This window comes from Buchananella hordeovulneris, from assembly GCF_001907235.1.
GTDB classification, from domain to species: domain Bacteria; phylum Actinomycetota; class Actinomycetes; order Actinomycetales; family Actinomycetaceae; genus Buchananella; species Buchananella hordeovulneris.
The window spans coordinates 172550-227964 of sequence record NZ_MQVS01000002.1 but is presented as its reverse complement, the minus strand read 5'-3'; the positions used below and the strand labels follow the sequence as shown (position 1 = coordinate 227964).

The window sequence follows — 55415 nt, the reverse complement described above, 5'->3', positions numbered from 1 at the left end:
CAATCTCGGGCAGATCGACGACGTGCTCAACACCTACCAGACGGGTAAGGCAATCTCCCGCCTGCCGCAGGTGGATCGCGCGATCCTGCGGGTCGGGGTGTGGGAGTTGCTGTTTGCCGACACCCCACCGAATGTGGCCATTGACGAAGCGGTCAACCTGGCGGCTCTGCTGTCTACCGACGAGTCTCCGCCCGTCGTCAACGGCCTCTTGGGCCGCATCAAGGACCTCGCCCCGACGCTGCGGAGCTGACCCGGCGGGGCCCGGCCACGCCGGGCCCCGCTCACCTTTGCTCTGGTCCCGAGCGGCACCGAGTGCCGCGGCCAGTGGCAGCGGGCAATTCCGATCCATGGCACCCTGGGCTACATGCTCGTATTGCCCCACAACGGCCACGTCTACACCGCGAACTGGCACCCAAGTGGCCGCCTGCTGGCGACGGGGGCTAGTGACGGTGCCCACCTGTGGGAGACAAAGACCGGGCAGCGGGTTTCCCACTTGCGCACCGACGAAGTTACTTCCCTGGCGTTCAACCCCACCGGCTCCTTGTTGGCAACCGTCAGTCCCACCGGCGTCGTTCGTCTCTGGCGGGACGGTGAGCTGCAGGACACCCTCGCTGGGTACTGCTGTGCCTGGCATCCTGCGGGCACGGGGCTAACGGTAGTGATGGGTACTGAAGTCTCCCGTTGGGACTGCGTCACCCAGCAGACGACCGCATGGTTTGAGCTAGCCAGTCCCGCCACGGCGGCAAGTTGGAGCGGTGACGGACAACTGTTACTTGTGGGCGGGGCGGCCTGGCGTGCCGGTCAAGTGGTCGAACTGGGACACAGCGGGCGGTTGACTAGTTTGGCGCTGAGCCCCGACGGTGCCCGCTACGTCACGTCGGCCCTCGGCCATAGCGCGCCAGTTCGTGACAGCGCCACCGGAAGCCAATTGCTCAGCTTGGAACACGGACACTCCTGGTTTACCGGTATCGATTGGAGTCCAAACGGACAGACTATTGTCACCGGATCCACTGACCGCCACCTGCGGTTCTTCGACGCGGTCACGGGCACACTGAGGGGGGTGTTACAGCAGCCAGGCTGGGTTTGCACGGTGGCTTTTAGTCCCACCGGCTCGTGGTTGGCAACCACCGCGGACGACGACTGCGCGCGATTGCTGCCGAATCCAGACATCGGCGAAGCCGTCAGCGGCCGACCCCGTTAGGCGCGGCGCCGCAGTACTTCCAACGTCCCGGCGAGCACCAGCCAGCAGGCGGCGCACAGCAACCAGGTGGCCCCGCTCGGCCAGGTCAGCAGGAAGAATGCCCGCCAGGCGGGAATTAACACGCACAACAGGGCCACCGCCGCCATCGCGGCCACCAGCAGCACCCGCCACCACACCCACGGGCGGGCGGTCTGGGCGAGCAGAATCAGTCCGCCGCCGATGAGCACCAGCGTGGTGCCCGTCGTCAGCTCCTTCTCGGCGACCCCGCGGGAGGAGAGCCAGAAGTAGGCTGCCAGTACGGATGTGCCGATCAGCAGCCCGGCAGGCACCGCCAGCCGCAAGACGCGCCGCAGGAAACCGGACCGATAGCGCCGCCGCGCCGGGGCCAGGGCCAGGATGAAGGCGGGCAGCCCGATCGTCAGTACCCCGACGATCGTCAACTGCCGCGGCAGGAACGGATAGGCAACGCCGGCCACTGCCACCGCCACCGCCAGCAACGCCGCGTAGGTGGTCTTGGCCAGGAACAGCGCGGCGACTCGCTCCATGTTGGCCATCACGCGGCGTCCCTCAGCCACGACCCGCGGCAGGGACGAGAACCGCCCGTCCAGCAAGACCAGGCGCGCCACCGCCTTGGTGGCGGCCGCGCCGTTGCCCATGGCGATGCCGAGATCCGCGTTCTTCAAAGCCAGGGCGTCATTGACACCGTCGCCCGTCATGGCCACGGTGTGCCCGCGGGCCTGCAGGGCCCGCACAAAGTCCCGCTTCTGTTCCGGCGTCACCCGGCCCAGCACGGTGGCCTGCGCCAGCGCGTCGGCCAGCGCCTGCCCCTCGGCCTCGTCGGCGGGCGGCAATGTGCGGGCATCGACCCCCACCGGGGCCCGCCCGGCCGCGTCCCGCAAGCCCACCTTCGCGGCGATGGCGGCCACCGTGACCGGGTTGTCGCCGCTGATCACCTTCACCGCCACCCCCTGGTCGCGGAAGTAACTCAGCGTCTGGGCGGCGTCGTCCCGCACCTCCTCGGAGAGCACCACTAGGAGCTCGGGGCGCAGATCCGTGGGCAGCTGCGGGGCAGCATCTTGCAAAGGGGCGGCGTCGCCAGCGCTGGCTACCACCAGCACCCGGCTGCCCTGCCGGGATAACTGTGCCACGTCGCGTAACGCGGCCGCTGCCGCGCCGTCCTCAGCTGCTTGGTTATCAGTGGTGGCCAAAACGATCTCGGGTGCCCCGAACACGTAGGCGCGGTGCGGACTGTCCGCGGCCACCAGGGCCGCCCACTTGCGGGCCGACGAAAACGGCACCGTGTGGCTCGCCGCGAGCGCCGGGACGTCGGCGAGGGCGCTGGCCACTGCGGTCGCGGTGGCGTTTGCATCACCGGCGGAGACCAGGGTCACCAGCGCCGCGCGGGCGCGCGCCTCGTCGGGCGCACTGCACCCGGCCGTGGGGCGGATCTCCTCCAGCTGCACCCCACCAGAGGTAATCGTGCCGGTCTTGTCCAGGCACAACATGTCCACGCGGGCCAGCACCTCCACCGCTGGCAGCTCCTGGACCAGTACCTGCTTGCGCGCCAGCGCCAGGGAGGCGCCGGCGAAGTTGACACTGGTGAGCAGCACCAAGCCCTGCGGCACCATGCCCACCACTCCGGCCACCGCCAACACCAACGCCGCCTGCCAAGACGCTGCATCGCTCAACCGCAGCTGCGACCACAGCAAGATCAGCGTCATGGGCACAATGACGTAGCCGATCCAGGTCAGCACCCGGTTGGTGGCTGCCTGCAACTCGCTGTGCACCTTCGTAAACTTCCGCGCTTCGGCGGCCAACCGGTGAGCGTAGGCCTGCGCTCCGACCGCATCGATCTGCACTAGGGCGGTGCCCGCCATGACGGTGGTGCCAGACATTACCCGGTCACCAACTTGCTTGGTCACCGTCACCGACTCCCCCGTCAAGATCGCCTCATCGATCTCCAGGCCGGTCGATTGCAACACGAAGCCGTCGGCAGGCACTTGGTCGCCGGAGCGCAGTTGCAGCAGCTCGTCCAGGACTACGTCGGCCACCGGCACGTCCTGTTCCGTTCCGTCACGTACCACGTGCGCCAGGGGGGTGGCCAGCACCGCCAGCGAGTCAAGTTTGCGCTTGGCCTTAATCTCCGCCAGCGTGCCGGTCGCGGTATTGATAACCAACACCAGCCCGAAGACGGCATCACGCCAGCTGCCCACCAGCAGCACTACGAGCACGGCCGCCGCCAAGAGGGCATTAAAAACGGTAAAAACATTGGCCCGTAGGATTTGCGCGGCGGACCGGGAAGAAGGATCGCGCACGGCGTTGGTGTGCCCGGCGGACACTCTTTGGGCTACCTCGCGGGCGGTGAGACCCGCATAGTCAGTATCTGTATGCATCGTCTCCCCACCCTAGACGGTGTGCGGCGGCGGCAGGGCAGGGGGCAGACCCCCAAATTGGGGCCGCCTGTGGCGAGTAGCACGTCGGGAGTTAGGCACTCCTCGTAAGCGGTGGCCATAGACTTGCTGCCGCAAGACATCCTTTAAGAGCCGTCCTGTGAGGCGGGGAAGGAGGTCTGTCGTGGTGTACGACGACCCCAAAACCGAGGGCAAGGAGGTTCTCGGTAGCGCCGAGATCAACCGTTCGCTCACGCGCATCGCACACGAGATTCTCGAGAAAAACGCGGGGGGTGAAAATGTAATCTTGCTGGGGATTCCCACCGGGGGAGTGCCGTTGGCCCACCGCCTGGCAGCGAAATTGGCACAAGCCGGGCAGCCGGTGCCTGCCGGGGCGCTGGACATCACCATGTATCGCGACGATCTTGGTCGCCAGGGTGTGCGCGTGCCCTCGCCCACCGTCATTCCCGGCAACATCGATGGCAAAACTGTGGTGTTGGTTGACGACGTCCTGTATTCCGGGCGCACCATCCGTGCCGCCCTCGACGCGTTGAATGATGTCGGGCGGCCGGCCGCCGTGCAGTTGGCGGTCCTCGTGGATCGCGGTCACCGCGAACTGCCGATTCGGGCGGACTTTGTAGGCAAGAACCTGCCGACCTCCCGCGCCGAATCTGTGCGCGTGCTACTGGAAGAAACCGATGGCCGCGACGCGGTCGTGCTGCTGAAGGACTGAAATGCGCCACCTACTTAACGCCTCCGACCTGTCACTCGCCGAAGCACTGACCATTCTCGACACTGCCGAAACTATGGCTGCCACCCAGTCGCGCGCGGTGAAGAAGCTGCCGACGCTGAGGGGCAAGACCGTAGTTAATCTCTTCTTCGAAGACTCCACCCGCACCCGCCTGTCGTTCGAGGCGGCGGCCAAACGCCTGAGCGCCGACGTCATCAATTTCTCTGCCAAGGGCTCTTCCCTTTCCAAAGGGGAGTCGTTGAAGGACACCGCCCTGACGCTGCAGGCAATGGGGGCCGATGCGGTAGTCATTCGGCACTCGGCTTCCGGAGCTGCCCATCGATTGGCCTACGCGGGCTGGATCGACACCCCCGTCTTGAACGCGGGTGATGGCACCCACCAGCACCCCACCCAGGCCCTCCTGGACGCCATGACCATGCGGCGCCACATTGCCGGGCCCGGCCGCCCTGGTGACGGCTCGGCCCCCGCGGCCGGTGCCACCCTGGAGGGAGCCCGCATCGTGATTGTCGGTGACGTGCTGCACTCTCGGGTGGCGCGCTCCAACGTCGACCTGCTGCACACCCTGGGGGCGCAGGTCACCCTGGTAGCCCCGCCGACCCTGCTGCCCATGGGAGTGGAGAACTGGCCGGTGACGCTGCGCTTCGACCTGGACGAAGCCCTCGAGGTCGATCAGCCAGACGCCATCATGATGTTGCGCGTGCAGCGCGAACGCATGAGCTCGGCCGGGGGCGGATTTTTCCCCTCGCCCCTGGAATACCACCGGGTTTATGGCCTGGGGGTGGAGCGCCTGGCTGCTCTGAAACCCACCTGTCAGATTCTCCACCCTGGCCCGATGAACCGGGGCCTGGAAATTTCGGCCGAAGCCGCCGATCACGCCCGCTCCCGCATCGTCGAACAGGTCTCCAACGGGGTCGCGGTGCGCATGTCTGCCCTCTACCTGCTGCTCGCCAACGAAGGACTCGAAAAGTGAACTACCTGATCAAGAATGCCGCGCTGCTTGGCGAAGAGAAGCAGGACATTGCCCTCGTGGATGGCACTATTGCCGCCATCGGGACGGACGCTGCCACCGTGGCGGGTGACCAGGCCCAGGTCGTGGAAGCGGACGGACTGATTGCACTGCCAGGCCTCGTTGACTTGCACACTCACCTGCGGGAGCCCGGGCGCGAGGACTGCGAGACCGTGGACTCCGGCACGCGCGCGGCAGCCCTGGGCGGCTACACCTGCGTGCACGCTATGGCCAACACCTCCCCGGTGCAGGACACCGCGGGCGTGGTTGAGCAGGTTGCGCGCTTGGGACGTGAAGCCGGCTGGGTGGAGGTGCGGCCCGTGGGGGCAGTGTCGAAGGGGCTGGAGGGCAAGGCCCTAGCGGAGCTGGGGGCCATGGCGCACTCGGCAGCCCAGGTGCGGGTCTTTTCCGACGACGGTAAGTGTGTCCACGACCCGGTGCTGATGCGCCGCGCCCTGGAGTACGTCAAGTCCTTCGATGGGGTGATCGCCCAGCATGCGCAAGAACCGCGCTTGACAGAGAACGCCCAGATGAACGAGTCGCCGCTGTCAGCCAAGTTGGGGCTGGCGGGCTGGCCGGCCGTGGCAGAAGAGGCCATCATCGCTCGCGATATTCAGTTGGCGGCGCACGTGGGCTCGCGTCTGCACATCTGCCACCTGTCCACCGCAGGCTCGGTTGAATTGGTGCGCTGGGCCAAATCCCGTGGCATCGCGGTGACTGCTGAGGTCACGCCGCACCACCTGTACTTCACCGAAGATGAGGCCCAGAGCTACGACCCGCTCTACAAGGTCAATCCACCGCTGCGCACGGCGGCGGACGTGGAAGCGGTGCGGGAAGGCCTGGCTGATGGCACCATAGACATCGTCGGCACTGACCACGCCCCCCATTCGCTGGAGGACAAGGACTGCGAGTGGGCCGCCGGCGCTTTCGGGATGACCGGGCTGGAGACCGCCCTCAGCGTCGTGATAGCCACCATGGTGGAGACTGGGCGCATGACCTGGGCTGATGTGGCGCGCGTCATGTCCACCACCCCCGCCCAGATCGGGCGCGTGGCCGGACAGGGGCAAGGCCTAGTCGTTGGTGCCCCGGCGCATGTCGTGCTCGTCGACCCGGCTGCGCGCCGCGTCGTCGACCCGGCCACCCAAGCCACCAAGTCCGCCAACAGTCCGTACCGTGGTCGGGAACTGCCAGGCCAGGTGGTGGCCACCTTCTTTGGGGGACGGGCCACCGTGCTGAACGGGCAGCTGCAGGTGCCCGCGACAGAGAACTGAAGGCGGCCAATATTTGCAACTCGGGGGGCCGGGCGCCCGCTGCCAGGTTCCGGCAACGGAGCCGGGCCGGGCGCCCGGCCCCCGTGGAAAGGGCAAAGCGAGAAATGATCGGTTTTGGTGACCGGCTGCGCGCGGCAGTGGCCGAGCGGGGGCCGTTGTGTGTGGGTATCGATCCGCATCCGGCGTTGTTGGCCCAGTGGGGGCTGCCCGACGACGCGGCCGGGCTGCGGCGTTTTGGTCTCACTGTGGTGGAGGAACTCGGCGGGTGTGTGGCCGCCCTCAAACCGCAGTCGGCATTCTTCGAACGCCACGGTGCGCGCGGTATCACGGCCCTGGAGGACATCTTGGCCGCCGCGCGCCAGCGGCAGGTGCTGACGGTTCTGGATGTTAAGCGTGGCGATATTGGTTCCACGATGCTGGGCTACGCGCAGGCCTATCTGGGGGAGGACTCCCCACTGCGGGCGGACGCCGTGACGCTCAGTCCCTACCTGGGGCTCGGTGCGCTCCAGCCGGCTTTCGAGCTGGCGCGGGCCACCGGACGCGGAGTCTTCGTGCTCGCCTTGACCTCCAACCCAGAGGGGGCCAGCGTGCAGCACGCGGGCCAGCCGCCGCGCACCGTGGCCGGGACTATTTTGGCGGGGCTAGCGGAGCTGAATGCCGCCGAGCGCGCTGCTGGGGCGACCTGGGGTAGCTGTGGTGCGGTCGTCGGTGCCACGGTCGGGGATGCTGCCGCGCGGCTCGGATTATCACTAGCAGCGCTGCACGGCCCGTACTTGGCCCCCGGCGTGGGGGCCCAGGGGGCCGGTGCGGCCGAGCTGCGGGCGGTGTTCGGAGCCGCCCGGTCCCACGTCTTGGCCTCCTCTTCCCGCAATATTTTGGCGGCGGGACCGGGGAACCTGGCACGGGCCGCGCAACAAGCTGCTCGCCAAGCAGCCGTCGCGTTGGGGCACAATATTGACCATGACTGATCCCTCTGCTCGCCTGGTGGTGCTGGCGGGCCCCACCGCTGTCGGAAAGGGCACCGTCGTGGCAGCGCTGCGTGCCCGCCACCCGGACCTCTTCGTCTCGGTCTCGGCCACCACCCGCCCGCCTCGGCCAGGGGAAGTGGACGGCGAGCACTACCACTTCGTGAGCCCGGAGGAGTTCGCGCGCTTGGTTGCTAGTGACCGGATGCTTGAGTGGGCGGTGGTGCACGGGCAACACTCCTATGGCACCCCCCGGGGTCCGGTGGAGGCCGAACTGGCGGCAGGACGCTCCGCGTTACTGGAGATCGACCTGGCCGGGGCCATGCAGGTGCGCCGGGCAATGCCCGAGGCACTGCTGGTATTCCTCGCCCCGCCGAGCTGGGAGGAGCTGGTGCGTCGTCTGGAGGGCCGCGGCACTGAAGGAGAGGCCGAGCGCGAGCGACGGCTGGCCACGGCCCGCCAGGAGTTGGCGGCCCAGGCACAGTTCGATCAGGTGGTGATCAACGACGACGTGGCGAGAGCCACCGCACAATTGGAACAGATTCTCGGATTGGAAAGGTAGGATGGCGCGCATGTCTGCTTCTTCCGCCGCCCAGAGGGGCATAATCGACCCGCCGATTGATGAACTTTTGACCAAGGTCGACTCCAAGTACGCCTTGGTGACGTACGCTTCGCGGCGCGCCCGGCAGATCAACACCTACCACCAGCAGCTAGAGCAAGGCATGTTTGAGATGGTGGGCCCCCTGGTGGAACACGACGCGGAAGACAAAGCGTTGTCGATCGCGTTGCGGGAGATCAACGAGGGACTGCTGCGGGTGACCGAGCGGCGTGAGCCCGCCCCGATGCCGATGCCGACAATCCCCGACTTCTCTTCGATCACGGTGCCGGAATTTGACCGGGCCCCGGAGGCGACCTTCGGGGATGCCGAGGCTGACTTCGGTGCCGACTCCTGAGGTTTTTGCGGCAGCTGGTGCCCCCCGTTCCCTGCGCATCGTGCTCGGGGTGACCGGGGGCATCGCTGCATTTAAGGCGCCATTGCTCCTGCGGTTATTGACGGAGGCAGGCCATCAGGTGCGAGTGGTACCCACGCGTAATGCGCTGCGGTTCGTGGGCGAGGCCACGCTCGCGGCCCTGTCCGGGCAGCCAGTGGAGACTGAGGTTTTTGCTGACGCCCAGGGAGTCGACCACGTTTCCCTGGGACAAACCGCCGACCTCGTGTTGGTAGCCCCGGCGACAGCAGACTTTCTGGCGCGGGCCGCTACCGGCCGCGCCGACGATCTCTTGGGGGCGGTTCTTTTGACCGCCCGCTGCCCGGTCGTCGTCGCCCCCGCGATGCACACCGAGATGTGGAATCACCCCGCCACCCGGGCCAATGTGGCGACGCTCCGGCAGCGGGGGGTGCACGTTATCGAACCCGCCGAAGGCCGACTGACCGGCAAAGACTCCGGCAAGGGCCGCCTGCCCGAGCCGATAGATGTCGTCAAAGCAGCGCTGGCGGTCGTGGCGCCGAACGGCCCGCTGGCGGGCTGCCGGGCGCTCGTGTCCGCCGGAGGCACGCGCGAAGCCATAGACCCGGTGCGCCACCTGGCCAACGCGTCCTCCGGCATCCAGGGCACCGAGATTGCCGCCGCTTTGGCCCGGGCCGGGGCGGACGTTGAGTTGGTGGCGGCCAATGTTGCCGACACGGTGTTGGCGACCCTGCCGCCACAGGTGCGGGTCACCCCGGTAGTCAGCGCCGCAGACTTGCGCAGCGCCGTGCGCAGTCACCCGGCCGACATTGTGGTGATGGCTGCCGCGGTGGCCGACTTCACCCCCGCCGCCCCACAGGCGACCAAACGCAAACGCACTGCTGCCGAACGGGCCGGGCAGGGCGAGTGGGTACTCACCCTGGTGCCGACCATCGATGTCCTGAGCGAGCTGACGAGCAACCCGCCACTGGTACAGGGACACCCCACCCGCCCCTCCCTCGTCGTCGGTTTTGCCGCTGAGACAGGTGATGAGGCTGGCAGCGTGCTCGAACACGGTGCCCGCAAAGCCCGCAGCAAGGGGGCAGACCTCACCGTCGTGAACGCGGTGGGCGGGGGACGGGGCTTCGGTGACGTCGACAACGAAGTGTGGATACTGGACCGCACCGGCCAACAGGTGGGCCACGTGCGTGGCAGTAAAGGGGAAGTGGCCGCGGCCCTGGTAGCGGCAATCACATCGTGGCGGCAGGGCAGCGACGAAAAATGTTAGGCACCCGCATTACCATCTATGGGTGACTGAAACACCGCTGCAACTCTTCACCTCGGAGTCCGTAACCGAAGGCCATCCCGACAAAGTATGCGACCGCATCTCGGACGCGGTCCTTGACGCCATCTTGGCCCAAGATCCAACCGCGCGGGTGGCGGTGGAGACCTTCGCCACCAACGGGCTGGTTTACGTGGTGGGGGAGGTGACCACCGAGGCCTATGTCGACGTGCAAGGAATCGTGCGGCAGACAGTAAACGAGATCGGTTACACCTCCTCAGCGGTCGGTTTCGACGGCAACTCGTGCGGGGTGGCGGTATCAATCTCAGCGCAGTCACCGGAGATCTCGCACAGCGTGGAGGCTTCCTTGGAGGCTCGCACCGGGCAGGTGGCAGACGCCTACGACCAGCAGGGCGCCGGGGACCAGGGGCTCATGTTTGGCTACGCCACCGACGAGACCCCCACGCTCATGCCGCTGCCGATCTTCCTGTCCCACCAGCTGGCAGAGCGGCTAGCGCAGGTACGCAAGGAAGAGCTAGTGCCCGGATTGCGGCCGGATGGGAAAACACAGGTGACGGTCGGCTACCGGGACGGGGTTGCGCAGGCCATCCACACCGTGGTCGTCTCCACCCAGCATGCCGAGGACGTCACCCAACAGTGGCTGACGCAAGCCATCACCGAGCACGTCATTAACCCGGTGTTGGCCGCGCACGTGCCGAGCGCAGTGGTCTGCGAGCCAACGATTTTGGTCAACCCCTCCGGCTCTTTCACCCTCGGTGGACCCAAGGGCGACGCCGGGCTGACGGGACGCAAGATCATCGTCGACACCTACGGGGGCATGGCCCGGCACGGGGGAGGAGCATTCTCGGGGAAGGACCCCTCTAAGGTTGATCGCTCCGCGTCGTACGCGATGCGGTGGGTGGCCAAAAATATCGTGGCGGCAGGCTTGGCGCGGCGCTGTGAGGTGCAGGTTGCCTACGCTATCGGGGTGGCCCACCCGATTGGTGTCCACATTGAGACATTCGGTACGGCGACCGTGCCGGAAGACAAACTGTTGGCAGCAGTACGGCAGGTCTTCGATCTGCGGCCGGCCGCCATCATTGACCACCTGCAGCTGCGGCGCCCGATCTACAAGGCAACCAGCGCCTACGGCCACTTCGGCCGCGAGTTGCCCGAGTTCACCTGGGAGCAGACCGACAAGACAGAGCAGCTGCGCGCGGCCGCTGGGCTGTAAGGACACGCCGTGGGCGGCGAGCAAGGCACCCTGCTAGATCTCCCACCCGAGCGCGAGGTGGAAATTGCCGGTGACGTGCCCGAGCCTGTGGCCCGGGTCCTGCTCGACGTGCCACTGCCACACCTGAACCAGACATTTGACTATCTAGTACCCGGTGACTTGGCGGACCTCGCGCAACCGGGGGTGCGGGTGAAAGTGAGGTTAGCCGGACGCCTGGTCGGTGGCTACTTAGCGGAACGTGCCAGCACCTCGGCCTACCGCAAACTCACGCCCCTGCACAAGGTAGTTTCGCCGGTTCCGGTACTAACTGCTCCGGTGCGCCGCTTGGTGCAGGCGGTGGCAGCCCGGCAGGCGGGCGCGGTGGCTGACGTGCTCCGGCATGCCATCGTTCCGCGGCACGCGCGGGCCGAGAAAGCTCACTGGCAGAGCCCGCCCGCCCAGCCCGGTCTGCCCAGTCAGCCACTGCCCACCGCCCCCTTTGACCGCTATCGGGCTGGCGGAGCCTTCTGGGAGCACCTGCAGGCCGGGCACCGGCCGCGCGCAGTGTGGTGCGCGTTGCCTACGGCCGGGCAGCAGGAGGGCAGCTGCCCGGCGGTGGCAGGCTGGGCCAGCCCGCTGATCGCGGCCTGCTTGGCGCAGCGCGCGCTCGGGAAAGGCGCGATAGTCGTGGTGCCAACCAGTCGCCACCTGGAGCAGCTAGTGGCAGCCTGGCGGCACACCCCCGGCACCGAGACTGTCCAACTGGCGCTCTGGCGGGAGGCTGAGCCCGCCCGGCGGTACACCGAGTTCTTGCGTGTGCTGCGAGGCGAGGCCCGAGTGGTCTTCGGCCTGCGTTCCGCCGTCTTCGCGCCGGTGACTGACTTGGGGCTCATAGCGGTGTGGGACGACGGCGACGACCGGCTCGCCGAACCAAGTGCCCCGTACCACCACGCGCGCACCGTTGCTTTGCAACGGGCGCAACTGGAGGACACCGCGCTCATCCTGGGGGGCTACGCCTGCAGTGTGGAGGCCTACGCCGTTGCCGCCAGCGGTTGGGCGCACCTACTGCAGGCAGACCGCCCCGCGGTGCGCGCCTGCCTGGCCCAGGTGCGGGTGCTAGACAGCCACGATGTGGCCCAGGCTGGGCCTGCCGGCGCCGCCCGCATCCCTCCCGCCGCCCACCGGGTGATCGCCGCCGGGCTAGAACACGGTCCCGTGCTGGTGCAGACCGCCCGCGCCGGTCACATTGACGCGCTCGCGTGCGCAAAGTGTGGGCAGGCAGCGCGGTGCCAGCAGTGCCAGGGCCCCTTACGGCCCGGGGTCCCGCCCCATTCAGCTCAGCAGCTGCAATGTGGCTGGTGCCAGCGGCCTGCCACTGCCCCCAGCTGCCCGACCTGCGGGGGGCAGTCCTGGCGGTGGCGGCAGATCGGGGCGCTACGCACCGGGGAAGAACTCGGGCGAGCATTTCCGGGTATCCGGGTGTTGGTCTCGGGCACCCGGGCGGCCGGGGGAGTCGTCGAACAAGTGGACGACCGTCCGACCCTGGTAGTTGCCACTCCCGGGGCTGAGCCGTACGCGCGCGGCGGCTACCGCGCCGTCGTCATTCTGGATACCGCCTACACTGCTGCCCGCCCCGAACTGTGGGCACCGGGCGAGGCGGTGCGGCGCTGGTGCAACGCGGCCACGTTGGCGGCTGCCGACGGCACAGTGCTGCTGACAGCCGGGGCGCCAACCGTACTCACCCAAGCACTGGTGCGCTGGGACCCGGTCGGTTTCGCCCGCCACCTACACGCCGAACGGGTTGAACTTGGCTACCCGCCAGCGGTGCGGATGGCGCGCCTCGACGGTGAGAGTTCGCAGGTGCGGCAGGCCCTATCCGAGCTGCGGCTCCCGGCAGGGGCCGAGGTGTTGGGGCCAAGCGAGCTACCGGAGGGACAGGCGCGGGCTGCGGTGCGGGCTCCTGCCGCCCAAGGTGCTGCTCTGTCGGCCGCGCTGGGCGAGATGGTCGGGGTGCGGTCCGCGCGGCGAAAACCTGTTGTTGCGGTGCGCGTTGATCCGAGTGAACTGTGGTGAGATGGACAGATGATCGACACTGTCATCTTCGACTTCGGGGGCGTGCTGCTGACGTGGGACCCCGTCCCCGCCGTGGTTCCGCCCTTTACGCTGGCGCAATGGGACGAGTTTTGCCGCGAGGTCGATTGGCCGCGGTTTAACGCCGAGCAGGACGCCGGGCGCTCCGTGGCGGAGGCCCGCGCCTGGTTGGCAACGCATCACCCCCAGTGGGAGGCGGTCTACCGGCAGTACACAGATAATTTTCCGGCTTCCCTCACGGGCACTATCGCGGGGGCGGGGGAGCTGGTGGCCGAGCTGCACGCCGCCGGGGTGGCACTGTACGGCCTGACGAACTGGCCCGCGGAGCACTTTCCGTACGCGGCCGTCGCCCAACCTGCTATCAACCTGCTGCGGGACGTAGTGGTCTCCGGGCAGGTGGGCTTGGCCAAGCCGGATCCTCGTATTTTCGCGCTGGCGCGGGACCGGTTCGCGGTGGAGCCGCAACGTACCGCCTATATCGACGACGTGCCCGCCAATGTGCGGGCGGCCGCCGATTGTGGTTTTGCGGCCGTGCAGTTTACGGACGTGCCGCAGGTGCGGGCCCGCCTGCGGGAACTAGGGTTAGCTGTTTAGTCCGAGGCCGCGCGCTCGGCCGTGTGTGCCGCCAGGAGCTCCTTGATCTCGCGCAGTTCCTGGCGCAGCTGCAGCAGTTCGTGGTCCGTGTCGAACAAGTTGATTTCCCTCGCCTCGGGCCGCTCGACGACGGGAGTGGGGTCGGAGACAGTCCCCGCCTCGGTCGAAGACAGGTTGGACATGGCGTCCACGATGACAGCTACGAATAGGTTCAGCATGACGAAGGCCGAGCTCATGATGAACGGGACGAAGAAAGCCCACGCGTACGGGTAGTGCTCCATCACTGGGCGGACGATGCCCATCGACCAGCTCTCCAGCGTCATGATCTGGAACAGGGAATAGCAGGAGCGCCCCACAGTGCCGAACCACTCCGGAAAATCCTTGCCAAACAGCGTGGTGGCCATGACTGACCCGACGTAGAAGACGATCCCCATCAGGGCGGCTATCGCACCAATGCCGGGAATGGCCTGGATTATCGCGGCGGCAATGCGCCGCAGCTGCGGCATACGATTGACCAGGCGAAAGACTCGCAGCACCCGCAAGGCCCGCAACACAGCGAACTGGCCCGCAGCGGGCACCAATGCGATGGCAACGACGAGGAAGTCAAAGACATTCCAGCCGTCGCGGAAGAACCGCGGACCGAGGGCGTACATCTTGGCCACGAGTTCAACGATGAAGATAGCCAGCGCAATGTGCTCCAGGGCGTAGAGCACTCCACCCCAGCTGGCCACCAGTCGCTCGGAAGTGTGGAGCCCCATGGTGATGGCGTTGACGATGATGACGCCAACGATGAAAGACTGCACGGGGGTGGACAGGGTGAACTCTCCCACGCGGCGGCGCAGACCGTGGGCGTGGGGGTTGGGAGGCCAGGGTTCAGCCATAGATGGTTCCTTCAAGGTGGGTGGTGAGGTTAACGGTGCCTCATCCAGCGCGCGCTGCACGCCAGCTCTTGGCAGGCACGTAACCTTGACATATGCGTCTAATATTCGCAGGAACTCCTGCACCGGCGGTAACCGTTTTACGTTCGCTTTTGGATTCATCTCACGAAGTGGTTGCCGTCTTGACACGGGCGCCCGCGCGGGCGGGCCGCGGGCGGAAGTTGCAGCCGTCGGGGGTGGAGGAACTGGCCCGTAGTCGAGGCATCGAGGTGCTCACCCCCAGCAGCCTGCGCGACGCGGCAGTGGCTGCCCGCCTAGCGGAGCTGGCACCGGACGCGATCCCGACCGTGGCCTACGGTCGCCTGGTGCCGCCAGAGCTGCTGGAGATCGCTCCGCACGGCTGGATTAACGTGCATTTTTCTCTGCTGCCCGCCTGGCGCGGGGCGGCACCTGTGCAGCGGGCCCTCATGGCCGGCGACGAGGTCGGCGGCGTCAGCGTCTTTCGGATTGACGAGGGACTGGACACTGGTCCGGTGTTTGGGACGGCTACACGGGCGTTCGCCCCGCGTGAGACCGCAGGCCAGGCGCTGGAGGCGCTGGCCGACGTTGGGGCGCAGCTGCTCGGGCAGGTGCTGGCGGGTCTGGAGGCCGGACGGGTAGTGGCAGTAGCGCAAGAAACAGATGGAGTCAGTCTGGCCCCGCGCCTGACCGTGGAGGACGCCCAGGTCCGATTTGCCGCTCCAGCGCTAGCCATCGACCGCCTGATTCGGGCAGTTACCCCCGCTCCAGGAGCGTGGACCACGTGGGCTGGGGCCCGGCTAAAACTAGGGCCGGTCGAGTTAGAGCCAACGGTGAGGGACTTAGCCCCCGGGCAGCTGTGGGCGGATAAGAAGCGGGTGTTGGTAGGGACCGGTAGCCATGCCGTCCGCCTGGGGCTAGTAGCACCCGCAGGCAAGGCAATGATGCAGGCTGACGCTTGGGCCCGGGGGGCGCGCTTGCAGCCCGGTGCGCTGCTCGGCGGGGAGGAAAACTAGATGAGTTACGTGAAGAAACGCCACAGCGTGGATCCAGCCCGTGCGGCCGCTTTAGACGTCTTGCAAGCCGTCAGCACTCAAGATGCCTACGCCAACATTGAACTGCCCAAGCTGCTGCGGCAGCGCCGGTTACGACCCTTGGACGCCGCGTTCGCGACGGAGCTCACCTACGGCACGCTGCGGATGCAAGGCAAGTACGATGCTTTGATCGCCTGCTCGGCGACGCGGCCACTGGACCAACTGGACCCGCTCGTGGCGAACCTGTTGCGCTTGGGGGCCCACCAGCTGCTGACTTTGCAGATTGCTCCCTATGCTGCGGTCTCGGAGACGGTGGCACTGGCCCGCACCGTGACCAGCGACGGGCCCGCGCGCATGGTAAACGCGGTGTTGCGGCGGCTCGCGGAAAAAACACCTGAGCAGTGGGACGAAGAGCTGGCACAGCAGCCGGATGAGACAGCCCGCCGCGCGGCCAGTACCAGTCACCCGGAGTGGATTGTGCGCGCGCTCACGCAGGCCCTCACAGCCAACGGCCGGGCGGCTGCCGACATAGATGAGGTGTTGGCCGCCAACAATGCCGCCCCTCAGTTGGCGCTAGTGGCTCGTCCGGGCCTTAGTGAACCCGCTGAGCTGGCCGCGGAGGCCGCGGCGTCAGGCGACGCTGCAGCCACCTCGGGGCGGGTGAGTCCCTACGCGGTGCTCGTTGAGCGCGGTGACCCGGGCGCCCTGGCGGCGGTGCGCAGCGGGGCCGCCGCCGCCCAGGATGAGGGCAGTCAGCTGGTGGCCGCGCTACTGGCCGCCGCGCCGCTGAACGGGCCAGACGCTAACTGGTTGGATTTGTGCGCCGGGCCAGGCGGAAAAACTGGCCTGCTGGCAGCGTTGGCAGCGGCGCGGGGGGCGCACGTGCTGGCCAATGAGGTCACCGAACATCGAGCCGAGCTAGTGCGGCAAACAACGGCACTGCTCGACAACGTCACAGTGCGGGACGGGGACGGGCGCGCCGTGCCCGCCGAGTTCGCTGCCCACTTCGACCGCACGCTGGTTGATGTGCCATGCTCCGGTTTGGGGTCCCTGCGCCGCCGCCCAGAGGCTCGTTGGCGTCGTCAACCGCGAGATTTGGCGGCCCTGGCGCCCCTGCAGCGAGAACTCTTGGCAGCTGCCATCGCCGCCACCCGGCCCGGCGGTCTGGTGGCCTACGCGACGTGTTCCCCGCACATCGCCGAAACGCACGTGGTAATAAATGACGCGTTGGCGGGCGGGCAAGTCGAGCTGGTGGACGCTAGCGCGGTGGCACGCACGGTGGTCAGCTGGATTGAACCGTTGGCGTGCGGCACCGCACGCGGGCAATTGGCTGGTTCCGGGCGAGCTACCCGAGCCGAGCAGGAAGAGAACGGTCAGTCCCCCGCCCGGCAGGGCAACACCATCCCGCCACAGGTGGTACACGATTTTGGGGCCGGTCCGTTCGTCCAACTGTGGCCCGATCTGCACGGCACGGACGCCATGTTTGTGGCCCTGCTGCAGGTGAAGGAGGAAGTATGAGCGTCACCATCAGCCCCTCTATCCTGAACGCCAATCCGCTGGAGTTTGGGCGGGAGCTAGCGAAGATCGCTAACGCTGACTTTGCGCACGTCGACGTTATGGACAACCATTTTGTGCCCAATTTGACGTGGGGACTGCCGTTGGCGCAGGCCATCGTCGATGCGGGCATCTTGCCGGTCGACGCGCACCTGATGATCGCTGACCCGGACCGCTGGGCGCCGGCCTACGCGGAAGTCGGATGTGCGTCAGTGACCTTTCACGCGGAGGCGGCGCAAGCCCCAATTCGGTTGGCGCGCGAGTTGCGGCGCCTGGGAGCGAAGGCGGGGTTGGGGCTACGGCCAGCCACAGGGGTAGAACCTTTCCTGGACCTGCTGCCTGAATTCGACATGTTGTTGGTGATGACGGTGGAGCCCGGCTTTGGCGGGCAGAGTTTCTTGGAGTCGATGCTGCCCAAGATTGCCCAGGCCCGGGCCGCGATTGACGCAGCCGGTTTGGAGATTGGGCTGCAGGTAGACGGCGGAGTTTCGCGGGCCACGATCGAACGCGCCGCCGAGGCGGGGGCCGATGTCTTTGTGGCGGGTTCGGCCGTCTATCAGGCCGCCGACGCCTATGCCGAGGTCGAGGCGCTGCGGGAAATGGCGATGCAGCACCACCACTAAATGCTAAGGTGGGGCCTGCGTGCTCCGGGGTCGGTGTAAGTCCGAACCGGCGGTGATAGTCCGCGACCCGCGTATCTGCGCGGTTGACCTGGTGGAATTCCAGGACCGACGGTGAAAGTCCGGATGGGAGGTGGCACGGCGACGGTTGGCGCGTGCGCGTCGGCCGCCTGCTGCCTACCCCCGGAGGGGAAGGGCAGCTGTGGATAAGGCGATCGCGCGGTCCCGCGTGCACCGGTGGAAGCAGTGGCTGCCCGCCTGGGTGCTGCTGGGGCTGCTATTGACGCTCTGGCTAATCGTGACCACCTGGCGGTTGGTGCCGCCTTTTGTCCTGCCGCCCCCGCAGGCGGTGGGCCAGCGGCTGGCGGAGGGCGTGGCGAGCGGCCTGCTGCCCCGCATGGCGGCCACCACCCTGGCAGAGGCAGGCTTGGGGTGCGTGGGCGCGGTGGTGCTCGGCGTGCCGCTGGCTTACGCCGTGTTTCGGTGGCGGATGGTCGATCGGGCGCTCAGCCCCTACATCGCGGCCTCTCAAGCTATCCCTGCCATCGCTTTGGCGCCGCTGCTGGTGCTGTGGGTGGGCTACGGACTGGCGCCAATCGTCGTACTGACCACCCTGATGGTGTTCTTCCCGGTGTTTGTGGCGACCTTGCACGCGCTGCGATCCGTGGATCGCGACGTGTTGGATGCTGCCCGGCTAGATGGGGCGGGGCCACGCCAGCTGTTGCGTTACATCTACGCCCCGATGGCCTTGCCTGGCTTCCTGGCTGGGCTGCGGGCAGGTCTGCCGCTGTCCATCACCGGTGCCGTGGTCGGCGAATTCGTGATGGGGGGCCAAGGGCTGGGACTGCTGCTTAGCGTGCAGCGGGAAAATGCCAACACCGCGGGCCTGTTCGCCACCATCAGCGTGCTTGGCGCCTTGGCGGCACTCATCTATCTGTTGGTAGCGCAGGTTGAGCGGCGCAGCCGCACCGTGCGCGCTTTGCGTTCCTGGGAGGTTATGTGATGAAGAAGCAACTGGCAGGGCTGGCGGTCGCTTTGCTGCTTTTGAGCGGTTGCAGCGAGGGTGAGGACAGCACCGAGGTGACTGTGGGCCTGACCTTCACCCCTAACGTCCAGTTTGCCCCGGCGTACGTGGCCGCCGAGGAGCAGTTGTTCACGGAGGCGGGGGTGTCGGCCAAGCTGCGGCACCACGGTGCCAACGAGAGCCTGTTCGGGGCGCTCCTAGACGGCACCGAGGATCTAGTGATTGCGGGCGCCGACGAAGCCGCCGTAGCGCGGGCGGGAGGCGCAGATTTGGTGGTGGTGGGGCCCTACTATGCCACCCACCCGACGGCGCTCATCGCGCGGGCGGACGCCCAGGTGGCCAGCCCAGCAGACCTACGCGGCAAGCGCATCGGCATTCCCGGCCCGTATGGCGAGAACTACTTCGCGTTGCAGCACGTGTTGCAGGAGGCCGGATTGAACGACAGTGATGTCGACGTCAAGCACATTGGCTTCACGCAGGTGGCGGCACTGGCCACCAATGAGGTTGACGCCGTCATCGGTTTTGCCAACAACGAACCGGTGCAGGCCGCGGCACAGGGAGTGGAAGTGACGGTCCTGCCACTGGGAGAACGCTTGCCGCTGGTGGGAGCCAGCCTGGTCACGACAGAGCGGGCGCTGGCCAGCAAGGGGCCGCAGATTCGCGCCGCGGTGGCGGCCCTGGCGCTGGGCCGCGAGCGCACGGTGCACGACCCGGACTTGGCGTTGCGGGCAACTGCCACGTACGTGCCGGAGTTGGCGGCCAGTGACGCCCAGGAGGCGGCTAAGCGCACGCTGACCCAAACCTTGCCCCTGTGGGCCGAGGTGGACTACCCGGTGTTGGCGGCCAAGGAAACCGAGATGGCGGATTTTTTGGCGAACATTGGGGCGGTGGAGGAGGCCAGCCAGGTGAAGGGGCTTTTCTCACTAGGCGAATAGGGGCCGGGCTGGGCAGGGCGGTCTTCGTTAGGGTGGAGCCATGACGTTTGAGGAACTTTTTGCCGATCTGAGTGCCAAGGTGGTGGCCGGCACGCCCGGTTCGCGCACGGTGGAGGAGCACGCGAAGGGCGTGCATTTCATCGGCAAGAAGATCGTGGAGGAAGCTGCCGAGGTGTGGATGGCGTGCGAGCACGAGTCGCAGGAGGCCGCCGCCTTGGAGATTTCGCAGTTGCTCTACCACGTCCAGGTGATGATGATTGCCAAGGGTTTGAGCCTGGCAGACGTGTACCGGAAGTTCTGAGTGATGTTGCGTATCGCTGTTCCCAATAAGGGGGCGCTTTCTGAGGCCGCCATTTCGTTGCTGAAGGAAGCGGGTTACCGCACGTGTCGGCAGGGGCGGGAGCTGGTGCTGACGGATCAGAGCAACGACGTGGAGTTGTTTTTCTTGCGTCCCCGTGACATCGCGGTGTACGTGGGACAGGGGACCGTGCACGTGGGCATTACGGGCAGGGACCTGTTGCACGACACCGCCGAGACCGCGGCGGTGGAGCATCGGGCGCTACGTTTTGGGGCGGCGACGTTCCGGTTCGCGGGCCCGGTGGGACGTTACGCGACGGTGGGTGACCTGGCGGGGGCGCGCATCGCCACCAGCTACGACGTGCTGGTGCGGCGGTACCTGGAACAGCAGGGGGTCAGCGCCACTGTGGTGCACCTAGATGGGGCGGTCGAGTCCTCGGTGCAGTTGGGGGTGGCCGACGCGGTGGCCGACGTGGTGGAGACCGGGGCGACGTTGAAGGCAGCGGGGCTAGAGGTCTTTGGCGAGCCCTTGTTGCACAGTGAGGCGGTGCTCATCACGCGACCGTCCTGGCAGGACCATCCGGCGGTGCGGCGGCTGGATCGGCGGATCCAGGGGGTGTTGGTGGCGCGCGAATATGTGCTCGTCGATTACGACATCCCGGCCGGGCAGTTGGAGCAGGCGGTGGCCATTACGCCGGGGTTGCAGTCGCCGACCGTGGCTGATTTGCACGATCCGCGCTGGAAGGCGGTGCGGTCTATGGTGCGGCAGGCTGAGGTGAACACCATCCTGGATCGGCTGGAGGAAGTGGGGGCCCGCGGCATTATCGTGACCGATATTTTGGCCTGCCGACTGTAGTGGCGGTGATGACGGCCGGGGCATAGGCCACCTAGGATCGGTCAGGTGAGTAATCCCCCCACCGCCGATAAAGTATCTGAACGGCAGATGGACCTATTGATTGCCTTGGTCCATGCCCCGCAGCCGCTGAGCCGTGCTGAAATCCTCACGCAGGTGGCGGGCTACGATCTGTCGGCTGACCCGCGAGCCGTGACACAAATGTTCGAACGGGACAAGGCCGCACTGCGAGATATCGGGGTGCCGCTGGTGGTGACGACTGCTGCCACGCACGGCGATGATCAGCGCTACTCAATTGATCCGGATTCTTACGCGCTGGTCGACCTAGCGCTTAGTCCGGTGCAGGCCAGTGTGGTGGCGATCGCTGCGGGTTTGTGGCGGCAGACTGACTTGGACGAGGTGGCAGGCCGGGGGCTAACGAAGCTGCGGGCGGTGGTGGAATCCGACGCCGGGGGTTGGCGCAGCGCCTTGCCTGCCCTGGGCGGGGGTGCCGAGCCGGCCCTCATGGCGCTCATACCCGCCATTGACGCCCGGCTGGTGGTGGAGTTTTCTTACCGGGGGAGTCGGGATGAGCGGCCGAGCCGCCGTCTGGTTGAGCCGTGGCTGGTTTCCCCCCGGGCAGGGGCCTGGTATCTGCTGGGTTACGACCGGCAGCGCGGCGAGCAGCGCACCTACCGGTTGTCCCGGATCGTGGGCGAGGTAAAGCAGCTGGAGCAGCAGGCATCGCAGCGGCGCCCGCAGCGGCTGCCGTCGCTGGCGGCCCAGGGGCAGCAGGTGACGGTGCAGGTGCGGCTCGCCGCTAATCAGGGGCGCGGGTTGCAGCTGCGCGCGGTTGCGAGCTGGACGCAAGGACCGGACACGTTCCTGACCTTCGCCGATGATTTTGGCCTGCGGGAGGAGCTGGCGGCGCTCGGGGCGGCGGCTCAGGTGCTGGCCCCGCCGGAGTTGGCGGCGGACGTGGCGCGGTCCCACCGGCAGTTGCTGGCTGCGCCGAGCTTGCCGGTCAGCCTCACCCCGCCCCCACTTAGGCGGCAGCGGCGGAAGGCCACGGCCCGCCTGACCCGCATGTTGGCGCTGGTGGCGTATTTGGAGCGGCACGTCGAGGTGCCGGTGGCGCAGGCGGCCGCCCATTTCGGGGTGAGCGAGGCCGAAATTCTTCGAGATGTCTCGACGTTGTTTGTCTCTGGGCGGCCGGGCTATCTACCGGATGACTTACTCGACTTCGATGTCGATGCTGCCGAACGGCGCACTTTGCGCCTGGTGGAGGCGCAGGGTATGGGCACTCCGCTGCGGTTGACGGCCACCGAGGCAGCGACGCTAGTGATTGCTCTGCGGGTGCTGGCCGCACTGGCTCCCGGACCGGAGGTGGAGGAAACCTTGTCCCGGTTGCAGGAGGCCGTTGGGCAGGCCAGCGGTGATAAAGACGCCGTGCGGCCGCCGACCGCCCCCCAGGTTCCGACGAGTGTTTATTTGCAGGCCATTGCTGCCGGGCACGGGGTGGAGATTGACTACGTGGATGCGCTCGGGCAGCCCAGTCGCCGCGTGGTTGTGCCCCGGAGTTTGAGTACCGCCGGGACGGCCACATACTTGGAGGCGTACTGCACCTTCTCGCGCGCCCCGCGCTGCTTCCGACTGGACCGGATCGCAGCAGCCCGGGCCGTCGGCCCGGTGACCGTCCCGGCCCACCCCCCAGCTGCCTCTGCTTCCGCCACCGCTAGGGTGGCCCTCGGGCTGACGGAGGCGGGGGCCTGGATAGGGGAGCTGGAACACGTGGAGGTACAAGGCGAGACCTACATCGCCACCGGCTATTCCCCGACCTGGTTGGCGCACTGGATGTTAGGCATCGGGACGTTTGTAACTTCGCTCACCCCACTGGATGCGGGCGGGGCGGAGGCGCTTTCCCTAGCCCGGGCCGCAGCCGGGGCCTACTTGGAGGCCCAGAAGGGTCTGCAGGCCGCCGCCGCACACCCCTAGGGGCTGCGGCTCCGAGGGGCGCTGTGGCCGCAAGTCTGCACCGAGCGGGCAGGTGCGCCGCCGCCGGGGGACAGGGGATATTACGCTGGCGCTATGACTTCCCACGCAGCCAACTACGCCGCCGCCAAGGCACGGGCGGCGTTTGCCCGCAGCGAGGCGGCGCGATTCGCCGCCGGGTTCGAGTTTGAGCTCGACGACTTCCAGCTCCAGGGCTGCCAGGCCCTGGAGGCCGGGCGAGGCGTCTTGGTGGCAGCCCCCACGGGGGCAGGCAAGACCGTAGTCGGCGAATTCGCTGTGCACCTGGCCCTTGCGCAGGGGGTGCGCGTTTTCTACACCACCCCTATCAAGGCGCTGTCCAACCAAAAGTATGCTGACCTGGTGGCCCGCTACGGGGCGCAGAAGATTGGTTTGCTCACCGGTGACAGTGCAATTAATGGCGATGCGCCCGTCGTGGTGATGACCACCGAGGTGTTGCGCAATATGCTCTACGCCAACTCGCGGGCAGTGGACAATCTCGGTTTTGTGATTATGGACGAGGTGCATTATTTGGCCGATCGTTTCCGCGGGCCGGTGTGGGAGGAAGTGATCATCCACCTGCCCGAGCGGGTCCAAATCGTCTCCCTGTCCGCCACTGTCTCCAATGCCGAAGAATTCGGGCAGTGGTTGGCCGAAGTACGGGGCGACACTGAAGTCGTGGTCAGCGAGCTGCGGCCCGTGCCCTTGTGGCAACACATGGCGGTGGGTACCAAACTCTATGATCTCTACTCCCACCGAGCCAGTGCGAAGCAAAATCCCCTCAACCCCGCCTTGCTGTCGGCTTACACGCGGGCCTTCCCCTCCGTGGGGCGGGGCGGTTTGCGACGGGCTGTCGGCGGTCGTTATCAGCGCAGCGAACTCATCACCGAACTAGACAACTTGGGGCTGTTGCCCGCGATAGTTTTTGTTTTCTCCCGGGCGGGGTGTGACGCCGCTGTCGAGCAGCTGTTAGCCGCCGGGGTGCGCCTAACCAACAAGAGCGAACGGGCCCTAATTGACCAGCACTTGCAGGCCGCCGTAGCCAGTCTGCCGACGGCGGACCTCGCCGTCGTAGGCTTCGACAGCTTCGCTGCTGCCTTGCGGGAAGGCATCGCCCCTCACCACGCGGGCCTGCTGCCGGTCTTCAAGGAAACGGTGGAACGACTCTTTTCCGCGGGAGCGATCAAGGTGGTTTTTGCCACCGAAACCCTCGCCCTGGGAATAAATATGCCAGCGCGCACCGTGGTTATTGAGTCGCTGCGCAAATGGGATGGTTCGGCGCATGTGCAGCTATCAGCGGGGGAGTACACCCAACTGACGGGCCGGGCCGGGCGGCGCGGGATAGACGTTGAGGGGCACGCCGTGGTGGTGGCCCGCAGCGAAACCAAACCTGAGCTCGTCTCCCAGCTGGCTTCTCGTCGCACCTACCCGTTGCGCAGTGCTTTTCACCCAACTTTCAATATGGCGGTGAATCTGCTCAGTAAGCTCACCCGGGAGCAGGCCCGAGCTGTGCTGCGGCAGTCGTTTGCCCAATTCCAGGCCGACAGGTCCGTGGTGGGGGTAGCCCGGCAGGTACGCACCCACGAGCAGGTTATGGCCGAGCATGCTGACGCTATGGTTTGCCACCTGGGGGACTTTGGGGAATACGCGCTGTTGCGGCAAAAGTTGGCCGATGCGGAAAAGGCCGCGTCTCGGCAGCGGTCGTTGGCGGTGCGGAAGCAAGCTGCTGACTCGTTGCGCCAAGCGCGGCGTGGGGACGTCGTCCAGTTCCGGCACGCCCGCCGGGAGAGCCTAGGGGTGGTGTTGGCGCACACGGAGACGCGCGAGGGGAACAGCCTGCTGCAGGTGGTCACCGAGGATGCGCGTCTCAAGCGGTTGGGGCTCATTGAATGTCCGGCTGGAGTGCAGGTGGTTGGTCGAGTGCGGGTACCGCGCGGCACGTCAGGTCGTCGCCCCCAGGAGCGTCGTGACCTGGCGGCGGCGGCACGGGAGCTGCGCCGCAGCACCGCCCTGCACAAACGGCAGCTCTCGGCGGAGAACGACAACCGCATTGTGGAGCTGCGAGCCCAACTGCGGGCGCATCCCTGCCACGGGTGTGGCGAACGGGAAGTGCATGCCCGCCGAGCCCGCCAGTGGGTCCGCGCCCGGGTGGAACGCGACCGGCTGTTGGCTAATGTGGAGGCGCGTACCGGTGGCATCGTGGGACAGTTCGACCAGGTCTGTGCCGTGTTGCAGGACTTTGACTATCTCGACCAGGCGGGGCAGGTTACTGCTGCCGGGCAGATGCTTGCCCGCATCTACGGGGAGCGCGATCTGCTGATCGCCGAGTGCCTGCGCGCGGGAATTTGGGAGGATTTGGAGGCTGCCGAACTGGCGGCTGTGGTTTCCAGCTGCGTTTTCGAGGCCCGGGCGCAAGAGATGCGCCCCGGCCCGGTGCCGCCGCGGGCCACCGCTGCGCTGAAGGCAACCGCGGCTAAAGCCCGACAGGTGGCGACCACCTGCGTCTCCCACGGACTACAGCCCCCGGAGCTGATCGATGACGGTATTGCCCACGCCGTCTGGCGGTGGGCGCAGGGCGCCAACCTGGCCCAATGTCTGGCGCAAAGCGAAGTCACCCCCGGCGATTTCGTCCGCTGGGTCAAGCAGGTGCTGGACCTCTTGGAGCAACTGGTAAACGCCGCCCCGACCCCGGAGCTGTCGGAGCGAGCCTGGCAGGCTGTGCGGGCCTTGCGGCGTGGAGTGGTGGCATGGTCCGGGCTGTAGGCCGTTTCCTCCTGCTGTTACTAGCTGCGCTTACGGGGGGCGGCTTGCTGGCTTTGGGACACGAGCCGGTGGCCTGCTGGCCGGCGGCGCTGCTAGGGGCGGGCCTGCTTGGCTCGCTGCTGGTACGGTTGCGTCCCGGGACGGCGGCCCTCCTGGGACTGGTAGCAGGCCTAGCTTTCTACTTACCGCTCCTGCGTTTCATCGAAGTCTCCCTCAACACCACCTGGGTGTGGTTGGTGCTCGGCCTACTCGAGGCCAGTTTCGTGGCCGTGGGCGGGGCGGTGGCCGCTGCGGTACTCGGTCCGGTTGCTTTGCCGCTGGCACGCCTACCCGCCCGCAAACGGGCGCACGCCGCAGTGGGTGCCTTGCCACTGCTAGGGCGGGGGAGCCTGGTGGCGGTGGGCTGGGCCGTGCTGTGGACGGCTAGTGACTTGGCTCGCTCCCACTTTCCTTTTGGTGGTTTTCCCTGGGGCAACCTGGCCTACACCCAGGTAGATTCGCCCCTGCTGCGGTACGTACCGTGGATCTCGGCGGTGGGTTTGACCGGTCTAGTGGTGCTGTTGGGCACCTTTGTCAGCGAGGCCGCCGTGGCCTTGGTGGGGCGGCGCCGCAGTGGGGTGATGCTGTTGGGGGTCCTGGTGTGCCTGGTGCTTCCCATTCCAAGTTTCGGTACGCAACCGATGACGGGGGAACTGGAGGTGGCAGCCGTTCAGGGCAACGTGGCGCGTCCGGGGTTGGACGCATTCTCGCGCGCTAGTGAGGTGACCACCAATCACATGGCGGGCACGCTGGCCGCTTCGGCGCGCGCCCGGCAGGCCGGTATCCAGATCGACATTGTGTTGTGGCCCGAGAACGCTGCCGATCTTGATCCCCGGGCCTACCCGGAGATAGAGGCGTTGGTGGATCAGGCGGTCCACGACGTCAACGCCCCCATCGTGGTCGGTGCCGTGCGCTACGAAAAGACCGCCACCGGGCGGGTGCGCTACAACGAGCTGGTGGTGCGCACCGTGGAGAAAAACTACGGGCAGCGCTACACGAAGCAACGTCCTGCCCCTTTTGCGGAGTACTTGCCGTTACGGGGCCTGGTGACGTCCTTGACCTCACTGTCTAACCTGTTAACGGTGGACATGCTGCCTGGCCGCGCGCCCGCCGTACTGGCAGTGCCTGCGCGTTCCTTGGGACGGGAGGTCAAACTGGGGGTAGGGATCTGCTTCGAGGTAGGGGTAGATCAGGTGATGCGGCAGGCGGCCGCGGGCGAGCTGCTCGTCATTCCTACGAACAACGCGACGTTTGGGTGGACCAGCGAGGCGGAGCAACAGCTGGCCATGACCCGTCTCCGCGCGGCCGAGCTCTCTCGCGCCGGGGTGCAGGTCTCCACGGTGGGCGTTTCGGGGATCATCGATCCGGAAGGTCAATTGCTGCAGGCGACGGAGCTATTTACTGCCGACACCATGCTGGCGCGCCTGCCGCTGCGGACAGTGGTAACGCCCGCCGTGTGGGTGGGGCCGTGGGTCGAGCGGGCGGTAGGCGCCATCGGTGGGTTGTGTGTTTTAGGCCTGGGTGTCCGCGCACTACAATCGAGGTGGAAAAAACGCGAGGAAGCGGCACAAGGGGAGTAAGTAATGAGAGTCTTGGTGTGCATTCCCACCTACAACGAGATGGAGTCCTTGCCGGGAGTGTTGGCCCGGTTGCGGGCTGCAGTGCCCGAAGCCCATGTCTTGATAGCTGACGACGCTAGCCCTGACGGCACCGGGCAGTGGGCGGACGAGCGCGCCAGCGAAGACGAACACATCCATGTCCTGCACCGCACCCAGAAGGAAGGGCTCGGGCCAGCCTATTTGGCGGCGTTCCGGTGGGGACTGGAGCACGGCTATGACCTGCTGTGTGAGATGGATGCCGACGGTTCACACCGCCCCGAGCAGCTGGCGTTGTTGCTACACCGGGCGCAGGCCCCCGACGCGCCAGACCTGGTGATTGGTTCCCGCTGGGTCCGCGGCGGGGGGACGGTGGGGTGGCCCCTGCACCGCAAACTCTTGTCACGCGGCGGCTCTCTGTGGACCGAGTTCTGGCTCGGCATGGGCGTGCGGGACGCCACGGCCGGCTTCCGGGTTTACCGGGCAGACCTGTTGCGCCGTCTCAACTTGGCCTCGGTCGAATCGGCGGGCTACTGCTTCCAGATCGACATGACGCGACGCGTCGACCAGATCGGCGGTTCGATCGCCGAGGTACCGATCAGCTTCGTTGAACGCGCTCAGGGTGTGTCCAAGATGAGCGGATCTATTGTCACCGAGGCGCTCGCACGCACCGCGAAGTGGGGCCTGGCTAAACGGAAGAGCCAGCTGCAAGCCCTGCTGGCCCGGCGCCGCTAACTATTTTGGGGGGCGCTACAAGCGCCCCCCAAAATAGTTAGCCACGGCTAGGCCGAGCGTCGCCGCATTTCACCGGAGCGCAGCAGCGCCAGGCGCTCTTCTAGCAGCGCCTCGAGTTCCTCAATGGAACGGCGCTCAAGCAACATGTCCCAGTGGGTGCGCGTCGGCTTAGCCGGTTTCTCCGGCTCGGGCACCTGTCCACCCACCAGGAATGCCTGCTCGCCACACTTGCAGTCCCACACCTGGGGGATCTCGGCGTCGTCAGCGAAAGGGACCAGGGTGGTGTGCCCTTCTGGGCACTGGTACTCGTGCCGCACCCGGGGGGCAAAGGCCACGCCTTCTTCGGACTCAAGGCTGTAGGCACCAATCTTCATGCCGCGTAACGCACGTTCCGCCATGATTCCTCCTGTTTCTCCGCCTTTGTTCGCACCTTGCTGATAGCAGCCACGGCTACCGGGCGACCCTTGTCCCGTCACCATACCGTTATAAACTCAGCGCGCCTCGAAGCTACCAGCCGTTTATGAACGTAACCTGCACGTTATGTGCGTTTATTTTGAGTGAAAGATGGTGATTTTTGCTTCAAGCGGTCGTTTTGGAGGATTAGTACAAAGAGGTGGTGGGGATGCGGGCGGTGGCGGCAGGCGGCCCGGCGGGGGAGAGGTGGCATTCTGAGGGCATGTCCACTCTTGTACTGCGGCCGGTTCTGGCCGACATTTTCTCCCCGCGCCTACGCGTTTCTGGCCAGGCGCGGCAACTACTGTTGATCGCTTTTGGCACCTTGTTCATCACCGTGGTGGGGCAGGTAAAGATCCCGTTGCCGGGCACCCCAGTGCCGTTGACGCTCGGAACTTTTGCGGTTTTGCTGGTAGGGGCGACGCTGGGCCCGGCGCGGGGTGCGGCGGCGGTGGCCAGCTACGTGGCGCTGGGGGCCGCCGGGGTACCAGTATTCGCCGGATTTGGTTTCGGCCTGGGTGGGCCGACCACCGGTTACCTGCTCGGCTACCTGCCCGCCGCCGTGTTGCTGGGAGTGGCGGCTCGCCGGGGCTGGGATCGGCACGCGGGCCTGCTGGTCGTAGCCTTCGCCGCGGCATCAGCTGTCATTTACGTGGGGGGCGTGTCCTGGCTGTTGGTGCTCGGCAGTGATCTGCGCTCCGCGCTCATGGCCGGAGTAGTGCCCTTCCTGGTCGGAGACGCGTTAAAGGCCGCTGCCGTCGCAGGTCTGTTGCCGGGTGCCTGGCTGGCTGTTCGGTGCTTCGAGGAGCGGGCCTGAGATAATCGGCGCATGGCCCTTTTGACCGGCGAGTGGTACTCGCAAGCTTTGGCGATGCAAACATCCGTCTGCGTCCTGCAGCCGCAGGACCAGGCGGATTTTGCTGCCCCGCCCGCGGTGCTTTTTCTGTTCCACGGCCTGGGAGATTCCGCCTTTGGCTGGCTGCGGCGCAGCCGCCTCGAACGCTACCTGACCGGGCGCAATATTGCGGTGGTGATGCCCGAGGTTGGGCGGTCTTTCTACGCCAATGAGGTCGGCGGGTTGCGCTTCGGGGATTATGTCAGATCGGATCTGCTGCCGCTGACGCGACGAGTCTTGGGGCTGACCTGCGAGCCGGAGCGCACCGCGGTGGCGGGACTGTCCATGGGAGGTTACGGGGCCATGGCGTGGGCGCTGGCTGCGCCAGAGCAGTTCCGGGCGGCTGGTTCATTTGGCGGTTCGCTCGACGTCGCCCGCCGCTGGCGGGAGCCCAGCGGCACCGAACAGCGACGGGTGTTTGGTGCCGAGCCTCTAGAGGGGCGGGCGGCGGATTTGTTGGCGCAGTTGGCACGCGTATCCGAGCCTGCGAATTATCCCGCGCTGTATGTGGCGTGCGGAACTGAGGACTCGCATCTGGCGGCAGCCAAGCGGTTCGCGGCCGCCGCACAGGCGGCGGGCTTGGACGTTACGCAGCGTTACGGGCCTGGCGGGCACGACTGGGACGTGTGGGATCGGGATATTGCCGCGTTCCTGGCGTGGCTGGAGAGCCACTGCCGCTGGTAACTAGCCAATGTCCGATAATGTACATTATGACAAAAGAAGAGCGACCTAGGCCCCCACGGCACCGCTAGGTGTTCTCCCCTATCAACACTTTGGCCCCGGGGATGTCCGGGGCCAAAGCAGGTTTCAGGAGGCGTTGCGGCGCGCCCTGCGCGCCGCCAGCTCATCTACCACCGGCGCCACCGCCTCCTCGTCCCGCTCGGTAGGTAACTGTGCCAAAGTGCCCTCAATCTCGCGCCACACGCGGCCGACGGCTATCCCAAAGACTCCCTGCCCGCCTTGCACCAAGTCGATAACCTCCGAAGCACTGGTGCACTCGTAGACCGAGGCACCATCGCTCATCAGGGTGATGCCAGAGAGGTCCTCCACGCCCCTTTCTGCCAGGTGGGAGATGGCGGTACGGATCTGCTGCAGTGAAACGCCGGAATCAAGCAGTCGCTTCACCACCTTCAACACCAGGATGTCGCGGAAGGAGTACAGTCGCTGCGAGCCGGAGCCCTTCGCGCCCCGCACCGAGGGCTCGACTAGCCCGGTGCGCGCCCAATAGTCCAGCTGCCGGTAGGTAATGCCGGCTGCCTGGCAGGCAATCGGGCCGCGATAGCCAGTGGCGTCGTCGACGTGCGCGACGGGGTCGCCAAAAAGCATCGGCTGGTTCCACCGGCTGCCTGCGTCGTGGGAGGGCGTGTCCACGGGCTGCTCCGTTCGTGCGTTTGATACGGTCACTGAGTCAAAGCTAGGACGACCTATCGGACACGTCAACGAGACACACGGGACCGCTAACCCTCAAGCTGAGGTTGAGACCGGCACGTGACCTAGTGGCCCGTCTGCGCGCGCACCAAGGCCGCGAAAAGTGCGGCAAATACCTCAGCCATTTCCGCCCCACGGGCCCTGCCCCGCTCGCGTCCGGCGCCGGAGTTGTGCGCCGTTATCGGAGCCACCGCCCGTTCAATGGTCTCGGCCGCGTGCTCAGCAGATTTGCGCAGCGGCAGCAGATGGCGCGGCTCTATGCCGTAGCGGCCCAACAACAACAGTTGCTGGACTATTTCTATGCTGCGTCCTTGCAGGCGGCCGCGGCGATCTGGTTCGAGCAGGCGCGCGGCCAGCATCGCCTCCAGCTCGGCGTCCGTGGCACCGGTCAGCTCAGCGATATCCCGCAGGCCGATGGAATCGTCCGGGTTGGGACGCACCAACTCTCCCTCCGACGCCACCACGCGGGCGACCCGCGGTACCTCGGCGGGGCGGCCTGCATCCAGCTCATGCAGTCGGTTGAGTATTTCCTTCAACGGCATGAAGGAATCGCGCTGGGCGGCCAACGTGAAGCGGATACGGGCAACGTCGGTCTGCGAGTAGCGACGGTAGCGGGCGCCGGTGCGGTGCGGTGTGACTATCCCCTTCTCCCCCAGGAAACGGAGTTTGGACTGGGTGAGGGTGGGGAATTCGGCACTGACCATCGCAACGACTTCTCCGATGGAGTAGACCGGTTCGTCCGATGCGTCGAAAGGCCACTGGCCTTTGGGCTCAGGGAGGGCAGCGTGGGAGGAGACAGGACGCGCAGCGCCGCGAGTCACTGGGCCGCAGGGCGGTTCGGGCTGGCCACGAAGGTGAGTCGATACTTGCCGATCTGCACCTCGTCACCGCTACGCAGAGCGCACCGGTCGATCCGCTCTCGGTTGACGTAAGTGCCGTTGAGCGAGCCGGAGTCGCGTACCTCGAAACCGGTGGGCGTGGCGTGGAACTCGGCGTGGCGCCGAGAGACGGTGACGTCGTCCAAGAAGATGTCGGCTGCTGGCCGACGTCCGGCCGTGGTCAGTTCCGCGTCCAGGAGGAAGCGGGCCCCCACGTTCGGGCCACGCTGCACGATCAGCAACGCCGAGCGCGGCGGCAAAGCGGCCACGGCTGCCCGGTCATCCGCGTTCAATGGTTGCGGCGTCAGCACATCGTCCGCAACAGGGTCAGCAATGATCGCCCCGAGCTGCTGCGTGATGCTCGGGTCCATGTACGGCTGGTCGTTCATCGCGAGATCCCCCTCCGTTGAATCACAAATGCTCCCTCATCCTATAAGGCCCCACGGTGTGCGGTCTATGCCGATTTGTTATCTTTCGGCACCACCTGAGCATACTGGGGCGCGGGCGCTTCGATGACAGCAGTGATGTCCACTGACTCAGACTCCGTGACGGTGATCGCTGCGTTGAGTGCCTTGACCTGCGCCGTCGCGCCGCCAGGAATCGCCAAGGCTACAGATAGCGTCTCCGGGTTGCCAATTGCCCGCACTATCAGTGGGGAAGATACCGGTGTGCCGTTGACGATTAGGCTCTGGCCTTCGCGTTTCACCCACGAGGTGGCGGTGATCCGGATGTCGTTGACCTCAATGGACTCGGCGCCTGCGTTGCGTAGTTCCTCGAAGAGCGTGACCATGACGGAGGATGTCAAAGCATTGTGGTCGTCAACAATCCGCACCACCACGCCCGGTCCAGTGGCGGGCAAGGTCCCCGCCAGGATGCCGTTGATGCGCGCCTGCTCCTCGGCCGCCGCGCGGGCCGCTGCCGAGGAATCCGCCCCGGCCCGCAGGTTGCCCAACTCGGCGCGCAGCTCAATCTCTTCAGCAGCCAACTCGTCGTTCCGAGTGGTTAGTTCGTCCAGGTAACGCACGAGGTCGTCCTGCCGCATGGAGCTGAAAGGGTTGTCTTCCTGCTGCCGCATCTGGGTGATGAGCCCGAAACCTAGCACCGCTGCCACCACGCCAACCGCTACCGTGCCCCGGGTGACCCGTACCTTGTTCATGCCTTGAATACCTGACGGCGAATGGCGGCAGCGTTGGTGAAGATGCGGATGCCAAGCACGACGACGATGGCAGTAGTCATCTGTGAGCCCACCCCCAGGCGGTCGCCGAGGAAGACGATCAGGCCCGCCACCACCACGTTGAAGACGAAGGAGGTGACAAATACGCGGTCGGAGAAGTTACCGTCAAAGTAGGCTCGCAGTCCCCCAAACGCCGCATCCAGGGCCGCAACCACCGCGATCGGCAGGTACGGGGTCAAAACGGCAGGGATGTCCGGGGTGATGACCACTCCCAGCACCACACCCAGTACTAGACCAATCAAAGCGAGCACTGTTCCTCCTTCGCTCCCCCAGCTTACTTAGCCTCACGGAGAACCGGCTGGTTGATCGCTTCCAGTGTCAACTTCGGGCTGTCTGAAACCTGAATGTCTACCTGTCGGCGTGTCTTAAGCAGCAGCAAGGCCTCACCAAACTCGCCATCTACTATGCCCTGTTCCAGGGCCGCACTCTGGCCGATCGCTTCAATCCGATACGGCGGCAACAGCGGCTTAAGGTCCACCAGGATTGCCTTGCCGGCGGTGCGAATGGCGCTGGTGGAGGCGATCCGGTGCCCGTTGACGGAGACAGCTTCGGCCCCGGAAGCGAACAGGGAATTGACGAGGAAAGCGATGTCGCGGTCCCGCACCCGCGGCGCATTGGCAGCATCGCTCTCCCGCAGGATGATGGTGATCCCCTCCCCCACTACCTTGGCGGTGGCCGCCTGCAACAAAACGCCATCATCGGAAACTGCCGGGAGAGATTCCGCTGCGATGAGGCGGGTGCGTTGCCGATCAATGTCCACCCCCAGCTGTTCCACGCTCCCCCGCAGTTCATCCTGCCGGGCACTCGCCTGGGCTATCTGCTCAAGGATGCGGGCATTGACGGCACTACGGACATTGACTGCCCGATTCAATGTCTGTGCTGACCAGATGGCGCAGGTGGTTCCCAGCGCCACCGTGAGAACCACTAGGACTTTGCTCCAGGGGCGCAGCGGTGGGCGGGTTTGGCCGGAGACGGCCAGGCGCTGGGCCTCGGCCGCGAAGGGGTTTTCCAGGATGTCGCGCAGGACCGACATCGAGGCGTCTGGTCGCCGCAAGGTGGTCATTGTGTGGCCTGTACTCGTTGGTTGCGTTCCAGCTCATCTAACCGTTCTTTCAGTAGCCGGGCCAGGGCTCGGGTGGGCCAAGTACTGGCCAGCACCTGCCGGGTCCGCTCGGCGACCTCCTGCGGAGTGGGCGTGTACAACGGGAAAAGGCCTACCACGAGCCGACGAGCGATGCCGATGGAATGCTGCTGCCAGACGGTCGGCAGCAACGCAAAATACTCATCGACGAAACGGCCCAGCAGGGCGTCGTCCGCCTGGGTGAATCCGTTAATGCAGGCAGAGACCTGATCGTTCGTCAGATCGCCGGATACGGCCTTATTCCAGGCTGTTTTCTTCGCCTCAAAGGTTCCCGTGGCGGCCTGCAGTCGTAAAACCGCGCACTGTCCGTCGCCGGACGGGTCGCGTTGCTGTTCCGCCCGGACCAACTCAGTGGTTGACGCACCTGCTGCCTGCAGCGCGATGAGGATCTCCCACCGCAATTCCTGCCCCACCTCCAGTCCGGGCAACTGTTCGGCCAAAAGGGTGTGCAGCTGGGGAACATAGGTCGGCCGATACGCCTCCGGTACCAACCGCACGCCCACCAAGGCGCGGGCAAGTAACTGTTGCAGCTGTGCTCCCGGCTCTGCAGCCTGGAGAGCCGCTGCGAGCCCAGAGGCCCACTGCTGGCGCGCGGCATCCCGTCCCGCCGGTGCCACATAGTTCTCTACTGTCAGCTGTGCCTGCCGCAGTAGCTCCGTTACTAGCGCCGTGTCGCGCGTGTGCGGGGCGTGCGTGAGAACGGCGGTGAGGAAGTCGGTGGCGGGCAGAGCGCCGTCTCGCACCATGTTGTAAAGACTCGACCACACCACCGCTGCCGACAGCTCGCCCGGCAACCGCGAGACGTGGCGCAGTGCGGTTGCGGTTGATACCGGGTCTAAATGACAGATGCCGTAGGTGAGATCGTCGTCGTTGACCACGATCAAATCTGGCTTTGTCAGTCCGCGGGCGGCGGTGAGCTCCCCCCTGGCCGCAGTGAGGGTGGTTGGGAACCTGGCCAGCAGCTGGAGCGCCTCCCCCTGCACCTGGTAACAGCCAATGTTGATGCGGTGTGGGCGGAGCACTGGGGAGCCTGCCGGGCCGTCACTCCCCTCCTGCGTCAACTCAAGGTGCGCGACCTTGCCGCTGGGATCGGTTTGCCAATGACAGCGCAGCAAAGAGGGGCCTGCGGTCCCCAACCAAACCTGGGCCCAGGCGGACATGTCGCGGCCCGAGGCCTGCGATAGGCAGACGAGAAAGTCTTTTAACGTGGCGGTGGCAAAAGCATGCCGCGTAAAGAAGGCCCTGGTCGCGGCGAAAAAGTTTTCCTCCCCAACGAACGCAACCAGTTGCTTGAGCACTGCCGCCCCCTTGGCGTAAGTGATGCCGTCGAAGTTCTGGCTGGCCGCCTCCACGTCCGGAATGTCTGCCAAAATCGGGTGGGTGGTGCGGTAGGAATCCTGCAAGTAGGCCCACCGCTTGCGGCCGACACAAAACGACACCCACTCGTCCGTGAACTCAGTGGCGCTCGCGGCAGCGTAAGATCCCATGAAGTCAGCGAACGATTCTTTCAACCAGAGATCATCCCACCAAAGAGGGGTAACGAGATCTCCAAACCACATGTGGGCCATCTCGTGCAAAATGGTGTTTGCCAGTCGCTGTCGTTCGACGGTAGTGGGGGTAGATTTGGGTAAAAAAGCCTCGGTGAAGGTTACGCAGCCGGGATTCTCCATGGCCCCCAAGTTGTACTCCGGCACGAAGACTTGATCATACTTTCCCCACGGGTAAGCATAGCCAAAACGCTCGTGCATGAGCGAGAGGCCTTGACTGGTTATGGTGGAAATGAAATCTATATCCACTCTGGCTGCCAGCGAGGCGCGCACGTAGACGTTGACGGGGATAACAACCTCTGCGCCAGCACAGTTCCCACGCCAAGTTTGTCCAGCTAGGCGGGCGTATGGACCGGCGCACACCGCAGTCAGATAGCTGGATATCGGCGGAGTGGGGGCAAAGTGAGTTGTGACTACCTGCCCCTGGGAGGTGCGGCTCAGGGCGGGCTGATTGGCTACTACCGTAAAAGAGCTCGGGGCAGTTACCGAGAGGGTAAAAGGCGCCTTGAAGTCAGGTTGGTCAAAGCAAGCGTAAGCGCGGCGAGCGTCCGTGGGTTCGAATTGAGTGTAGAGGTATACCTGACCGTCCACCGGATCGACGTTGCGGTGCAGGCCTTCCCCGGTGCGTGAATACTGCATGGTTGCTGCAACCTGCACCCGGTGCCGCCCGCCTTGCAAACCTGTGAGAAATATTCGGGAGCCATCGTGCTGGAACGGCACGGGCTGGTCGTCTAACTGCACCTCGTCCACGGTGTGCGCCACGCAGTCGATGAAAATGTCCGGCTCCGTGAGGGTGAACTCCAGGGTGGAAGTCGCGGTGAAAGTTTGGGCGTCTGCGCGCTCGACGTGCGACAGGTCCAGGTGCACGGAGGTGGCGTGCAGGGTGGCGATCTGGGAACGATGCGCGGCCTCGTGGCGCGTGAGGTTGTAGGCCATGGCGACATTTTACGGGCGACGGCTTGGAGCCTCCTTGAGGGGGCTGGTCTGGTGACCACTCCCCTGTTACTGACTAACTGTTAGCTGCTAACATGGCGGTATGAAGGTGCTGTCTCCTACCGCCAAACGCTTGCAAGATGTCGCCCTGTTACTGTTCGCGCGCGACGGCTACGACGCCACTTCGGTACAGCAGATCGCGCGTGCTGCCGCGGTATCCCACATGACCTTCTTTCGGCATTTCCCGACGAAGGAATCAGTGGTGACGGTTGACTTGCTGCCGTTTTCGATAGCGTTCTCGCTTGCGAAGCAGGATGATTCTTCGTCTGCCTGGCATCGCTGCCTGGGCGCTGCCTTGGAGTCGATCGGGCAAACGGGAGTGCGCTCGGCCTTGAATGCAGTGCAGTTTCGGCAGCGTTTGCGTCTCATTGGGCAGGTGCACGCATTGCGTGGCGCAGCCTGGGCGGGCTTGCAGGAGGAGGAGAATCAAATTACGCAGGTGCTTGTCGGGCAGGGGGTGCCTGGATTCGAGGCGCGAGCGGTGGCCGCCGGGGTGCTGGCGGCCTGTCTAGGAGTGCTAGTTAACTGGGCGGCGAGCGATAGCCAGTTGGTCAGCGCTGTGGGTGCGCTGCATGACGGTTTAGGTGCGCTGCAGGGCACCTAGCAGGAGGAGCAATGGTCGCAAAAAGTAGGGAGGCGTGATGGGGCATCGAGGTTTGGCTGTTGTCTTTTGTCTGGTGGTTTTCGGTGGCTGCAGCACTGCCTCGCCCACCAATTTTTCTCCGCCGCAGGCTAAGGCGACGATCTACTCTGTCCAGGTCACTCCCCCAACCACATGGGATCAGACGGGTGATTCGGAGGTCAGCGAGGATATGGGGTTACAGGCAGGGTTGGAGTTTTTCTCTTCCGTGGGTTCCCCGGATGTAGATATTCGTCGCCTGCAACCGGAAGGGTTGGCGCAGTACCCGGAGGCAATTGGCTTCACGTGCCTGGATATTGGTGCCACAGGTTGGGAAGAGGGGGTGGCAGCACACTTTGCAGAGCGGGATTGGGGCACGGGTTTTGTGCTGTCCGATTCGTTCAGGCGGAATCTTGAGGGGTATTGTGACTTCTTTGGCTTTCCGCCGGTAGAGCTGGTGGCGATCGCCGACATGATTCAGTACTTGCTGGATGATTCGCCGGAAGTCCAAGTGGGCAATGTGCATCGAGTTACCTGCGCGACGTATATGGGCGCCAGTCCTACCGAACGATTGCAGCTGGCCGCATTGCTGGCGGAACAGCGCCAAGCTTCGAGTGACGCGGAAGCGCTCCAGTCGGACCTGGACGACATGTGTGCCCAATGGAACTTGGACTCGATCATCCTGGGTTTTCTCTCCAGTAATTAGCGAGGGGCAGGCCAAAGGCCTGCCCCTCGGTGCTGCAGCGACGCTAGGCGACCGGTTTGACGGCGGGGTGGCTGGAGAGCACCACCCGATTCCAGGCGCCGATGACGGTGGCTACCCAGATGACGGCGCTCACCTGCTGGGGTGTCAAGACGCCGGTATCCCAGCTGCGGTCCTCTGGTACCGCCAGGCGGGTAACCTGTTCGGCCAATGCCAGGGCGGCTCGTTCTTGTTCCGTATATACCTGGGTCTCCCACCAGGCGGAAAGCAAAGTCAGACGGTCGGTGTCCTCTCCCGCCGCCTGGGCGGCCTGGACGTGGCTGCGCAGGCAGTAGGCGCAGCCGTTCAGTTGGGAGACGCGAACCTTAATGAGCTCCGCCAAGCCGCGGGATAGGCCTGCCTGTTCGAATACCGCATCGGTCTCCTTGGTTAGCGCGGTGAGCGCTTGGAGGCTGCTCGGCTGTTCCTTCATGACGTTTACAGCGGCCATGTTTTCCTCTCGTCGTCTCCTTGGCCCACCGACTGGGCACGCTGCTGGCCAAACGCCGCTGGCCGGGTCATTATTCCCGGCGCGGTAGCGCCCCCAGGAGGCGGGCGGGAAGCCACTGGGGGACAAACCTTCCGGTACGTCACCGCCGAGCGCCTCCAAGGAGGCGGGCAGGAAACCATCCTTGCGCATGTCTTGATGTCAAGATAACTTGGGTGGCGACGGAGTAGCGTTTCGGGAGGCTTCCTTGGCGATAGATTTTCACTCCCCAGCCGTTGCTGGCACCTATGCTTCCCGGAGCGCCGATACTGGCTGGCTGGACGCGATTTCTGCTCTGGCCCCAGTGCGTGGCAGCCGGGTGGCGGACATCGGCTGTGGTGGTGGCATCTACTCCACTGCCCTGGCCGCCGCCGGGGCCGCCAGCGTCGTCGGCGTTGACTTCTCAGCGCAAATGGTCCGCGACGCCCGCCAGCGGGCCGCCAGTCAGCACCTAGCATCGGTGCGCTTCAGGCAGGGGCAAGCCACAAACACCGGACTGCCGACGGGCGAAATGGACTTGGTGCTGTGGCGGGCACTCATTCACCACCTACCAGACATCCCCGCCGCCCTGATCGAAACGCACCGAATCCTGCGGGCGGAAGGCGTGCTCCTGATCCAAGACCGCACCGCAGCCGATGTCTTTGCTCCGCCCTCCCCCACCCACATACGTGGCTGGTTCTTCACATGTTTCCCGCACCTGGCCGATGTAGAGAGAAACAGGCGGTTGCGGGCGGAGAGGCTGCTAGCGGACCTAACGGAGACGGGTTTCGAATTGCGGGACCAACACCGGCTAGCCGAGGTGCGCCGTACCTACCATGACGTATCCGAACTGCGTGCCGACTTGCTTGCCCGCACCGGGCGTTCGCTACTACACGAACTTACTGACCAAGAATTGTCCGAGCTGGCTGACTACATTTGTGGCCAGGTGGCAGCCGCACGCCGCCCCGGAGAGAAGCTCGTCGAAGTCGACTACTGGACGATTTGGTCGGCCACGGCTCGTCCGCACACGGCATGATGGACAGCCGCCCGGATCTCCAGGCACGCCTAGCGGTCCTGAGTAGGGACGCCTGGGCGCGCGAAGAAGCGTTACTGCAGCCCGCAGTGCGGGCCGATCCAGCGACAGTAGCGCGCCTGCTGTCCCCCGATTTTGTCGAGTTTGGACTGTCCGGCAGGTCGTGGCAGCGAGCTGAGACCATCGCCGCGCTCAGCGCGCGACCAGCCAACACCGCCGGTTATGTCCTCATCGACCGCCAGGCACGCCTACTGGATGCTGACACCGTGGAGCTGACTTATCGGCTCAAAATTGGGGCGCGGAGCTCCCGGCGCACTTCCAGGTGGCGGTACGACGGCGAACGTTTGCGCTGCTATTTCCATCGCGGGGTGGCCGAGGACTAGCTGTCGCCGTCCTCCTGGATGCCCAACTCAAGTGGAGTGCTTCGGGTGGTATCGGTAGCGGTGTGGAGGCAGACCGAGGACCCGGCGGAAATCGTTGGCCAGATGGGCCTGATCCGCATACCCCAGGTCTAACGCGACCTGGGCGATAGACAGGGACGGGTCGGTGCGTAAGCGGTGAGCGGCCTCCTGGAGCCGGTACCGGCGAATGATGGCCAGCGGGGGCAACCCCATGTAGCGCTTGGTTAGCCGTTGCAAGGAGCGCACGGACAGGTGCAGCTTCTGGGCTAGCTGATCGACGCGGGTGATCTCGGGGTTAGCGGAGACGACCTCTTCCAGCAGATTTGCCAGGCGGCCGTCTTCGTCGGGCGGTGCCAGATTCGCTGCCGCCCACCTGCTGTAGGCGTCGACCGCTCGCCCGCGCCCGCGTTCCTCGTCGTCCTCCCCCATCGCCTCGACCACGGCGGCGTGCAAGGCTGGCAGGGACAGCTGGAGCTCCCTGTCATTGAGGATGTGAGGTTGCGGGTGGACGAGAGCCAAGGCAGCCGGGCGTAACAGCGCGCCGACAGCCCAACCGTGGCCGCGCAGCTCGCGGTGGGATATGCCGGTGGTGGGGCCACTCAGACTCACCCCACCTGGTTCAACCACGAGGTTGGCGGTAGGAAAAGGGAGCACCTCCTGCCGGGAGACGGCTCCTGGCGGCAGGTTCCAGCGCGGAATCCAGAACCAACGGATCAGTTCCCGCAGCTCCGCGGGGGCCGACTCCCGGTGGAAGGTAGGCAGCTGGGCCGGATACAGCACGCCGCGCTGGTCGATTAGGTGTCCCAAGTAGCTCCCAAAGAGTCGCGAATCTACAAGCCGCCCGCCCCGTCGTCGGCCTAGGGTCGGCGCATGCACAACAACGACGCACCCCAGGTGGGAATTTCCGGCAAGCACACCACACGCGGCATCCCCCACGGCTGGACCAGTTTGACACCGTTTCTTGCCCTGCCACAAGCAGGGGCCGCGGTTGACTTCTACCAGCGTGCCTTCGGTGCCCGCGTGGTCACAGTGACGGAAATCCAAGGCAGCGTGGTGCATGCCGAACTCGACTTCGGTGTCGGCAGGCTCCAGCTGGGGCAACCAAACCCCACATACCAGCTCGTGGCGCGGCCAGACGGGGAGGAGGACTGCTACTCCCTTAGCTTGTACTGCGCCGACGTCGACGACACCGTGGCGCGGGCGCTGGCAGCCGGAGCGACGCTGCGGGAGCCAGCCAGCACCTTTGTGTCCGGGGATCGGTACGCCTCCCTGCGAGACCCGTTTGGGGTACGTTGGTCGGTCATGTCTCGGGTTGAGGACTTAAGTGAGGCCGAGAGCGTCCGCCGGGTAAGCGAATGGGCTGCCCGCCAGGACCAGACGAATAGCGCTGACTAGCTGGCGCGATCGACCGGTTCTGATTGCCAGTTTGGCAGCAACTAGATACTGTGCGGTGATGAAAAGTGTAGTCACTGTCGTGCTCTCGGTCTGTCTGGCACTTGCTCTGGCGTGGGCCACCGGTCAGGCGGGACAGGTGGTAGCTAACTGGCCCGTGATGGTCTGGTTGGTGCTTTTGGCTTTCGCGGTGCAGTGGCTCGTTTTCTTCCACTCCTGGCGGGAGCAAACTGATCGCTTCTTTGATGCCACGGGTAGCGCCACCTACATTTTGGGCACGATGCTGGCGCTCCTGCTTGTCGACCATCTCTCCCCGCGCGGGTGGCTGCTTGCGGCCATGGTCATCTTGTGGGCGGGTAGGCTCGGTACTTTCTTGTTCCTACGCACCAGACGTTCTGGTGGAGACTCGCGGTTTGCCGAGATCTTGCCCAACCCACCGCGTCTCTTTTCGGTGTGGACGATCCAGGGCCTGTGGGTGAGCGCCACCGCTTTGGCAGCGTGGACGGGTATTACGGCCGCCGCCGACGCACCGTTGGGGTGGCTGACCTGGTTGGGGTGTGGCGTGTGGGCGATTGGGTGGGGGCTCGAACTTGTTGCCGACGCCCAGAAGTCGCGGTTCCGACGCGATCCAGCTAATAAGGGCGAGTTCATCCGTTCCGGCGTCTGGAGCTGGTCGCGGCACCCGAACTATTTTGGGGAGATAGTGCTGTGGACGGGCGTATTGCTGGTTTCCATCCCCGTGTTGCAAGGCTGGCAGTGGCTGGCGGTCATCTCCCCGCTATTTGTCACTTTGCTGTTAACGCGGGTCAGCGGCATCCCCTTACTGGAGAAGCAGGCCGACCAGCGTTGGGGTGGGCGCTCTGACTACCAGGAATACAAAGCTCGCACCTCGGTCCTATTTCCCCTGCCTCCGCGCCGGTGAGTGTCCGTCGTGCACCGCGAGAGCGAGTCCGCCACCGACGGCGCTGGCCCCAGTCAGCACCGCCCCCCAAGCGACGTCAGATAGCGTTACCGCCAGCGGTAACCCTCGCAACAGTGCCGCTGCGGTGGAAACCCCACGTGCCGTATGCCACGGCCCCGAGCAGCGCGCCGTCGCGCAGACGCTGACTGGTACGGCGGAGCTGCCCGGGTCTGACGGCCAGGTGCACTACGCCGACTAAATACCCGAGGTAGAAGACTGCGGCGGGTGCCAACGCTGGGCTGTTGGCCAGCAAGTGGGGCAGGAAATGGCTGTAGATCTCCTGTGCCACGAAGCCGATCCAGAGGCCGTCCAAAATGCAGAAGGCGAGGGCGGTGCCCAGGTAGGCCACGGCCCAGCGGCTGACGCGGCTCATAGCTGACCCTCCGCTGTCAAGGATGAGTACAGGTCCTGCAGCTCCGCAGAAAAACGTGCTAACAGGGCCTGGCGGCGCAGTTTCTGCGTGGGTGTGGTTAGCCCACCCTCGGCGCTCAGGTCCGCCGAGACGACCAAGAATCCCCGTACCGATTCGGCCCGGCTGACTGTCTCGTTGGCTTGGGTGACGACTTGAGCGACTGCCTGCCGCACCGCAGGTTCAGTGACCACCCGGGCGTGGCCCGCTGGTGTTGCCGCAGCGGGGGCCAGCACGGCCACGGCTACCGGGTACGGCCTGCCCTCCCCGATGACCACCGCGTGCTCAATACGCGGATCTGCCTCCACCTGCGCCTCCCAGGCCTGGGGGTGAATCGTTTTGCCGCCAGACGTAACGATCGTGTCTTTGCGGCGACCCGTAATAGTGAGGTATCCGTCCGCGCTCAAGGTACCCAGATCGCCGGTATTGAACCAACCGTCGACGTGCATGGCTGCAGTTTGGGTTGGATCGAGGTAACCGGGGCTGACTCCCACCCCCCGTACCCACACCACGCCGTCGGGCGCTATACGCACCTGCGTGCCGGGGACCAACTCCCCCACGGTGCCAGAGCGCACCCGCCCCGGCCGATTGCCTGCCAAGGGTGCAGTGGTTTCCGTCAGTCCATACCCCTCCATCACGGGGATTGCCATGCCGCGAAACAGCAGCGACAGCCGGGGGCCGAGGCGGGCGGCACCTGAGAGCAGAAACTCGATGTGACCGCCGAGCATGGCTCGCAGCCGACGGTAGAAGAGCTTGTCGTACAGGCCATGTTTGCAGCGCAACAGGCAGGAAACGGACGGCTGCAGACCCGCGTCCAGATCCTCCTGGTACTGGCCCCAAGCTATGGCCGTCCTGGTGGCGTCCCGCCACACGGGGGCAAGGCTGAAGCGGCCTAAGTGTTTGGCGGCGGCCGCGGTGGCGGCCGCGTTTTCGATCTTCTCCAGCACCCGCGGCACAACGACGAGGAACGTCGGTTTGAGCTGCGGGAACTGCCGAATCAACTCAGCAGGCTGGGCGAGGTAGGTGATGCGCATACCGGCCCACATGCATATGGTTTGCAAGCCGCGCGCCAAAACATGGGCCAAGGGCAGGAAGATGACGGTGCGGCCCTGATCGTGCAAGACGTCCCGCCAGGCCGCCTGCACATTCAGCACCAGATCAACGAAGTTGCGGTGCAGGATGCGGGTGCCCTGGGGGTGTCCTGAGGTGCCGGAGGTGAAAACGATGGTGGCGAGGTCGTCCCGATCGGGCTCGCGAGCGTGCAGCTGTGCCAGTTGCGCGGCCGTCGGCTGGCGGCCAAAGTCCCGGACGATGGCGTCCCGCTCCCCTAGCTGGACGATGTCCACCCCGCTGCTCATCTGTTGGGTGCGCACCATTGCCGCCGCGTCAGCGAAGAGGATCCGGGCGTTAGTGGTCTCAACAATCTGCGCCACGGAGGCCGCTGGGGACGTTTCGTAGATGGGCACCACCACGCCCCCGGCTTGCCACGTCGCCCATTCGACCACTGCCCAGCCGTAGCTGGTGGCAGCCAGCAGACACACCGCCTCCCCCTTTTGCAAGCCGAGGTCGAGCAAGGCACTTGCCACCCGCTCTACGTGACCGAGAAAATCTCCCAAGGTCAGTTGTATGTCACCAGCTGGGTGCGGCAGCTGAAACGCAATGTGGTGCGGATGCTGGCGAGCGCGCTCGCGGATCAGCGCCAGAGGGTTACGCGGTCGGCTGGTGGCCAGTGGAGGTTGGCTCCACTGCGTCGGTGATTCTGGGTCAGTCGCGGGAGGCATAGCTGCCACGTTTCCTCCTCAGGCACTTTTGGACCGGTGGCAGCCGCAAGAAATTGGGGGGGTAACTGGCAGCGTGCCTCGCGGTCGGGGGTGGTTACTCCGCCCACTTGGAACAGTATCTGAGTTGTTGCCGCGCCTGCCATCCCGGTTGCTGCAACTTCCCCAAGTACAAATGGCTATTGGTGTTAGCGTGGCGGCCAGCGACAGTCGGGAGGTGCCCGGTGCTAGCGGTGGAGGCTTTCGACGTCGGTTGGGGGCTGCGTACCGAAGAATGAGCCGCCTCTCCCGGCCTGAGGCGCCAGTTAACCACTTCGTGTGTCATCCGCCAAAGGAACCGCTTGGCGGCTGGGGGACGGTACGTTTCTGGTGCCATTGCGTGCGGCTCGACGGCGATCATTGGTGGCGATCGGCGTGTTACTGGTTACCTTCACCACCAGTTTATTGGTGCCAACAGGCCTTGGTGGTGGAACGGCTTTGGCCTCGGGGTTCGCTGGCCTTAGTGGATTGCTGGTGTATGCGTTTTGCCACCACCCCGCGACGCGGCCCAGCAGAAGCGCTACGAGGCAGTGTCGCTGCGTCGCACTCCCCGGAGCATTGCCCCCAAGTCCTCCCTTGCCCGGTTCGGAACCTTGTGTCTGGCTCAGGTTGGCCTGTTGATATTCACGGGAGCAACATCGTCCGTCCATACGGTAACTTGCCGGGAATCTGCGAGTTGCGCCGGGCACCGGTGGGAGGACGTACGCCGCGTTGGCGGCAGGCAGCTCCGTGGTTCAGCTGATCTCGCGGCTGGCCAGGTAGGCGTCGATCACGGTGCACAGTTCCTGGGTGTCGCGTTGTTCGTCGCCTGTGACGGAACCGAGCAGGGGCAGGCTGCCGCGGAAGAGGCACGCGGCCTGCCGGGCAGCCAGCTCTAGGGTCTCCCGCGGGGTGGCGGGGTTGCGGGCGGCCAGCAGCGCGACCAGGCGGGTCGTGAAGGCCTGGTTTACCCCGTCTACCTCCTGACGCAGCTCCGCTGGCAGGTTCGGATGGGCGTAGACCATGGCGAAGGTGGCGTTGGCGCGCTTGAACTCGGCCAGGGGAACCAGCAGGGCGGCGATCATCTCCGGGCGGGGGGTGGTGGCATTGATGGTGGGCCATACGGCCTGGTAGACCTCGGCCAGGCGGCTGATGTAGTCCCGGACTACTGCTTTCAAGATGTCGGTGCGGTCGTTGAAGTATTGGTAGAGGGAGCCGGGCGAGATGCCGGCCTGGGCCGCGATGGCGTTGGTTGTTGCGCGGTCCACCCCGTCGCGGGCGAAGACGACGACGGCGGCTTCGATGATGGCGGCCATGCGGGCCAGGCCACGCGCAGAACGATGGGTTGCCAAAACTCCTCCTTGCTTATGCGAGTAAAAGCTCGTATTCTCAATGTGAGTCATTACTCGCATCGAAAGGGTACCGCAGTGCAGCGAATCATCGGAGGAATCGAGACCTTTCCCATCGGCCTCGGGTGCATGGGCATGACTATGTCCTACGGCCCCGTTGACAAGGCCGAGGCCGCGGCAACGGTGCGGGCAGCCGTAGACGCGGGCGTCACCATGTTCGACACCGCCCAGATGTACGGCGGCGGGCGGAACGAGGCGCTCATCGGCCCACTGCTCGCCCCGGTGCGCGACAACGTCGTCATCGCCACCAAGACGGGCATTCGGACCCGTTTCGGTGGGCTCCCGGTAGGTCTGGACGGCCGCCCCACCGCCATCCGCCAAGGGTTGGATGCGTCCCTGCAGCGGCTGCACACCGATCGGGTGGACCTGTACTACCTGCACCGGGTCGACCCAAAGGTGCCCCTTGAGGACAGCATCGGGGCCCTCGCAGATGGGGTGCGGGCAGGCAAAGTGCGGGCCATCGGCGTCAGCGAGGTTACCGGCAGCCAACTCCGGCGCGCCCACGCCGTGCACCCCATCGCGGCCGTCCAGATGGAGTGGTCGTTGTTCTCCCGCACCCTGGAGGACGACGTGCTACCGGTTGCCCGTGAGCTGGGGGTGGGCGTCGTCGCCTACGCCCCGCTTGGACGCGGAATGTTGACAGGCTCCCCGGCGGCGACCACCGGTCTGCCCCTGCTCGATTATCGTCGTGCACTGCCCCGCTGGCGCAAAAAGAACCTCGCCGCCAACCTCCAGGCAGTGGAAACGGTGCGGCAGGTCGCGATCCGCCACGACGCCACCCCCGGGCAGGTGGCCCTGGCGTGGGTGCTGGCCCGGGGCGAGGACGTTGTCCCCATTCCTGGAACCAAGCGTCGCCGCTACCTGCAGGAGAACCTGGCGGCACTAAAGCTCCGCCTCAGCCCCGCCGACCTGGCCGAACTTGACCAGATCCGTGCCCAAGGAGAGAGGTACGGGCGCCTTGGGGTGAGCGCGGACGAGTGACCGGTTATCTCCCCTTAGCTCAATTCCGTTTGGCCTTTAGCCATTTAGTGTAGAGCCAATGGCGGGGACGCCCTTCCCCCTGGTTGGCGCCACGATGACGGTGCGGTGGTCCTCCACGCACCATCGTCACGTTCGTTGGCTACGTGCTCCGCCAATTTCACATCGGCTGGTTGTACCCCGGGCTGCCCAGCTGTTGCTGGGCCTGCTTGATCGCGGCGATGACCTTGGAGCGGCTCCAGCAGACGAAGTCGATGTCGATGCCCCGCACCGTCGAGACGGTGAGGATCGCCGTGAGCTTTCTCTGGTGAGCGCGGGTGCTCTTGATCTCCTGCAAGGGAATCCACAACCGACTCATCTCGACGGCGAGGTTCGTATGGTGCGGGTTGAAGACCAGGTGGGTGTGGGTGACGTAGAGGGAGCCACCGCGGTAGATGCGTCCGAACTGGCCAAACAGCAGCATGAGGGGATTAAGGGCGCGTATCTTCTCAAGAATGGTGGCCGGGACGTCGATGTGGTTGGCCTTTGCTTCGAAAAGAGGGGTTTCATTGAAGGCCACGGTCTCTCCTCTCGTTAGGGCGCCCCAGTCTGTAAGGGTCATGGTCTGCCAGCCGCTGCGGCAACGCGCCGACCACGACCTAAGATCGATGACTCATCTTATGCTTGAAATCGACAATCTGTCGCTGACATCCGGGAGCCTGGCGGAGGTTCTCCGGACGGGGAGCCGGGGCGGTACAGGCCGACTATCCGCTTAACGTGGTCTAGGAGCAGGGCCTTGATACCGTCAGGGGCTTCGACGCGGACATCCGGGCCGAGCCGCAGCAGCACGGTGACCGCGTGTAGGTCGTCCATGAACTCCAGGCGCGCCGCTCTCCACCCGTCGCCCGGTGGGGGGCCGGGCAGGTCCATGGGGCTGGAGCGGATGGTCCACTCTCTCGCGTCCGCCCACCGCTGCGTGCGGACCCAGGCTTCAACGCTGACCGGCACGAACCGGCCACGGAACCGGGCGCGGTGATCCCGCCACACCTGAGCCACATCTAGCTCGGGCCCTGAGCACGGTTCGGGCAGCAGGGTAGCGCGCTTAATGCGCGCTACTTTGAAGAACCGCACCACCCCCTTGGTGCTTGCGCACAGATGCCAGTTGCTGCCAGCTGACACCAGACCATGTGGTTCCACCACCAGCTCTTGTATGTGCGCCGCTTGGCGGGAACGATAGGTGAGCTGCAACTGCAGCCGAGCAAAAACACCCTTCTGAATGGTTGTGAACACTTCCCCGGGGTGCAGCGCTTCTGGTTGCGGCAGCCAGCCGTGGGGATCAACCACAATCCGTGACGCAACCTCCAGGCTCTGGTCGCGATGGGCCTCAGGCACCGCCGCCAGTAGCTTGCGCACCCCTGAGGCGTACGCGTCGCCGAGTCCGATTGCCTGCGGCCCCCAGGGCGAAATTGCGGCAAACAACGCGCGGCTTTCGTCTTTGGACAGCGCTGTGACATCGGTGCGGTAGCCCGGCAACAGGCGGACTCCGCCGCGGGGACCGCGCTCGCAGTACACCGGTACCCCGGCAGCCGAGAGCGCCTCGACATCCCGCAGCACGGTACGACGCGACACCTCCAGCCGCTGCGCCAGCTCTCGTGTCGAAAGTCCGCCGTGGGTACGCAAGAGCCAGATCATTGATAACAACCGGTCCGCCCGCATGTCCGCAACACTTGCACACATAGATGACGGAAGACGTCACCTATCGCCCGTAGCGTCGCGATTCAGCAACCGGCTCCCCTGCGGAGCCCGCACGAGGAGAACTGTCATGACTGCCTTTACCCCCACCAGCGTGATCCTGTACGTCGCTGACGTCGATGCCAGCACGGCCTTCTACCGGCAAGCACTCGGCAAGGACCCCATCGAAATTTTCGACGACTTCGCGGTATTCGCTCTCACCGACAACGTCACCATCGGGCTCCAGACCCGCGATCAGATCGAACCCGCCGCCACCGGCGCGCCAGGCAGTGTCGAGCTATCCATGAGCTACGCCACGCGGGAAGACGTGGACCAGCTCTACCGTGATTGGAAAACTCTCGGCTTTTCCATCGCGTTGGAGCCCACCACCCTTGAGTTCGGCTACACCTTCGTGGCCACCGATCTTGATGGGCACCGCCTTCGGGTTTGCGCCACCGACACCACTAATCTCTGATCCAATGCCCGCCGTGGGCCTCGCCCTAGATGGCCACCCACGCGCCCTATCCGGTGTATACGGCGGATGAGGCGCGGTGGGAACCAACTAGGGTGGTCGGCGGCGGCACTCGGCCTGCCGCCGACCACCCCAACAGCGAAAAATCCGGCGCCCACGCCAGTGGACACCGGATCTGCTAAGTCGGGCTGACAGGATTTGAACCTGCGACCCCTTGACCCCCAGTCAAGTGCGCTACCAAACTGCGCCACAGCCCGTTGCCTTGCGACCGCCATAGCCTATCGCACTTGGCGAGTGCCCGTGACCACGTTGCCTGTGGCGGGCCGCACATCAATGGTGATGGCGGGGGATTTACCGGGCAAACTCGGGCGCAAATCCCCCGCCACTGGTGTCAGAAGCCTTGCGGCAGCAGGGCGTCGCGGTCGAAGTCCTCAGAGGTGGCCACCAGCCCATCGTCCCCGATGAGGGTGACGGAGGTGGCGTTACCGCGCCGGTTGCCGCCGGAGATCTCGGCACCGATGTCGGCGATGACGTTCTCCAGGCTGACCCCGGCGTGCACGTGGACGCCGTCCAGCAACACACAGTTCTTCACGCTGGCACCCGCCTCCACCACGACGCCAGGGCTGAGGACCGAGTGCTCAACGGTGCCGCGGATGGTGGTGCCCGCCGAGACTAGTGAGTCGTGGACGACGGCGCCGTTTTCAATGCGGGCCGGCAGCTGCTGCGGTTGGGCGGACATGATCGGCCAGGTGGGGTCATCTAGGGTCACCCCGTTGCCGTCGATTAACTGCATGTGGGCAGTCCAGTAGGACTGCAGTGTGCCCATGTCCATCCAGTAGCCGTCCAGCCGATGCTCCACCACCCGCTTGTTGTCCACGAACCAGGGGATGAGGTCGTGGCCGTAGTCCTCTAGCTTCTCCCCCTGCTCGTCCAAGGCGTCCATGGCCTCCAAGAAGCGTTGGGCGTTGAAGAGGAACATCTCGCCCGCGATGAGGTTGCCTTCCGGGTCGTCGGGCTTGTAATCGAAGCGCGTGACGAGGCCGTCGTCGTTGGTTTGCACCACCGCGTAGCGGGTCGGCGGTTCGTCGATGCGGGTCGTCACCATGGTCAGATCCGCTCCCTGGGCCAGGTGCGTGTCGATGACATCCAGGAAGTTCAGGGTGTAGAGGTGGTCGGCGCTGAGCACCAGCAGCAGCTCCGGGTCGAAATCGCGGATGAGGTCGCGTTGCCGGAACAGCGAATCGGAGTTACCTTCGGCGAACCCCTCCCCCTCGGCCCCCTGGAAGGGGGGCAGCACAAGGAGACCGCCGTGGGAACGGTCTAGGTCCCACGGCCGCCCACCGCGCAGGTGCTGATTCAGGCTGTGGGGCAGGTACTGCTGCACGATCCACACGTCGGACAGGTGCGAGTGCATGAGGTTGGACAGCGAGACATCAATGAGACGGTAGGTGCCTGCCACGGGAAGGGCGGGCTTGACCCGCTTTTCGGTCAGGGCACCGAGGCGGGAACCTTTGCCGCCTGCCAGGACAATGGCCAGAGTGCGGGGAATGTGCATAACGCTTCCTGATGGTGGTTGAAAAATTAATCGAGTGGGCCGAGTGTAAGTAACCTCACGCGAGCGCGGGGGCAAAAGCAGGCCGTTCCTCCCCCAGCGGAAAGCCGGTCAGCCGGGGACCTGATCGTCCCAGGCGCGCAGCCAGACTGCTTGAATGTGTGACGTGACAAGCCGGGAGCTTTTCGACCGCAGCTGGGAGAGCCTTGCGCCCGTGTCCGAAGAGAAGTTCGAGGTGCTGGCCGCCTCCGCCCCACCTCCCCCGCAAAAGTCCTTGTAATTGGATCAATACAAGGTTTAGTGTGGAGCATGGTCATGCAGTATGCCGTCATCGCAGACATAGTTCGCTCGCGGGAACTGGCCGATCGGGCGGTCGCCCAACGCCAGTTCCTGGCTACTTTGACGGAGGCAGGCACCGCCCAGCGGCTCACCACCCTGCCCTACGCAACCGTCGGCGACGAATTCCAAGCCGTGGCCCCGAGCCTGGCCGCCGCCCTCAACTTCACTCTGCACACTCACCTAGTCCTGCCTGAGACTCTCGGGCTGCGCTTCGGCATCGGGGCGGGAGAGATAACCGAGGTAGATGGAGCTATCCAGGCCGGTTCGGCCTGGATAGCGGCCCGTCAGGCCATCGACACCGCCCACGCGCGCCAAGACCAGGGCCTGGCGTACGCCCGTACCGCCTACCAGGGCTCCGCACAGGCCACCAACGCCATCGTTGACGCGCTGTTGTTGCTGCGCGATCAGACCATTTTTCAGCTTCGGCCTCGTAAACGGCGCGTCTGCGCGGCCTTGCTGACAGGCACCATACAGACCGAGATCGCCCGCACCGAAAAGATCAGCCAACAGGCGGTCTCCGAGCTCGCCCGCAGTCCTGAAATATCCGCGCTGCTGGCTGTCCAGCAGCTCCTCCAAGAATCCCCCGCCGCCCCAATCGAGGAACATCCATGATCGCCTTCACCCTGCTCGCGGTCACCCTGGCCGCCCTTAGCCAAGCCACCCTGCCGCGTCTGGCGCCCCTGCGGCAACCTGCCTGGCTCGCCCCCGCTATGGGAGCCGCAGGCCTCCTGGCGGTCGGCCTCGGGGTTGGCTGGGCCTGGTGGGGATTGTCGTTCTGGCAAACCCTCGGCGGGATACTCCTCGCCCTGCCCTGGCTGCTACCGGTCACCGCAAACTGGCTGCTATTTGGCAAATGGGTACTGCTGGGCGGAGCTCTCGCCCTGCAAGTGCATCTCCTGCCGCCCACCACCGCCCTGCCGCACCTGGTTGTCGGTCTTGGAGTCTTGTACCTGCTGTCACTGCCCGCCAACGAGCTCGTCACCGCCCTGCTAGCTACGGCGCGCGGAACTTCTACCTTGCCGCCCACTGTCCTGCCAAGCACCCCTCCGACGGGGCAGCGGCTCGACATTGCACCCGTCGTCGGCTTGCGGGGTGGCCGGTGGATCGGCGTGCTAGAGCGGATATTGTTGCTGCTCCTAGCCGGGGCCGGGGCCCATGCCGCCGTCGCCGCGCTGGTGGCCGCCAAAGGCGTCATCCGTTTTCCCGAGATCTCCGCGGACAAGTCAGGGGCCAAGGCCGAGGAGTTCCTCATCGGCTCCCTGGCGTCCTGGACGCTGGCCGTGCTCGGCGCCCTGCTCGTGCACTGGGGTTGACGCGCGCCGCTCACAATGTCAGCGCCTCCTGGCAGGGTGCGGTAGAAAATACTGACCGCCCGTCGGCAGGGTGGGGGCAAGACAAGGAGCGAGGGTGACAAACAGCGAACTGAGCGTGCTGGAAATCTGTGCCGGGGCTGGCGGGCAGTCTTCTGGGCTGGAACGGGCTGGCTTTTCGCACACTCTCGCCGTCGAGATAGACAGGGATGCTGCCGCCACCCTGCGTTTGAACCGCCCCGCCTGGGATGTGTTCGAGGGCGATGTGCGGGAAGTATCCGGGCGGGACTACCGCGGGGTCGACCTGCTGGCGGGCGGGGTGCCGTGTCCACCGTTTTCCATCGCCGGTAAACAGCTGGGGGCCGACGACGAGCGTGATCTCTTCCCGGAGGCGCTGCGGCTGGTGCGGGAGGCACGGCCGACGGCGGTGATGCTGGAAAACGTCAAGGGGCTGGCCTCTGCCCGCTTCTCCCCCTATCGCCAGTCGATCTTGGAAGCCCTAGAAAAATTGGGCTACACCGCGGACTGGCAGCTGCTGTATTCCAGCGAATACCAGGTGCCACAGCTGCGCCCCCGCTTCATTCTGGTGGCGATGAAACGTAGCAAGTTCCGCAAGTTCCAGTGGCCCCGCCCGCAAGGTACGCCGCCGACCGTCGGCCAGGTTCTCGGCCCGCTCATGGGGCAACACGGCTGGCCGGGAGCCGCCGCCTGGGCCCACAAGGCTGCAGGCATCGCCCCCACCCTGGTAGGGGGGTCCCGGAAACACGGCGGGGCGGACCTCGGGCCAACGCGGGCCCGCGAGGCGTGGCTCAACCTGGGGGTGGATGGGAAGGGCATCGCCGATGCCCCGCCCGGCCCCGACCACCCGGTCGACTTCACCCCCCGCCTGACGAACCAGATGGCGGCCCTCATTCAAGGCTTCGACCCCGCCTGGCGGTTCGCCGGACGCAAAACCTCCACCTATCGCCAGATCGGCAACGCCTTCCCGCCGCCTGTCGCCGCCGCCATCGGCACCGCCATCGCGGAAGCGCTGGGAGCGACTGCTCCCTAGCAACACGCATGGTCGACTGGTGGCTCGGCGCCTACCTCCGCCGCTGTGGTAGCTCGGGGGCCGGCACCGGCGCCGGTTCCCCCGGCGCGGCCAGGCGCCACCGCTGCGCCCCGATCGGCACTCCGTCCGGAGCGGGCACTACCCGCGTGCTGATGACCCCGCCGTGGGGCGGGGGCGGCAGCTGCAACGCGGCGGCTAGCTGGCGCTGTTCCTCCCGATCACCGCCAAGAATCAGGTATCCCTCGGGGCGCAGACTTTCGCGGGCACCACCGTTGTCGCGGAGGCGCTTCATGTAGTCCTTTTGTTGTGCCACCGTGGCGATGACGGCACCCGTCAGCGGCAAGTTCACGGCGGCGCGCAGCAGCGCGTTGACTCGGGCTTGCCCGCTGGGTAGCGCCATGATCGCGTCCACTGTGGCGGACGGCAGTTGCAGCAGGGCGTTGGCAGGGAACTGTGCGTCCCGAAACAGCCAATGGATGTGGGCCCGGCCTTGCCGGTTCAGGGAGGTCTTCTGGTCCCGGTTGGCGCCCGCCCGCCGATGCGCTGCCGTCACCCGCACCAGCCCCATACTCCAGCGGGCCGTCGCGTCGTCGGCTTGCAGCACCAGCACCAAGTGTTCGAAACACTCCTGCGGCAGCATCCAACCGCCGGTGTGCGAGAACTTGCAATCCACCTCCACCCCCGTGATCTGAAAATCCAATGTTTGGCCGTCGGTGAATTGGAATGCTCGTTGCATGTTGATCTCCACCAACGTGCCGAAGTGGGTCTTCTCCGTCTTATAAAGCTGCTCCAGACGCCACCGGCCCGTGTGCTGGCCGTTATAGAGCTGGTCAAAGGTCTCCCGCAGCACCTGGGCGGTGCGGCTGCCTGTCGGATCGCCCAACAGCACAGCGGCCGCTACAGCGTGCAGTTCAGCATCAGGCAGGCAACAGTTCGCGCTCACGTCCAGAATGCTAGGCCACCAGGCCTTCCCGGGCGATAGAGAGAATCTTGCAGCCCTCCGTCCGGTGCGATACGGTGCCTATCGCTAACGATCGGACTGTCAGGAAGGTCTTCTCATGTCCTTGATTAACACCAAGATCAAGCCCTTTAAAACCACCGCCTACCACAACGGTGCCTTCGTTGAGGTCTCCAGCGATGACTTCGCCGGCAAGTGGAACGTGGTCTTTTTCTACCCGGCCGACTTCACTTTCGTCTGCCCGACTGAACTAGCCGACCTGCAAAACGTCTACGCCGAGCTGCAAGAGATGGGGGTGGAAGTTTACTCAGTTAGCCGCGACTCCCACTTTGTCCACAAGGCCTGGCACGAGACCTCCCCCGAGGTGGGCACCATCCAGTACGCGATGCTGGGCGACGTGCAGGGCATCATCACCGAGAACTTCGACAACATGCGCCCCGAGTCCGGGCTATCGGACCGTTCGACCTACGTGATCGACCCCGACGGCGTCATTCAGTACCTCGAGACGACACCGGAGGGCGTTGGCCGCAACGCCGCGGAGTTGGTGCGCAAGATCAAGGCTGCCCAGTACGTGCGCAACCACCCGGGCGAGGTCTGCCCAGCCAAGTGGGAAGAAGGCGCCGAGACTTTGACCCCGTCCTTCGACCTGGTAGGCAAGATCTAAGGAACGTTAAGTGCTGGACGCTAATGCCACAGCGCAGCTGCGCCAATACTTGCAGCTGCTGAAACTTCCCATCGAGCTCGTCGCCAGCCTTGATGATAGCCCCACCGCAGGGCGGATGCGGGAGTTGCTCGACGAGATCGCCGCCCTCAGCCCGCTAGTGACAGTACGGCAGGAGCCAAACGAGTGGACACCGTCGTTCGCGGTCCGGCGGGCAGAAGCCGATGTCGCGGTACGTTTCGCGGGTCTGCCCATGGGACACGAGTTCGCCTCCCTCGTGCTGGCGCTGGTACAGGTGGGCGGGCACCCAGCGAAGGTAGACCCGGAGACGATCGCTGCTATTGAGGCCCTGCCGGGCGGTGAGTTTGTCACCTTCATGTCGTTGACCTGCCAGAACTGCCCCACGGTGGTGCAGGCGTTGAACACCATGAGTGTGCTCAACCCCCGTATCCGGCACGTGGCTGTGGAGGGGAGCGTGTTTCCCGCCGAGGTGGAGGCGCGCGGCATCAAGGCAGTGCCCACCGTCTACCGAGACGGCGAGC

58 protein-coding genes, 1 tRNA gene and 1 riboswitch (2 of these 60 running past the window's edge) are annotated in these 55415 nt (G+C 65.5%); of the genes, 39 read left to right on the top strand and 20 right to left on the bottom strand.

Features of this window, described 5'->3' with window-relative positions; all coding sequences use genetic code 11:
* Nucleotides 1-250, top strand: partial view of a transcription antitermination factor NusB gene (gene nusB, locus BSZ40_RS02875; RefSeq protein ID WP_073823118.1) — the 3' portion only. The gene continues 179 nt to the left of window position 1, outside the view; only the last 250 of its 429 coding nucleotides appear in the window; its start codon lies beyond the left edge, outside the window; the stop codon is at nucleotides 248-250.
* A 114-nt stretch (nucleotides 251-364) separates the two neighbouring features.
* The gene (locus BSZ40_RS02870; protein WP_073823116.1) at nucleotides 365-1201 is read left to right on the top strand and encodes a WD40 repeat domain-containing protein; all 837 of its coding nucleotides are present in this window, start codon (nucleotides 365-367) and stop codon (nucleotides 1199-1201) included.
* On the opposite strand, the gene BSZ40_RS02865 is transcribed toward BSZ40_RS02870, so the two are convergent.
* Nucleotides 1198-3594, bottom strand: a complete 2397-nt coding sequence (locus tag BSZ40_RS02865; RefSeq protein ID WP_073823114.1) for an HAD-IC family P-type ATPase — start codon at nucleotides 3592-3594, stop codon at nucleotides 1198-1200. The genes BSZ40_RS02870 and BSZ40_RS02865 overlap by 4 nt on opposite strands.
* Before the next feature lie 181 nt (nucleotides 3595-3775).
* Between BSZ40_RS02865 and pyrR the strand changes: the two genes are divergently transcribed.
* The 10 genes from pyrR (at nucleotide 3776) to BSZ40_RS02815 (ending at nucleotide 13711) form a co-directional block, all read left to right on the top strand.
* The gene (gene pyrR, locus BSZ40_RS02860; RefSeq protein ID WP_425425634.1) at nucleotides 3776-4324 is read left to right on the top strand and encodes a bifunctional pyr operon transcriptional regulator/uracil phosphoribosyltransferase PyrR; all 549 of its coding nucleotides are present in this window, start codon (nucleotides 3776-3778) and stop codon (nucleotides 4322-4324) included.
* A gap of 1 nt (nucleotide 4325) precedes the next feature.
* Nucleotides 4326-5312 carry an aspartate carbamoyltransferase catalytic subunit gene (locus tag BSZ40_RS02855; RefSeq protein WP_073823112.1) on the top strand — a complete coding sequence of 329 codons (987 nt, stop codon included), beginning with the start codon at nucleotides 4326-4328 and terminating at the stop codon, nucleotides 5310-5312.
* Nucleotides 5309-6619, top strand: coding sequence for a dihydroorotase (locus BSZ40_RS02850; RefSeq protein ID WP_073823110.1), 1311 nt, complete (start codon nucleotides 5309-5311; stop codon nucleotides 6617-6619). The genes BSZ40_RS02855 and BSZ40_RS02850 overlap by 4 nt, the downstream gene beginning before the upstream one ends.
* 104 nt (nucleotides 6620-6723) lie before the next feature.
* On the top strand, nucleotides 6724-7587 hold the full coding sequence (pyrF, locus tag BSZ40_RS02845) for an orotidine-5'-phosphate decarboxylase (RefSeq protein ID WP_073823108.1): 864 nt from the start codon (nucleotides 6724-6726) through the stop codon (nucleotides 7585-7587).
* Nucleotides 7580-8146, top strand: a complete 567-nt coding sequence (gmk, locus tag BSZ40_RS02840) for a guanylate kinase (protein ID WP_073823106.1) — start codon at nucleotides 7580-7582, stop codon at nucleotides 8144-8146. The genes pyrF and gmk overlap by 8 nt, the downstream gene beginning before the upstream one ends.
* A gap of 10 nt (nucleotides 8147-8156) precedes the next feature.
* The gene (gene rpoZ, locus BSZ40_RS12475) at nucleotides 8157-8537 is read left to right on the top strand and encodes a DNA-directed RNA polymerase subunit omega (RefSeq protein WP_073823305.1); all 381 of its coding nucleotides are present in this window, start codon (nucleotides 8157-8159) and stop codon (nucleotides 8535-8537) included.
* Complete coding sequence (coaBC, locus tag BSZ40_RS02830; protein ID WP_084542565.1) at nucleotides 8506-9819, top strand: bifunctional phosphopantothenoylcysteine decarboxylase/phosphopantothenate--cysteine ligase CoaBC; 1314 nt, start codon at nucleotides 8506-8508, stop codon at nucleotides 9817-9819. Before rpoZ ends, coaBC begins: the two co-directional genes overlap by 32 nt.
* Before the next feature lie 37 nt (nucleotides 9820-9856).
* Nucleotides 9857-11047, top strand: coding sequence for a methionine adenosyltransferase (metK, locus tag BSZ40_RS02825; protein WP_073823299.1), 1191 nt, complete (start codon nucleotides 9857-9859; stop codon nucleotides 11045-11047).
* Between the two features lie 9 nt (nucleotides 11048-11056).
* Nucleotides 11057-13099 (top strand): primosomal protein N' family DNA-binding protein, encoded by a 2043-nt coding sequence (locus BSZ40_RS02820; protein WP_084542564.1) that lies wholly within the window; start codon nucleotides 11057-11059, stop codon nucleotides 13097-13099.
* 9 nt (nucleotides 13100-13108) lie between these two features.
* Nucleotides 13109-13711 carry an HAD family hydrolase gene (locus BSZ40_RS02815; RefSeq protein ID WP_073823104.1) on the top strand — a complete coding sequence of 201 codons (603 nt, stop codon included), beginning with the start codon at nucleotides 13109-13111 and terminating at the stop codon, nucleotides 13709-13711.
* Here BSZ40_RS02815 and BSZ40_RS02810 read toward each other — a convergent pair.
* Nucleotides 13708-14592, bottom strand: a complete 885-nt coding sequence (locus BSZ40_RS02810) for an ion transporter (protein WP_073823102.1) — start codon at nucleotides 14590-14592, stop codon at nucleotides 13708-13710. The genes BSZ40_RS02815 and BSZ40_RS02810 overlap by 4 nt on opposite strands.
* A gap of 92 nt (nucleotides 14593-14684) precedes the next feature.
* Between BSZ40_RS02810 and fmt the strand changes: the two genes are divergently transcribed.
* From fmt to BSZ40_RS02755, 11 genes are all read left to right on the top strand, one after another.
* Nucleotides 14685-15623, top strand: a complete 939-nt coding sequence (gene fmt, locus BSZ40_RS02805) for a methionyl-tRNA formyltransferase (protein WP_073823100.1) — start codon at nucleotides 14685-14687, stop codon at nucleotides 15621-15623.
* Nucleotides 15624-17159 (top strand): RsmB/NOP family class I SAM-dependent RNA methyltransferase, encoded by a 1536-nt coding sequence (locus tag BSZ40_RS02800; protein WP_073823098.1) that lies wholly within the window; start codon nucleotides 15624-15626, stop codon nucleotides 17157-17159. It abuts the gene before it with no gap.
* Nucleotides 17156-17818 (top strand): ribulose-phosphate 3-epimerase, encoded by a 663-nt coding sequence (gene rpe / locus BSZ40_RS02795; RefSeq protein ID WP_073823096.1) that lies wholly within the window; start codon nucleotides 17156-17158, stop codon nucleotides 17816-17818. The genes BSZ40_RS02800 and rpe overlap by 4 nt, the downstream gene beginning before the upstream one ends.
* Nucleotides 17819-17835: 17 nt before the next feature.
* Nucleotides 17836-17957, top strand: a riboswitch (FMN riboswitch).
* 60 nt (nucleotides 17958-18017) lie between these two features.
* On the top strand, nucleotides 18018-18818 hold the full coding sequence (locus tag BSZ40_RS02790; protein WP_281246629.1) for an ABC transporter permease: 801 nt from the start codon (nucleotides 18018-18020) through the stop codon (nucleotides 18816-18818).
* Nucleotides 18818-19774 carry an ABC transporter substrate-binding protein gene (locus BSZ40_RS02785; protein ID WP_073823094.1) on the top strand — a complete coding sequence of 319 codons (957 nt, stop codon included), beginning with the start codon at nucleotides 18818-18820 and terminating at the stop codon, nucleotides 19772-19774. The genes BSZ40_RS02790 and BSZ40_RS02785 overlap by 1 nt, the downstream gene beginning before the upstream one ends.
* Nucleotides 19775-19814: 40 nt before the next feature.
* Nucleotides 19815-20075 carry a phosphoribosyl-ATP diphosphatase gene (locus BSZ40_RS02780; RefSeq protein WP_073823092.1) on the top strand — a complete coding sequence of 87 codons (261 nt, stop codon included), beginning with the start codon at nucleotides 19815-19817 and terminating at the stop codon, nucleotides 20073-20075.
* 3 nt (nucleotides 20076-20078) lie between these two features.
* A complete protein-coding gene (gene hisG / locus BSZ40_RS02775) occupies nucleotides 20079-20927 on the top strand; it encodes an ATP phosphoribosyltransferase (protein WP_073823295.1) in 849 nt (282 codons plus the stop codon).
* 45 nt (nucleotides 20928-20972) lie between these two features.
* Nucleotides 20973-22898 (top strand): WYL domain-containing protein, encoded by a 1926-nt coding sequence (locus tag BSZ40_RS02770; RefSeq protein ID WP_073823090.1) that lies wholly within the window; start codon nucleotides 20973-20975, stop codon nucleotides 22896-22898.
* A gap of 93 nt (nucleotides 22899-22991) precedes the next feature.
* Nucleotides 22992-25676 (top strand): DEAD/DEAH box helicase, encoded by a 2685-nt coding sequence (locus BSZ40_RS02765; RefSeq protein ID WP_073823088.1) that lies wholly within the window; start codon nucleotides 22992-22994, stop codon nucleotides 25674-25676.
* A complete protein-coding gene (gene lnt / locus BSZ40_RS02760; RefSeq protein WP_073823086.1) occupies nucleotides 25661-27295 on the top strand; it encodes an apolipoprotein N-acyltransferase in 1635 nt (544 codons plus the stop codon). Before BSZ40_RS02765 ends, lnt begins: the two co-directional genes overlap by 16 nt.
* Before the next feature lie 3 nt (nucleotides 27296-27298).
* Entirely contained in the window at nucleotides 27299-28045 is a 747-nt protein-coding gene (locus BSZ40_RS02755; protein ID WP_073823084.1) for a polyprenol monophosphomannose synthase, read from the top strand.
* Nucleotides 28046-28092: 47 nt separating this feature from the next.
* Here BSZ40_RS02755 and BSZ40_RS02750 read toward each other — a convergent pair whose 3' ends face one another.
* Nucleotides 28093-28443, bottom strand: coding sequence for an RNA polymerase-binding protein RbpA (locus tag BSZ40_RS02750; protein ID WP_073823082.1), 351 nt, complete (start codon nucleotides 28441-28443; stop codon nucleotides 28093-28095).
* 278 nt (nucleotides 28444-28721) lie between these two features.
* Here BSZ40_RS02750 and BSZ40_RS02745 point away from each other — a divergent pair, with 278 nt between their 5' ends.
* Together BSZ40_RS02745 and BSZ40_RS02740 are read left to right on the top strand one after the other, a co-directional pair.
* A complete protein-coding gene (locus BSZ40_RS02745) occupies nucleotides 28722-29315 on the top strand; it encodes a biotin transporter BioY (protein ID WP_073823080.1) in 594 nt (197 codons plus the stop codon).
* A gap of 12 nt (nucleotides 29316-29327) precedes the next feature.
* On the top strand, nucleotides 29328-30077 hold the full coding sequence (locus BSZ40_RS02740; RefSeq protein ID WP_073823078.1) for an alpha/beta hydrolase: 750 nt from the start codon (nucleotides 29328-29330) through the stop codon (nucleotides 30075-30077).
* A 123-nt stretch (nucleotides 30078-30200) separates the two neighbouring features.
* Here BSZ40_RS02740 and BSZ40_RS02735 read toward each other — a convergent pair whose 3' ends face one another.
* The 7 genes from BSZ40_RS02735 to pepN form a co-directional block, all read right to left on the bottom strand.
* The gene (locus tag BSZ40_RS02735) at nucleotides 30201-30719 is read right to left on the bottom strand and encodes a MerR family transcriptional regulator (RefSeq protein ID WP_073823076.1); all 519 of its coding nucleotides are present in this window, start codon (nucleotides 30717-30719) and stop codon (nucleotides 30201-30203) included.
* A 167-nt stretch (nucleotides 30720-30886) separates the two neighbouring features.
* Nucleotides 30887-31642 (bottom strand): transcriptional regulator FtsR, encoded by a 756-nt coding sequence (ftsR, locus tag BSZ40_RS02730; RefSeq protein ID WP_073823074.1) that lies wholly within the window; start codon nucleotides 31640-31642, stop codon nucleotides 30887-30889.
* Nucleotides 31639-32088, bottom strand: coding sequence for an FHA domain-containing protein (locus BSZ40_RS02725; protein ID WP_073823072.1), 450 nt, complete (start codon nucleotides 32086-32088; stop codon nucleotides 31639-31641). The genes ftsR and BSZ40_RS02725 overlap by 4 nt, the downstream gene beginning before the upstream one ends.
* Before the next feature lie 65 nt (nucleotides 32089-32153).
* Nucleotides 32154-32855, bottom strand: a complete 702-nt coding sequence (locus tag BSZ40_RS02720) for a DUF881 domain-containing protein (RefSeq protein ID WP_073823070.1) — start codon at nucleotides 32853-32855, stop codon at nucleotides 32154-32156.
* The gene (locus tag BSZ40_RS02715; protein WP_073823068.1) at nucleotides 32852-33184 is read right to left on the bottom strand and encodes a small basic family protein; all 333 of its coding nucleotides are present in this window, start codon (nucleotides 33182-33184) and stop codon (nucleotides 32852-32854) included. Before BSZ40_RS02715 ends, BSZ40_RS02720 begins: the two co-directional genes overlap by 4 nt.
* A gap of 23 nt (nucleotides 33185-33207) precedes the next feature.
* Entirely contained in the window at nucleotides 33208-33996 is a 789-nt protein-coding gene (locus tag BSZ40_RS02710) for a DUF881 domain-containing protein (RefSeq protein ID WP_073823066.1), read from the bottom strand.
* A complete protein-coding gene (gene pepN / locus BSZ40_RS02705) occupies nucleotides 33993-36557 on the bottom strand; it encodes an aminopeptidase N (protein WP_073823064.1) in 2565 nt (854 codons plus the stop codon). The genes BSZ40_RS02710 and pepN overlap by 4 nt, the downstream gene beginning before the upstream one ends.
* Nucleotides 36558-36657: 100 nt before the next feature.
* Here pepN and BSZ40_RS02700 point away from each other — a divergent pair, with 100 nt between their 5' ends.
* Both BSZ40_RS02700 and BSZ40_RS02695 read left to right on the top strand, forming a co-directional pair.
* Nucleotides 36658-37218: a TetR/AcrR family transcriptional regulator gene (locus tag BSZ40_RS02700; RefSeq protein WP_084542562.1), complete on the top strand. Its 561-nt coding sequence runs from the start codon at nucleotides 36658-36660 to the stop codon at nucleotides 37216-37218.
* A gap of 34 nt (nucleotides 37219-37252) precedes the next feature.
* Nucleotides 37253-37939 carry a hypothetical protein gene (locus BSZ40_RS02695; protein ID WP_143180858.1) on the top strand — a complete coding sequence of 229 codons (687 nt, stop codon included), beginning with the start codon at nucleotides 37253-37255 and terminating at the stop codon, nucleotides 37937-37939.
* Between the two features lie 43 nt (nucleotides 37940-37982).
* On the opposite strand, the gene BSZ40_RS02690 is transcribed toward BSZ40_RS02695, so the two are convergent.
* Nucleotides 37983-38426, bottom strand: coding sequence for a carboxymuconolactone decarboxylase family protein (locus BSZ40_RS02690; RefSeq protein WP_073823060.1), 444 nt, complete (start codon nucleotides 38424-38426; stop codon nucleotides 37983-37985).
* Nucleotides 38427-38634: 208 nt separating this feature from the next.
* On the opposite strand from BSZ40_RS02690, the gene BSZ40_RS02685 reads away from it, so the two are divergent.
* Nucleotides 38635-39477: a class I SAM-dependent methyltransferase gene (locus BSZ40_RS02685; protein ID WP_342741905.1), complete on the top strand. Its 843-nt coding sequence runs from the start codon at nucleotides 38635-38637 to the stop codon at nucleotides 39475-39477.
* Nucleotides 39474-39857, top strand: a complete 384-nt coding sequence (locus tag BSZ40_RS02680; RefSeq protein ID WP_222842730.1) for a nuclear transport factor 2 family protein — start codon at nucleotides 39474-39476, stop codon at nucleotides 39855-39857. The genes BSZ40_RS02685 and BSZ40_RS02680 overlap by 4 nt, the downstream gene beginning before the upstream one ends.
* 27 nt (nucleotides 39858-39884) lie before the next feature.
* Here the strand turns inward: BSZ40_RS02680 and BSZ40_RS02675 are convergent, their stop codons facing one another.
* Nucleotides 39885-40682 carry an AraC family transcriptional regulator gene (locus BSZ40_RS02675; protein WP_073823055.1) on the bottom strand — a complete coding sequence of 266 codons (798 nt, stop codon included), beginning with the start codon at nucleotides 40680-40682 and terminating at the stop codon, nucleotides 39885-39887.
* A 63-nt stretch (nucleotides 40683-40745) separates the two neighbouring features.
* Here BSZ40_RS02675 and BSZ40_RS02670 point away from each other — a divergent pair, with 63 nt between their 5' ends.
* Complete coding sequence (locus BSZ40_RS02670; protein WP_073823053.1) at nucleotides 40746-41270, top strand: VOC family protein; 525 nt, start codon at nucleotides 40746-40748, stop codon at nucleotides 41268-41270.
* Between the two features lie 58 nt (nucleotides 41271-41328).
* Nucleotides 41329-42189: a DUF1295 domain-containing protein gene (locus BSZ40_RS02665; protein ID WP_073823051.1), complete on the top strand. Its 861-nt coding sequence runs from the start codon at nucleotides 41329-41331 to the stop codon at nucleotides 42187-42189.
* Nucleotides 42190-42265: 76 nt separating this feature from the next.
* On the opposite strand, the gene BSZ40_RS02660 is transcribed toward BSZ40_RS02665, so the two are convergent.
* The 3 genes from BSZ40_RS02660 to BSZ40_RS11490 all read right to left on the bottom strand — a co-directional run bounded on the left by BSZ40_RS02660 (nucleotide 42266) and on the right by BSZ40_RS11490 (nucleotide 45785).
* The gene (locus tag BSZ40_RS02660; protein ID WP_073823049.1) at nucleotides 42266-42601 is read right to left on the bottom strand and encodes a DUF2177 family protein; all 336 of its coding nucleotides are present in this window, start codon (nucleotides 42599-42601) and stop codon (nucleotides 42266-42268) included.
* Entirely contained in the window at nucleotides 42598-44418 is a 1821-nt protein-coding gene (locus BSZ40_RS02655) for an AMP-dependent synthetase/ligase (RefSeq protein ID WP_084542559.1), read from the bottom strand. The genes BSZ40_RS02660 and BSZ40_RS02655 overlap by 4 nt, the downstream gene beginning before the upstream one ends.
* A 770-nt stretch (nucleotides 44419-45188) precedes the next feature.
* Nucleotides 45189-45785 carry a TetR/AcrR family transcriptional regulator gene (locus BSZ40_RS11490; protein WP_073823047.1) on the bottom strand — a complete coding sequence of 199 codons (597 nt, stop codon included), beginning with the start codon at nucleotides 45783-45785 and terminating at the stop codon, nucleotides 45189-45191.
* Nucleotides 45786-45860: 75 nt separating this feature from the next.
* Between BSZ40_RS11490 and BSZ40_RS02645 the strand changes: the two genes are divergently transcribed.
* On the top strand, nucleotides 45861-46823 hold the full coding sequence (locus tag BSZ40_RS02645) for an aldo/keto reductase (protein WP_073823045.1): 963 nt from the start codon (nucleotides 45861-45863) through the stop codon (nucleotides 46821-46823).
* A gap of 157 nt (nucleotides 46824-46980) precedes the next feature.
* On the opposite strand, the gene BSZ40_RS02640 is transcribed toward BSZ40_RS02645, so the two are convergent.
* Nucleotides 46981-47379 carry a hypothetical protein gene (locus BSZ40_RS02640; RefSeq protein WP_245793781.1) on the bottom strand — a complete coding sequence of 133 codons (399 nt, stop codon included), beginning with the start codon at nucleotides 47377-47379 and terminating at the stop codon, nucleotides 46981-46983.
* 98 nt (nucleotides 47380-47477) lie between these two features.
* Nucleotides 47478-48491, bottom strand: a complete 1014-nt coding sequence (locus tag BSZ40_RS02635; RefSeq protein ID WP_245793779.1) for a helix-turn-helix transcriptional regulator — start codon at nucleotides 48489-48491, stop codon at nucleotides 47478-47480.
* 130 nt (nucleotides 48492-48621) lie between these two features.
* Between BSZ40_RS02635 and BSZ40_RS02630 the strand changes: the two genes are divergently transcribed.
* A complete protein-coding gene (locus BSZ40_RS02630; RefSeq protein ID WP_073823043.1) occupies nucleotides 48622-49005 on the top strand; it encodes a VOC family protein in 384 nt (127 codons plus the stop codon).
* A 180-nt stretch (nucleotides 49006-49185) separates the two neighbouring features.
* Here BSZ40_RS02630 and BSZ40_RS02625 read toward each other — a convergent pair.
* A tRNA-Pro gene (locus tag BSZ40_RS02625) sits at nucleotides 49186-49259 on the bottom strand.
* 134 nt (nucleotides 49260-49393) lie between these two features.
* Nucleotides 49394-50557 (bottom strand): glucose-1-phosphate adenylyltransferase family protein, encoded by a 1164-nt coding sequence (locus BSZ40_RS02620; RefSeq protein WP_073823041.1) that lies wholly within the window; start codon nucleotides 50555-50557, stop codon nucleotides 49394-49396.
* Nucleotides 50558-50711: 154 nt separating this feature from the next.
* On the opposite strand from BSZ40_RS02620, the gene BSZ40_RS12340 reads away from it, so the two are divergent.
* From BSZ40_RS12340 to BSZ40_RS02605, 4 genes are all read left to right on the top strand, one after another.
* Nucleotides 50712-50834, top strand: a complete 123-nt coding sequence (locus tag BSZ40_RS12340) for a hypothetical protein (protein WP_281246628.1) — start codon at nucleotides 50712-50714, stop codon at nucleotides 50832-50834.
* A gap of 29 nt (nucleotides 50835-50863) precedes the next feature.
* Nucleotides 50864-51505, top strand: a complete 642-nt coding sequence (locus BSZ40_RS02615; protein ID WP_073823039.1) for a SatD family protein — start codon at nucleotides 50864-50866, stop codon at nucleotides 51503-51505.
* Nucleotides 51502-52206 carry a beta-carotene 15,15'-monooxygenase gene (locus BSZ40_RS12020; protein ID WP_187343203.1) on the top strand — a complete coding sequence of 235 codons (705 nt, stop codon included), beginning with the start codon at nucleotides 51502-51504 and terminating at the stop codon, nucleotides 52204-52206. Before BSZ40_RS02615 ends, BSZ40_RS12020 begins: the two co-directional genes overlap by 4 nt.
* Nucleotides 52207-52300: 94 nt before the next feature.
* A complete protein-coding gene (locus tag BSZ40_RS02605; RefSeq protein WP_073823037.1) occupies nucleotides 52301-53254 on the top strand; it encodes a DNA cytosine methyltransferase in 954 nt (317 codons plus the stop codon).
* Nucleotides 53255-53285: 31 nt separating this feature from the next.
* On the opposite strand, the gene BSZ40_RS02600 is transcribed toward BSZ40_RS02605, so the two are convergent.
* Complete coding sequence (locus BSZ40_RS02600) at nucleotides 53286-54197, bottom strand: NaeI family type II restriction endonuclease (protein ID WP_222842729.1); 912 nt, start codon at nucleotides 54195-54197, stop codon at nucleotides 53286-53288.
* Between the two features lie 115 nt (nucleotides 54198-54312).
* On the opposite strand from BSZ40_RS02600, the gene ahpC reads away from it, so the two are divergent.
* Nucleotides 54313-54876 carry an alkyl hydroperoxide reductase subunit C gene (gene ahpC, locus BSZ40_RS02595; protein WP_073823033.1) on the top strand — a complete coding sequence of 188 codons (564 nt, stop codon included), beginning with the start codon at nucleotides 54313-54315 and terminating at the stop codon, nucleotides 54874-54876.
* A 10-nt stretch (nucleotides 54877-54886) separates the two neighbouring features.
* Nucleotides 54887-55415: the 5' portion of an alkyl hydroperoxide reductase subunit F gene (gene ahpF, locus BSZ40_RS02590; RefSeq protein WP_073823031.1), read on the top strand. The gene runs 1031 nt beyond the window's last position; 529 of the gene's 1560 nt are visible here — the first part of the coding sequence; it begins with the start codon at nucleotides 54887-54889; the stop codon falls past the right edge of the window.

Coding starts and splice junctions, on each gene's coding strand:
- BSZ40_RS02870 (WP_073823116.1), top strand. CDS start 365: ATGCTCGTATTGCCCCACAACGGCCACGTCTACACCGCGAACTGGCAC.
- BSZ40_RS02865 (WP_073823114.1), bottom strand. CDS start 3,594: ATGCATACAGATACTGACTATGCGGGTCTCACCGCCCGCGAGGTAGCC.
- BSZ40_RS02855 (WP_073823112.1), top strand. CDS start 4,326: ATGCGCCACCTACTTAACGCCTCCGACCTGTCACTCGCCGAAGCACTG.
- pyrF (WP_073823108.1), top strand. CDS start 6,724: ATGATCGGTTTTGGTGACCGGCTGCGCGCGGCAGTGGCCGAGCGGGGG.
- gmk (WP_073823106.1), top strand. CDS start 7,580: ATGACTGATCCCTCTGCTCGCCTGGTGGTGCTGGCGGGCCCCACCGCT.
- rpoZ (WP_073823305.1), top strand. CDS start 8,157: ATGTCTGCTTCTTCCGCCGCCCAGAGGGGCATAATCGACCCGCCGATT.
- coaBC (WP_084542565.1), top strand. CDS start 8,506: ATGCCGAGGCTGACTTCGGTGCCGACTCCTGAGGTTTTTGCGGCAGCT.
- BSZ40_RS02815 (WP_073823104.1), top strand. CDS start 13,109: ATGATCGACACTGTCATCTTCGACTTCGGGGGCGTGCTGCTGACGTGG.
- BSZ40_RS02810 (WP_073823102.1), bottom strand. CDS start 14,592: ATGGCTGAACCCTGGCCTCCCAACCCCCACGCCCACGGTCTGCGCCGC.
- fmt (WP_073823100.1), top strand. CDS start 14,685: ATGCGTCTAATATTCGCAGGAACTCCTGCACCGGCGGTAACCGTTTTA.
- BSZ40_RS02800 (WP_073823098.1), top strand. CDS start 15,624: ATGAGTTACGTGAAGAAACGCCACAGCGTGGATCCAGCCCGTGCGGCC.
- rpe (WP_073823096.1), top strand. CDS start 17,156: ATGAGCGTCACCATCAGCCCCTCTATCCTGAACGCCAATCCGCTGGAG.
- BSZ40_RS02785 (WP_073823094.1), top strand. CDS start 18,818: ATGAAGAAGCAACTGGCAGGGCTGGCGGTCGCTTTGCTGCTTTTGAGC.
- BSZ40_RS02780 (WP_073823092.1), top strand. CDS start 19,815: ATGACGTTTGAGGAACTTTTTGCCGATCTGAGTGCCAAGGTGGTGGCC.
- hisG (WP_073823295.1), top strand. CDS start 20,079: ATGTTGCGTATCGCTGTTCCCAATAAGGGGGCGCTTTCTGAGGCCGCC.
- BSZ40_RS02765 (WP_073823088.1), top strand. CDS start 22,992: ATGACTTCCCACGCAGCCAACTACGCCGCCGCCAAGGCACGGGCGGCG.
- lnt (WP_073823086.1), top strand. CDS start 25,661: ATGGTCCGGGCTGTAGGCCGTTTCCTCCTGCTGTTACTAGCTGCGCTT.
- BSZ40_RS02755 (WP_073823084.1), top strand. CDS start 27,299: ATGAGAGTCTTGGTGTGCATTCCCACCTACAACGAGATGGAGTCCTTG.
- BSZ40_RS02750 (WP_073823082.1), bottom strand. CDS start 28,443: ATGGCGGAACGTGCGTTACGCGGCATGAAGATTGGTGCCTACAGCCTT.
- BSZ40_RS02745 (WP_073823080.1), top strand. CDS start 28,722: ATGTCCACTCTTGTACTGCGGCCGGTTCTGGCCGACATTTTCTCCCCG.
- BSZ40_RS02740 (WP_073823078.1), top strand. CDS start 29,328: ATGGCCCTTTTGACCGGCGAGTGGTACTCGCAAGCTTTGGCGATGCAA.
- BSZ40_RS02735 (WP_073823076.1), bottom strand. CDS start 30,719: ATGCTTTTTGGCGACCCCGTCGCGCACGTCGACGACGCCACTGGCTAT.
- BSZ40_RS02725 (WP_073823072.1), bottom strand. CDS start 32,088: ATGAACGACCAGCCGTACATGGACCCGAGCATCACGCAGCAGCTCGGG.
- BSZ40_RS02720 (WP_073823070.1), bottom strand. CDS start 32,855: ATGAACAAGGTACGGGTCACCCGGGGCACGGTAGCGGTTGGCGTGGTG.
- BSZ40_RS02710 (WP_073823066.1), bottom strand. CDS start 33,996: ATGACCACCTTGCGGCGACCAGACGCCTCGATGTCGGTCCTGCGCGAC.
- pepN (WP_073823064.1), bottom strand. CDS start 36,557: ATGGCCTACAACCTCACGCGCCACGAGGCCGCGCATCGTTCCCAGATC.
- BSZ40_RS02700 (WP_084542562.1), top strand. CDS start 36,658: ATGAAGGTGCTGTCTCCTACCGCCAAACGCTTGCAAGATGTCGCCCTG.
- BSZ40_RS02690 (WP_073823060.1), bottom strand. CDS start 38,426: ATGGCCGCTGTAAACGTCATGAAGGAACAGCCGAGCAGCCTCCAAGCG.
- BSZ40_RS02680 (WP_222842730.1), top strand. CDS start 39,474: ATGATGGACAGCCGCCCGGATCTCCAGGCACGCCTAGCGGTCCTGAGT.
- BSZ40_RS02670 (WP_073823053.1), top strand. CDS start 40,746: ATGCACAACAACGACGCACCCCAGGTGGGAATTTCCGGCAAGCACACC.
- BSZ40_RS02665 (WP_073823051.1), top strand. CDS start 41,329: ATGAAAAGTGTAGTCACTGTCGTGCTCTCGGTCTGTCTGGCACTTGCT.
- BSZ40_RS02660 (WP_073823049.1), bottom strand. CDS start 42,601: ATGAGCCGCGTCAGCCGCTGGGCCGTGGCCTACCTGGGCACCGCCCTC.
- BSZ40_RS02655 (WP_084542559.1), bottom strand. CDS start 44,418: ATGCCTCCCGCGACTGACCCAGAATCACCGACGCAGTGGAGCCAACCT.
- BSZ40_RS02635 (WP_245793779.1), bottom strand. CDS start 48,491: ATGATCTGGCTCTTGCGTACCCACGGCGGACTTTCGACACGAGAGCTG.
- BSZ40_RS02630 (WP_073823043.1), top strand. CDS start 48,622: ATGACTGCCTTTACCCCCACCAGCGTGATCCTGTACGTCGCTGACGTC.
- BSZ40_RS02620 (WP_073823041.1), bottom strand. CDS start 50,557: ATGCACATTCCCCGCACTCTGGCCATTGTCCTGGCAGGCGGCAAAGGT.
- BSZ40_RS12340 (WP_281246628.1), top strand. CDS start 50,712: ATGTGTGACGTGACAAGCCGGGAGCTTTTCGACCGCAGCTGGGAGAGC.
- BSZ40_RS02615 (WP_073823039.1), top strand. CDS start 50,864: ATGGTCATGCAGTATGCCGTCATCGCAGACATAGTTCGCTCGCGGGAA.
- BSZ40_RS12020 (WP_187343203.1), top strand. CDS start 51,502: ATGATCGCCTTCACCCTGCTCGCGGTCACCCTGGCCGCCCTTAGCCAA.
- ahpC (WP_073823033.1), top strand. CDS start 54,313: ATGTCCTTGATTAACACCAAGATCAAGCCCTTTAAAACCACCGCCTAC.